General features: G+C 56.0%; 52 protein-coding genes (2 of these 52 running past the window's edge). 39 read left to right on the forward strand and 13 right to left on the reverse strand.

What is annotated here, in order from left to right:
- From A7E78_RS10605 to A7E78_RS10665, 14 genes are all read left to right on the forward strand, one after another.
- Window positions 1–31 carry the 3' portion of a Na(+)/H(+) antiporter subunit B gene (locus tag A7E78_RS10605; protein ID WP_072284218.1) on the forward strand. 215 nt of this gene lie to the left of the window's left edge, so only the last 31 of its 246 coding nucleotides appear in the window; the start codon falls outside the window, past its left edge; the stop codon is at window positions 29–31.
- Window positions 28–300, forward strand: coding sequence for a hydrogen gas-evolving membrane-bound hydrogenase subunit E (gene mbhE / locus A7E78_RS15205; protein WP_201258000.1), 273 nt, complete (start codon window positions 28–30; stop codon window positions 298–300). The genes A7E78_RS10605 and mbhE overlap by 4 nt, the downstream gene beginning before the upstream one ends.
- Complete coding sequence (locus A7E78_RS15210) at window positions 297–776, forward strand: Na(+)/H(+) antiporter subunit B (RefSeq protein ID WP_201258001.1); 480 nt, start codon at window positions 297–299, stop codon at window positions 774–776. The genes mbhE and A7E78_RS15210 overlap by 4 nt, the downstream gene beginning before the upstream one ends.
- Window position 777: 1 nt before the next feature.
- A complete protein-coding gene (locus A7E78_RS10615) occupies window positions 778–1,167 on the forward strand; it encodes a cation:proton antiporter subunit C (RefSeq protein ID WP_072284219.1) in 390 nt (129 codons plus the stop codon).
- The gene (locus A7E78_RS10620; protein ID WP_072284220.1) at window positions 1,164–2,654 is read left to right on the forward strand and encodes a complex I subunit 5 family protein; all 1,491 of its coding nucleotides are present in this window, start codon (window positions 1,164–1,166) and stop codon (window positions 2,652–2,654) included. Before A7E78_RS10615 ends, A7E78_RS10620 begins: the two co-directional genes overlap by 4 nt.
- Window positions 2,655–2,831: 177 nt before the next feature.
- Entirely contained in the window at window positions 2,832–4,301 is a 1,470-nt protein-coding gene (locus A7E78_RS10625; protein WP_072284222.1) for a monovalent cation/H+ antiporter subunit D family protein, read from the forward strand.
- Window positions 4,298–4,558 (forward strand): hypothetical protein, encoded by a 261-nt coding sequence (locus A7E78_RS10630; RefSeq protein ID WP_072284223.1) that lies wholly within the window; start codon window positions 4,298–4,300, stop codon window positions 4,556–4,558. Before A7E78_RS10625 ends, A7E78_RS10630 begins: the two co-directional genes overlap by 4 nt.
- The gene (locus A7E78_RS10635) at window positions 4,551–6,335 is read left to right on the forward strand and encodes a Na(+)/H(+) antiporter subunit D (RefSeq protein ID WP_072284225.1); all 1,785 of its coding nucleotides are present in this window, start codon (window positions 4,551–4,553) and stop codon (window positions 6,333–6,335) included. The genes A7E78_RS10630 and A7E78_RS10635 overlap by 8 nt, the downstream gene beginning before the upstream one ends.
- Window positions 6,336–6,505: 170 nt before the next feature.
- Window positions 6,506–7,660 (forward strand): radical SAM family heme chaperone HemW, encoded by a 1,155-nt coding sequence (gene hemW, locus A7E78_RS10640; protein ID WP_158516103.1) that lies wholly within the window; start codon window positions 6,506–6,508, stop codon window positions 7,658–7,660.
- A 381-nt stretch (window positions 7,661–8,041) separates the two neighbouring features.
- Entirely contained in the window at window positions 8,042–9,082 is a 1,041-nt protein-coding gene (hrcA, locus tag A7E78_RS10645; RefSeq protein WP_072284228.1) for a heat-inducible transcriptional repressor HrcA, read from the forward strand.
- Between the two features lie 21 nt (window positions 9,083–9,103).
- Complete coding sequence (grpE, locus tag A7E78_RS10650) at window positions 9,104–9,676, forward strand: nucleotide exchange factor GrpE (protein WP_072284230.1); 573 nt, start codon at window positions 9,104–9,106, stop codon at window positions 9,674–9,676.
- Between the two features lie 72 nt (window positions 9,677–9,748).
- Window positions 9,749–11,656 carry a molecular chaperone DnaK gene (gene dnaK / locus A7E78_RS10655; protein ID WP_072284231.1) on the forward strand — a complete coding sequence of 636 codons (1,908 nt, stop codon included), beginning with the start codon at window positions 9,749–9,751 and terminating at the stop codon, window positions 11,654–11,656.
- 122 nt (window positions 11,657–11,778) lie between these two features.
- The gene (gene dnaJ / locus A7E78_RS10660; RefSeq protein ID WP_072284233.1) at window positions 11,779–12,891 is read left to right on the forward strand and encodes a molecular chaperone DnaJ; all 1,113 of its coding nucleotides are present in this window, start codon (window positions 11,779–11,781) and stop codon (window positions 12,889–12,891) included.
- 32 nt (window positions 12,892–12,923) lie between these two features.
- Window positions 12,924–14,846, forward strand: a complete 1,923-nt coding sequence (locus A7E78_RS10665) for a penicillin-binding protein activator (protein ID WP_158516104.1) — start codon at window positions 12,924–12,926, stop codon at window positions 14,844–14,846.
- Between the two features lie 526 nt (window positions 14,847–15,372).
- Here A7E78_RS10665 and A7E78_RS10670 read toward each other — a convergent pair.
- From A7E78_RS10670 to A7E78_RS10680, 3 genes are all read right to left on the reverse strand, one after another.
- On the reverse strand, window positions 15,373–16,548 hold the full coding sequence (locus tag A7E78_RS10670) for an integrase core domain-containing protein (protein WP_072284237.1): 1,176 nt from the start codon (window positions 16,546–16,548) through the stop codon (window positions 15,373–15,375).
- A gap of 487 nt (window positions 16,549–17,035) precedes the next feature.
- Complete coding sequence (locus A7E78_RS10675; protein ID WP_072284238.1) at window positions 17,036–18,187, reverse strand: aldo/keto reductase; 1,152 nt, start codon at window positions 18,185–18,187, stop codon at window positions 17,036–17,038.
- 203 nt (window positions 18,188–18,390) lie between these two features.
- Window positions 18,391–18,831, reverse strand: a complete 441-nt coding sequence (locus A7E78_RS10680; RefSeq protein WP_072284240.1) for a hypothetical protein — start codon at window positions 18,829–18,831, stop codon at window positions 18,391–18,393.
- A gap of 215 nt (window positions 18,832–19,046) precedes the next feature.
- Between A7E78_RS10680 and A7E78_RS10685 the strand changes: the two genes are divergently transcribed.
- Entirely contained in the window at window positions 19,047–19,496 is a 450-nt protein-coding gene (locus A7E78_RS10685; RefSeq protein ID WP_072284241.1) for a CBS domain-containing protein, read from the forward strand.
- Here A7E78_RS10685 and A7E78_RS10690 read toward each other — a convergent pair.
- The gene (locus A7E78_RS10690) at window positions 19,447–20,376 is read right to left on the reverse strand and encodes a patatin-like phospholipase family protein (protein WP_072284242.1); all 930 of its coding nucleotides are present in this window, start codon (window positions 20,374–20,376) and stop codon (window positions 19,447–19,449) included. The genes A7E78_RS10685 and A7E78_RS10690 overlap by 50 nt on opposite strands.
- A 136-nt stretch (window positions 20,377–20,512) precedes the next feature.
- On the opposite strand from A7E78_RS10690, the gene radC reads away from it, so the two are divergent.
- Window positions 20,513–21,208 (forward strand): RadC family protein, encoded by a 696-nt coding sequence (radC, locus tag A7E78_RS10695; protein WP_072285124.1) that lies wholly within the window; start codon window positions 20,513–20,515, stop codon window positions 21,206–21,208.
- Between the two features lie 180 nt (window positions 21,209–21,388).
- Complete coding sequence (locus tag A7E78_RS10700; protein WP_072284244.1) at window positions 21,389–23,758, forward strand: peptidase U32 family protein; 2,370 nt, start codon at window positions 21,389–21,391, stop codon at window positions 23,756–23,758.
- Window positions 23,759–23,765: 7 nt separating this feature from the next.
- On the opposite strand, the gene A7E78_RS10705 is transcribed toward A7E78_RS10700, so the two are convergent.
- Entirely contained in the window at window positions 23,766–24,368 is a 603-nt protein-coding gene (locus tag A7E78_RS10705) for a hypothetical protein (RefSeq protein WP_072284246.1), read from the reverse strand.
- 131 nt (window positions 24,369–24,499) lie between these two features.
- Between A7E78_RS10705 and A7E78_RS10710 the strand changes: the two genes are divergently transcribed.
- From A7E78_RS10710 to A7E78_RS10715, 3 genes are all read left to right on the forward strand, one after another.
- Complete coding sequence (locus A7E78_RS10710; RefSeq protein ID WP_072284247.1) at window positions 24,500–24,700, forward strand: hypothetical protein; 201 nt, start codon at window positions 24,500–24,502, stop codon at window positions 24,698–24,700.
- Between the two features lie 28 nt (window positions 24,701–24,728).
- Window positions 24,729–24,893: an FmdB family zinc ribbon protein gene (locus A7E78_RS15080; RefSeq protein WP_158516105.1), complete on the forward strand. Its 165-nt coding sequence runs from the start codon at window positions 24,729–24,731 to the stop codon at window positions 24,891–24,893.
- Window positions 24,894–25,177: 284 nt separating this feature from the next.
- Window positions 25,178–26,059, forward strand: a complete 882-nt coding sequence (locus A7E78_RS10715) for a SprT-like domain-containing protein (protein WP_072284248.1) — start codon at window positions 25,178–25,180, stop codon at window positions 26,057–26,059.
- 279 nt (window positions 26,060–26,338) lie between these two features.
- Here the strand turns inward: A7E78_RS10715 and A7E78_RS10720 are convergent, their stop codons facing one another.
- Window positions 26,339–27,253, reverse strand: a complete 915-nt coding sequence (locus A7E78_RS10720) for a putative 2-dehydropantoate 2-reductase (RefSeq protein WP_072284250.1) — start codon at window positions 27,251–27,253, stop codon at window positions 26,339–26,341.
- Window positions 27,254–27,429: 176 nt separating this feature from the next.
- On the opposite strand from A7E78_RS10720, the gene A7E78_RS10725 reads away from it, so the two are divergent.
- From A7E78_RS10725 to A7E78_RS10800, 15 genes are all read left to right on the forward strand, one after another.
- Complete coding sequence (locus tag A7E78_RS10725) at window positions 27,430–27,912, forward strand: CarD family transcriptional regulator (RefSeq protein WP_072284251.1); 483 nt, start codon at window positions 27,430–27,432, stop codon at window positions 27,910–27,912.
- 119 nt (window positions 27,913–28,031) lie between these two features.
- Window positions 28,032–28,733, forward strand: coding sequence for a 2-C-methyl-D-erythritol 4-phosphate cytidylyltransferase (ispD, locus tag A7E78_RS10730; protein ID WP_072284252.1), 702 nt, complete (start codon window positions 28,032–28,034; stop codon window positions 28,731–28,733).
- Complete coding sequence (gene ispF, locus A7E78_RS10735) at window positions 28,733–29,215, forward strand: 2-C-methyl-D-erythritol 2,4-cyclodiphosphate synthase (protein WP_072285125.1); 483 nt, start codon at window positions 28,733–28,735, stop codon at window positions 29,213–29,215. The genes ispD and ispF overlap by 1 nt, the downstream gene beginning before the upstream one ends.
- A 147-nt stretch (window positions 29,216–29,362) precedes the next feature.
- A complete protein-coding gene (locus A7E78_RS10740) occupies window positions 29,363–31,078 on the forward strand; it encodes a glutamine--tRNA ligase/YqeY domain fusion protein (RefSeq protein ID WP_072284254.1) in 1,716 nt (571 codons plus the stop codon).
- A 354-nt stretch (window positions 31,079–31,432) separates the two neighbouring features.
- Window positions 31,433–32,878 carry a cysteine--tRNA ligase gene (gene cysS, locus A7E78_RS10745; RefSeq protein ID WP_072284255.1) on the forward strand — a complete coding sequence of 482 codons (1,446 nt, stop codon included), beginning with the start codon at window positions 31,433–31,435 and terminating at the stop codon, window positions 32,876–32,878.
- 312 nt (window positions 32,879–33,190) lie between these two features.
- Window positions 33,191–34,087, forward strand: a complete 897-nt coding sequence (locus A7E78_RS10750; RefSeq protein WP_083553027.1) for a sulfite exporter TauE/SafE family protein — start codon at window positions 33,191–33,193, stop codon at window positions 34,085–34,087.
- A 19-nt stretch (window positions 34,088–34,106) separates the two neighbouring features.
- Window positions 34,107–34,697 carry a class I SAM-dependent methyltransferase gene (locus A7E78_RS10755; RefSeq protein WP_072284259.1) on the forward strand — a complete coding sequence of 197 codons (591 nt, stop codon included), beginning with the start codon at window positions 34,107–34,109 and terminating at the stop codon, window positions 34,695–34,697.
- Window positions 34,688–35,449, forward strand: coding sequence for an NRDE family protein (locus A7E78_RS10760; protein WP_072284260.1), 762 nt, complete (start codon window positions 34,688–34,690; stop codon window positions 35,447–35,449). Before A7E78_RS10755 ends, A7E78_RS10760 begins: the two co-directional genes overlap by 10 nt.
- Window positions 35,450–35,705: 256 nt before the next feature.
- Window positions 35,706–38,045: an endopeptidase La gene (lon, locus tag A7E78_RS10765; RefSeq protein WP_072285126.1), complete on the forward strand. Its 2,340-nt coding sequence runs from the start codon at window positions 35,706–35,708 to the stop codon at window positions 38,043–38,045.
- Complete coding sequence (gene thiL, locus A7E78_RS10770; protein WP_072284261.1) at window positions 38,042–39,031, forward strand: thiamine-phosphate kinase; 990 nt, start codon at window positions 38,042–38,044, stop codon at window positions 39,029–39,031. The genes lon and thiL overlap by 4 nt, the downstream gene beginning before the upstream one ends.
- A 1,051-nt stretch (window positions 39,032–40,082) precedes the next feature.
- The gene (locus A7E78_RS10780) at window positions 40,083–40,844 is read left to right on the forward strand and encodes a LolA family protein (RefSeq protein WP_072284265.1); all 762 of its coding nucleotides are present in this window, start codon (window positions 40,083–40,085) and stop codon (window positions 40,842–40,844) included.
- Window positions 40,845–40,981: 137 nt separating this feature from the next.
- The gene (locus A7E78_RS10785; RefSeq protein ID WP_072284267.1) at window positions 40,982–41,467 is read left to right on the forward strand and encodes a YajQ family cyclic di-GMP-binding protein; all 486 of its coding nucleotides are present in this window, start codon (window positions 40,982–40,984) and stop codon (window positions 41,465–41,467) included.
- A 75-nt stretch (window positions 41,468–41,542) separates the two neighbouring features.
- A complete protein-coding gene (gene rimO / locus A7E78_RS10790) occupies window positions 41,543–42,883 on the forward strand; it encodes a 30S ribosomal protein S12 methylthiotransferase RimO (RefSeq protein ID WP_072285127.1) in 1,341 nt (446 codons plus the stop codon).
- Window positions 42,884–42,922: 39 nt separating this feature from the next.
- Entirely contained in the window at window positions 42,923–44,653 is a 1,731-nt protein-coding gene (locus tag A7E78_RS10795; RefSeq protein ID WP_083553031.1) for an ABC transporter ATP-binding protein, read from the forward strand.
- Window positions 44,650–46,425 carry an ABC transporter ATP-binding protein gene (locus A7E78_RS10800; RefSeq protein WP_072284268.1) on the forward strand — a complete coding sequence of 592 codons (1,776 nt, stop codon included), beginning with the start codon at window positions 44,650–44,652 and terminating at the stop codon, window positions 46,423–46,425. The genes A7E78_RS10795 and A7E78_RS10800 overlap by 4 nt, the downstream gene beginning before the upstream one ends.
- A 52-nt stretch (window positions 46,426–46,477) precedes the next feature.
- Here A7E78_RS10800 and A7E78_RS10805 read toward each other — a convergent pair whose 3' ends face one another.
- From A7E78_RS10805 to nifU, 4 genes are all read right to left on the reverse strand, one after another.
- Window positions 46,478–47,053, reverse strand: coding sequence for a hypothetical protein (locus A7E78_RS10805; RefSeq protein ID WP_072284269.1), 576 nt, complete (start codon window positions 47,051–47,053; stop codon window positions 46,478–46,480).
- A gap of 86 nt (window positions 47,054–47,139) precedes the next feature.
- Complete coding sequence (locus A7E78_RS10810) at window positions 47,140–47,895, reverse strand: response regulator (RefSeq protein WP_072284271.1); 756 nt, start codon at window positions 47,893–47,895, stop codon at window positions 47,140–47,142.
- A gap of 353 nt (window positions 47,896–48,248) precedes the next feature.
- Complete coding sequence (nifS, locus tag A7E78_RS10815; protein ID WP_072284273.1) at window positions 48,249–49,472, reverse strand: cysteine desulfurase NifS; 1,224 nt, start codon at window positions 49,470–49,472, stop codon at window positions 48,249–48,251.
- On the reverse strand, window positions 49,469–50,314 hold the full coding sequence (gene nifU / locus A7E78_RS10820; RefSeq protein ID WP_072284274.1) for a Fe-S cluster assembly protein NifU: 846 nt from the start codon (window positions 50,312–50,314) through the stop codon (window positions 49,469–49,471). The genes nifS and nifU overlap by 4 nt, the downstream gene beginning before the upstream one ends.
- A 412-nt stretch (window positions 50,315–50,726) precedes the next feature.
- Between nifU and A7E78_RS10825 the strand changes: the two genes are divergently transcribed.
- From A7E78_RS10825 to A7E78_RS10840, 4 genes are all read left to right on the forward strand, one after another.
- Window positions 50,727–52,073, forward strand: a complete 1,347-nt coding sequence (locus A7E78_RS10825) for an alanine/glycine:cation symporter family protein (RefSeq protein WP_072284276.1) — start codon at window positions 50,727–50,729, stop codon at window positions 52,071–52,073.
- 94 nt (window positions 52,074–52,167) lie between these two features.
- Window positions 52,168–52,698, forward strand: coding sequence for a thioesterase family protein (locus A7E78_RS10830; protein WP_072284277.1), 531 nt, complete (start codon window positions 52,168–52,170; stop codon window positions 52,696–52,698).
- A 49-nt stretch (window positions 52,699–52,747) separates the two neighbouring features.
- Complete coding sequence (locus A7E78_RS10835) at window positions 52,748–53,287, forward strand: YeeE/YedE thiosulfate transporter family protein (RefSeq protein WP_072284279.1); 540 nt, start codon at window positions 52,748–52,750, stop codon at window positions 53,285–53,287.
- A complete protein-coding gene (locus A7E78_RS10840; RefSeq protein WP_072284281.1) occupies window positions 53,287–53,814 on the forward strand; it encodes a DUF6691 family protein in 528 nt (175 codons plus the stop codon). Before A7E78_RS10835 ends, A7E78_RS10840 begins: the two co-directional genes overlap by 1 nt.
- 163 nt (window positions 53,815–53,977) lie before the next feature.
- Here the strand turns inward: A7E78_RS10840 and A7E78_RS10845 are convergent, their stop codons facing one another.
- From A7E78_RS10845 to A7E78_RS10860, 3 genes are all read right to left on the reverse strand, one after another.
- Window positions 53,978–55,660: a sensor domain-containing diguanylate cyclase gene (locus tag A7E78_RS10845; protein ID WP_235606735.1), complete on the reverse strand. Its 1,683-nt coding sequence runs from the start codon at window positions 55,658–55,660 to the stop codon at window positions 53,978–53,980.
- The gene (locus tag A7E78_RS10850; RefSeq protein ID WP_072284283.1) at window positions 55,657–55,881 is read right to left on the reverse strand and encodes an integrase core domain-containing protein; all 225 of its coding nucleotides are present in this window, start codon (window positions 55,879–55,881) and stop codon (window positions 55,657–55,659) included. The genes A7E78_RS10845 and A7E78_RS10850 overlap by 4 nt, the downstream gene beginning before the upstream one ends.
- Before the next feature lie 670 nt (window positions 55,882–56,551).
- Window positions 56,552–57,671: the 3' portion of an alpha-keto acid decarboxylase family protein gene (locus A7E78_RS10860; protein ID WP_072284285.1), read on the reverse strand. The gene runs 527 nt beyond the window's last position; 1,120 of the gene's 1,647 nt are visible here — the last part of the coding sequence; its start codon lies off the right edge, out of view — the gene reads right to left on this strand; the stop codon is at window positions 56,552–56,554.

A 57,671-nucleotide genomic window follows, 5' to 3' on the forward strand; every position in this document is an offset into this window, starting at 1 on the left:
CTATCGCACCACGCGAAGGAGCAAGGATTGAAAATATTCGCCTTACTCGCCACCTTGGCAACCGGTATCGTACTGTTATACGGCACGGGCGATTTCGCGCCTTGGGGCGACCCGAATTCGCCGGCCAACAGCCACCTGTCGCCGGTTTATATCGAGCGCGCGGTGGAGGAAACCCACGTGCCCAACCTGGTAACGGCCATTCTCGGCGATTATCGTGGTTACGATACCATGTTTGAAACGGTGGTTATCTACTGTGCCGGGATGGCGGTAGTCAGCGTCCTGCGAAGGAGCCGTTCATGAAACAGCTTCAGGAGCAGGCCGGTCGGAACCCGGAGGGGGACAACCTGATCATTCGTACAGCAGTGCGTTTGTTGGTGCCCTTCATCCAGTTGTACGGCCTGTATGTCATTGTTCACGGCCATTACAGCCCCGGCGGCGGGTTTCAGGGCGGTGTAGTGCTCGGCGCTTCGTTCATTCTGCTGGCTCTGGCCTACGATTTGAAAACCTCCCTGAGTTTTATGTCGGAGCGGGTCAATGGCCTGCTCAGCAACGTCGGTGCGCTGATTTTTGTCGGCATTGCCTTGCTTTGTGCCCTGCTTGGCGGACTGTTCCTCGATTATGCCGCCTTGGCGCGCCTGATTCCCATGGCCGCTGAAGAATGGCGTTCCTTCGGGATTTTTCTCGTTGAATTGGGAGTCGGCTTGGCGGTTATGAGCATTATGGCTTCACTGTTCTGGGACCTCGCCTCGGGCGGCGACATGGGGGAAGGGCTCTGATATGGATCAACTGCTGACGGAAATCGTCGATAAATACAATTATTGGCTCTACGTGGTGCTGATGATGATCGGCTTTTACGCCATGATCGGCAAACGCAATCTGGTTAAGAAGCTGTTGGGCATGAATATCTTTCAGACCGCTATTATTTTGTTTTATGTCTCTACCGGGGTTAAGCGCGGCGGCCAGATTCCCATTCTCGACAAGTATGCGGCGCTGAGTCACGGCGTTGATGCCAGCCAGATAATTAATCCCCTGCCCCATGTGCTGATGCTCACCGCTATTGTCGTTTCGGTGAGTGTTACCGGTGTGGCGCTGGCCATTCTGGTTCGTATCTATCGAGAATATGGCACTCTTGAGGAAGACGAAATTCTGGAGAAGATTCGCTCATGACCGCCACCAATCTACATCTCTACGTCATGGTGGCGCCGCTGCTGAGTGCCTTTGCCGTGAACCTGCTCGGTCGCCGCAATCGCACCTGGATCGGCCCGATCGCCGTCGGTGCTTTAAGTTTTTCCACCATAGGCGCTTTGCTGACCATGCAACGAGTTTGGCAGCATGGTGCTTATCGCTATACGGTTGGAAATTGGAAGCCTCCCTACGGCATTGAGCTGGTCATCGACCCCCTCAGCGCCTTAATGCTTTTGCTGGTCTCGACAGTGGCCCTCATTGCCACGGTCGGTGCTTTGAAAAGTGTCGAGCAGGAACTGCCGGGGCGGGACCACCTCTTCTTTACCCTTTATCTGATTCTGGTGGCCGGATTGCTTGGCCTGGTCATGACCGGCGATGCTTTCAATCTCTATGTGTTGCTGGAGATCACCTCCATCACCACCTACGGTCTGATTGCCATGGGTCGCGGTCGTGCGCCGCTGGCGAGCTTTAATTACATCATCATGGGCTCCATCGGTGCCTGCTTCTATCTGCTTGGGGCCGGCTACCTGTATATACTTACCGGCACCCTGAACATGGCCGATATCGCCTCGATCCTGCCCGGCCTCCAAAGTCATGCCGCGATGGCTACCGCCTTCGGTTTCATGATCGTTGGGTTGTGGGTCAAGATGGCCTTTTTCCCCCTGCACAACTGGTTGCCAAACGCCTACAGTCTGGCGCCGACCGGCGCCGGAATGATGATTGCGCCCCTCATGACCAAGGTCACGGTCTATCTGATGATCCGGATCATGTTCTCGGTCTTTTCACCGGAATACACCTTTTTTGCTCATGCCGGAGTACAGTCCGGCATCGTCTGGGTTGCCTCCCTGGCTATTTTGTGCGCTTCGGCTCTGGCCCTGGCGCAACGCAATCTGCGGCGGATGCTGACCTATATCCTGGTGGCCGAAGTGGGATACATGGTCGGCGGAGTATGGCTGGCCAATAGTACCGGCATGACCGGAGCGGTGTTGCACATCGTCAACGATGCGTTAATGACCCTCTGTCTGTTTTTGGCTGCCGCGGCCATCATCTATCGTACCGGCAGTCTCGATTTCGACCGTTTGACCGGTCTCTATCGGCGCATGCCTCTGACCATGGCTGCTTTTACCGTGGGCGCTTTTTCCATGATCGGGGTGCCGCCGACCTGCGGTTTCTTCAGTAAGTGGTATCTGATCCTCGGCGCGGTGGAGGCAGGGCACTGGGAGTTTGTGGCGGCACTGCTGCTCAGCAGCCTGATCAATGCGGTACTGTTTTTTCGTATTATTGAGATCGCCTATTTCAAGCCTGCTCCCCAGCCAACCTCTGGCGGTGTGCTGGCCGGTGAGGCGCCGCTGATGCTGCTTAAACCCCTTCTGTTGACCGCCTTTGCTTTGATTGTGGTCGGTATCAGCTCCGGACCTCTGGTCAGTCAAATTATTCGTTTGGCTCTGCCGGCTGGGTTTGCCCCGTAACTACTGCAGTCTTTGTTTTTGGCCCATACAGCAAAGGCTGGGGGCGTCTTCAATTATTGATCTTGTTTTAATGGGGGTCGAAAAGACCTCAGCTGGTGTCTAATGCCCGCCCATGGGCTTTAAGGGTGGAGAGTAACTGCCCGCCAAGGAGATGGCGCCTCTGGTGCCGAAACAATCATGAGCTATTACCCTTCCCTATTGCCTTTGGCGGCGATCTGCGTATCGTTGCTGGCTACTGTGCCGATCCTGCTGTCGGACCGCAAACCGAATCTGCGTGAATCCTGGACTCTGCTGGCCGCCATCACTAAGTTTTGTCTGGTGGTTGTCATGCTGCCAAATGTGCTGGCAGGCCAAGGCTATGCTTTGACCTTGGCCGAGGTGATCCCCGGGGTTCCAATTCAACTGCGGGTGGATGCCATGGGCATGCTTTTCGCCCTGGTGGCTTCCCTACTGTGGATCTTCACCTCCATCTATTCCATCGGCTACATGCGTTCCTTACAGGAGCACGCCCAGACCCGTTATTTCGCTTCTTTTGCGGTGGCCATCGGGTCGACCATCGGTGTGGCGTTTTCCGCCAACCTGCTGACTCTTTATCTCTTTTACGAACTGCTGTCTCTCTCCACCTACCCGCTGGTGACCCATAAGCAGAACGACGAGGCGCGTGCTTCGGGGCGTAAGTATTTAAGCTATATCCTCGGTGGTTCAATCGGCCTGGTGTTGCCGGCCATGCTGATTACCTATTCGCTCGCCGGTACCCTCGATTTTACTCCCGGTGGCATTTTGGCCGGGCAGGCGTCGAGTGCCACCCTGACCCTGTTGCTGGTGCTATTCCTGTTTGGCTTTGCCAAGGCGGCCCTGATGCCGATGCACGGCTGGCTGCCGGCGGCGATGGTGGCGCCGACACCGGTCAGCTCCTTTTTGCACGGGGTGGCGGTGGTCAAGGTCGGGGTCTTCTCCGTCCTGCGGGTGATCTTCGGCATCTTCGGCACCGGCCTGCTCAGCGACCTTGATCTCGGCATAATTATCACCATCGTAGCCTCAGTGACGACCCTGACCGCTTCTCTTATTGCCCTGACCCAGGACAACCTCAAGCGCCGGCTGGCTTATTCCACCATCGGCCAGCTCGCCTATATTATCCTTGGTGTGTCGATCCTTTCCCCGGTGGCGATGACCGGCGGGGTCATGCACATCGCTTGTCATGCCTTCGCCAAGGTGACCCTGTTTTTCTGCGCCGGAGCCATCTATGTTGCCAGCCATAAGAAGAACGTTTCCGAAATGAGTGGACTCGGTCGGGTTATGCCCTTTACCTTCGGCGCCTTCGCCGTCGCTTCTTTAAGCATGCTCGGCGCTCCGCCTTCGGCCGGTTTTGTCTCCAAGTGGTTGATGCTTAACGGTGCGGTGGATGCCGGTCAGTTCGCCCTGATCGCGGTGTTTCTGATCAGCGCCCTGCTCAACGCCGCGTATTTTATTCCAGTGGTCTATCAGGGGTTTTTCGGTAAACCATCGGAGGAAATAGCTGCTATCGACGGTATGCGGGAGGCTCCCCTGGCATTGGTGATTCCGCTGTCGGTCACGGCGGCCATTTCCATGGCCATCGGTATTTATCCCGATTTCTTTTTGCGTTTAGCTGAGGTTGTGCAGCCATGACCCTTGTTCGGACCATCGAAGCCCTTCGCCAGCGCTGGTCGCTGTTAGTGCGGATGTTTATTGTGCTGTTGGTTCTGCTCGTGCTCATCGATGCGGTGCCGTTTTTGATCGACAAAGAAAAGGCTCATACAGCTATGGAGTCGATTCCCGGGTTCTGGTCCCTGTTCGGTTTCTTCAGTTGTGTGCTGATCGTCTATATCTCCAAGTATCTCGGCAAAATAGGCCTGCTGCAGCGGGAGGATTTTTACCATGACTGAGCTGTGGATCCATCCTGCCCTGATCCTGTTGGTGGGAGCGGCGTTGCTGCCCCTGGTGCCTGAGCGCATTCGAGCGGGTTACCTGTTGCTGGTGCCGCTGCTGGTTTTTGCCCGGGTGCACGGCATGGCGCAGGGGGTTTACGGCGAGGTTCGCTACCTCTCCTGGGACCTGGTTTTTGGCAGGGCCGACGCAATTGCCTCCCTGTTCGCTTATATCCTGGCCCTGATGGCCGTGTTGGGTACCCTTTACGCCCTTAAAGTGAAGAAAAGGAGCGAGTTCGCTGCCGCCTGGGTGTACGTGGCCGGCTCCCTGGGGGTCGTCTATGCCGGAGATTTGCTGACGCTCTTTTTGTTCTGGGAGATGATGGCGCTCTCCTCGGTGTTTCTTATCTGGCTGCGCGGTCGAAAGGAATCCCTCGCCGCCGGATTTCGTTACTTGCTGGTCCATTCGGCCGGTGGCGCCTGCCTGTTGGCCGGTATCCTGGTATACAGCCGGGGGGCTGAATCCCTGGCCTTTTCCGGTTTCAATGTGCAGCATCTCGGTATCGGCGGCTGGCTGATTCTTATCGGTTTTCTGCTCAATGCCGCCGTTCCGCCGTTGCACGCCTGGTTGCCCGACGGCTACGGCGAAGCCACCTTCAGCGGCTCGGTATTCCTCTGTGCATTTACCACCAAAACAGCTGTTTATGCCTTGATTCGCGGCTTTGCCGGCCTGGAAATTCTGATCTGGTTGGGGGTCATCATGGCCCTTTACGGTGTGGTCTACGCAGTGCTGGAAAACGACAGCCGCCGCTTGCTGGCTTATCACATAATCAGCCAGGTAGGGTACATGGTGGCGGGGGTGGGCATCGGTACGCAGCTGGCCATTAACGGGGTCTGTGCGCATGCCTTCGCCCATATCCTGTACAAGGGGCTGCTGTTTATGGGTTGCGGCGCGGTGCTGCAGATGACCGGCCAGAGCAAATTCACCGAATTGGGCGGCCTCTATCGCAAGATGCCCTGGACCTTCTTGTTTACCCTGATCGGTGGCCTATCCATATCCGCCTTTCCCCTGTTCAGCGGATTTGTCAGCAAGTCGATGACCGTCGCGGCGGGTTTCGAGGCCCACTTGTTGTGGCCAGCCTTCCTGCTGACCCTGGCTTCGGCGGGTACCTTTCTCCATACCGGTCTCAAGGTTCCGTATTTTATCTGGTTCGGCAAGAACAACTGCAAGCCTGAGACCTGGGAGCAGGCTGCCGATCCCTCCTGGAATATGATCGCCGCCATGGCCATCGGTTCGGCATTGTGTATCTTCATCGGGGTCTACACACCCTACCTCTACGACATGCTGCCTTATCCGGTGGAGTACAATCCCTATACCGCTTATCACATCTCCGAGTCGATGCAGATTCTGCTCTTCACCATGCTCGGGTTCTTCCTGCTGCTTAAGAAACTCCAGCCGGCACCTGCCGTTGCCGTCGACACCGATTGGTTGTATCGCCGCGGCGCGAGGGTTTTCCGGCGCTGGGACGATCGTCTTTTGAACGGTCTCAACGCCTGGTGCGAGGAGCTTATTGTGCGTCGTGCTCTGCCCTGGCTGTCGCGCTTTTTCGAGGCGCCGGGCGGCTATCTGCAGGTGGCCGGGCTGCGCTTGCTGGCCCGCTTAGGAGGCGCCGATCGACAGGAGACTGAAGTCGCCGTCCAGTGCCGCAGCCGCCTAGGAACCTATCCGGTGGGCATCGGCGTGCTGCTGGCGGTACTCTACCTGGCGGCCATGTCGCTGCTGTTTTTTTTCTAGGCGCGAGTTAGAAGACCTATCCACGGTTTTTCAACATCGCAAGCCGCAAGTAAAACTTCCGTCGTGTTCACCAAATCAAGGACTTAATAACCTGTCCTCGATTATATTCGCCTTTCCATGGACTCCACAGGCTGTTTTTCAACAGCCTGCCGGCGTGGGTAATGATCCCAGTGGCAAACCAAGAACCTCAAGGTCCCTCCCTCTATCTGCATGTGCCCTTCTGTCGCAGCAAATGCCCCTACTGCGATTTCTATTCGGTTGTCGGCAACCAGGCCCAGTTGGACGGCTATGTCAAACTGCTGTTGCAGCAACTGGCCTGGCTGAACCGGCGGCAAGTTTTTACCGCCCCGCTGGCAACGGTCTTTTTCGGCGGCGGCACCCCCTCGCTGTTGGCTCCTCGCCAGGTGGCCGCTATCCTCGACCGCATCCGGTACACGGCGGGTTTAAGCGCCAATGCCGAGATCTCTCTGGAGGCCAATCCGGGCACGGTCGATGCGGCCAGTCTGCAGGGTTACCGGGATGCCGGAGTTAACCGTCTGTCCTTTGGCGTGCAGTCTTTGCAAGACGACGCTTTGCAGCTTTTGGGGCGCGGTCATTCGGCCAAGGAGGCCGTTCAGGTCGTGACCTGGGCCCGGCAGGTCGGTTTTGAGAACGTTGGTTGCGATCTGATGTTCGGTTTGCCTAACCAGGGCCGGAAGGAATTACTACAGGATCTTGACGCTCTGTTGCAGTTACAGCCGGATCACATGTCTTGTTATGGTTTGACTGTGGAGGCGGGAACTCCCTTTGAGCAACGGAGGCTTCGAGGAGCACTGGCGTTGCCGGATGAGGATGAATTCCCGGAGCTTTACCTTACCGTTCATGAACAACTCACTGCCGCCGGTTTTGAGCATTACGAGATCTCCAATTATGCTCTCCCCGACCGACGCTGTCGTCACAATCTTGCTTATTGGCGTCGCCAACCCTGTTTTGCCGTAGGCGCTGGAGCCCACTCCTTTATTCCCGCTGGTTACGGTACGCGGCGGGAGGTCCCCGCCGATCTGGATCGCTACCGGCAACGGCTTATGCAGGGGCGCGACCCGGCGGTGACCCTGGAGACTTTCGATCGACAGGGGGCTATGGCGGAGACCCTCTATTTGGGCTTGCGTTGCCAGGAAGGGGTTTCGGATAAAGATTTTTTTCGCCAGTTCGGTCTTGGTGTCGCCGAGGCTTTTCCTGAAGCTGTGCGGCGTTGCGGCCAGCGTCTTACCCTCGATGCAGGGCGCTGGAGATTCGATTTGCAGGGTTGGTTGTTGTTCGATCATTTCATCTCTTTTTTTCTTTAACCCGTCTTATTCATGAAGACATCTGCTGCAACAGGCAATAGCACGCAATTTCAAGCCGTGCTCGCTCGTTGCGCTTCGACGTACTGCAAGTACGTCTGCAGGGCAATTGCCTGCGCTTGGTTCGATCTCACGCACACTTGCCGGTTTCGCTACAAAGCCCCATGAATAAGGCGGGTTGAAAGTAGTTATTTTCCTCCTGCCTTTCCCTTGACAAAGCCTATACCCGTTGTTATGTTGTGCTCCGTTAGCACTCCGCTTGGATGAGTGCTAACAGGTTGGATCGGCCGGGTTTTTCCGGCTTGAACTTTTTTCAGCCGGGATCTCTTTTGGGGCCTGGCAGGTGTCTTTTGCTAAGAGGCAAGACACGGGCGGGTGGATGCGATGAGCGAAGAACTGAGCGAACGCAGTCGACTGATCCTGCAAGCGATCATCGAAGACTATACGACTACCGGTGAACCGGTGGGCTCACGGACGTTAAGTCGTCGAACCGGCATCAACCTGTCGCCGGCATCAGTGCGCAATGTTATGGCCGATCTTGAAGAGCTCGGCTATCTTTATTCGCCCCATACCTCCGCCGGACGCATACCGACGGACAAAGGGTATCGTTTTTACGTAGCTAGTCTGCTGCGGGTTCAGCAGCTGAGCCACGAAGTACGGGACCATCTGCGGCGGGAATGCCAGGTTCCTGAACTGGATACCGAAGGTCTGCTGCGTGAAGCAGGACGTATTCTGTCCGCTACCTCCAACTATACCGGTCTGGTTATGGTGCCGCGCTTTACTTCGACGGTGTTTCGCCGTATCGAATTTGTGCGATTGGCAGAGCAGCGTGTGTTGGTGGTTTTTATCACCCAGACCGGCATTGTGCAGCATAAATTGGTAGAGGTCGATGTCCCCCTCACCCAAGGCGAACTGGATGAGGTGACAAACTACCTTAATCAGGAATTTTCCGGACTGTCCATTCAAGAAATCAAGAGCCGTATAGCTTCCGAAATGGCTCAAGAACAAGCTCTGTTCGACAGTTTGCAACGCCGGGCTTTGCTCCTTTCCAGCTATGTGCTTCAGCTCGATCTGGGGGGGCAGGTGTTTGTCGAAGGCGCGAGTAATATTCTGGAGCAACCGGAGTTTGCCGATCTGTCCACCATGAAGCGCCTGTTACGGACTTTTGATCAAAAAAGCCTGCTGGTCGAGCTGCTCGACAAGGCTCAGCAGGTTGAGGGAGTGCAGATTCTCATCGGCAGCGCCGACAACCACAGCGAAATCGAAGGTTGTAGTCTGGTTACCTCATGTTATTCCAGCCGCCGCGGCACGACCGGCATTCTAGGTGTGATCGGACCAACGCGCATGCCTTATGCCATGGTGATTCCTCTGGTCGACTATGCCGCCAGCCTGGTCAGCGATATTTTAAATAGCGAATCGGAATAAAAGATAAAGGAGAAAAAGCCCTTGCCACAGAAAAAGAAACAAGAACAGGACAAAGCAGCGGCCGTAAATCAGGTGCCTCAAGAAGAGGAAGCGTCTGTAGCCGAAAAGTCAGAGCCCTCTGCGGAAGAGGTTCTGGCCGAAAGTCAGGCCGAGGCTCAAAAGAATTGGGATCTCTATCTGCGGGAGCGGGCTGAGCTGGAGAATTACCGCAAGCGCATGCAGCGTGAAAAAGAGGACTTGGCTCGTTTTGCCAATGAGAACCTGCTTCGCGATATGCTGCCGATCCTCGATAATCTGGAGCGGGCCGTGGACCATGCTGAGCAAGATCAGGAAGGCGGCCTTCTCGAAGGGGTGCAGATGACTCTCGACCAGTTCCGCAAGACCCTCGAGCGCCTCGGCGTCGTCCCGGTAGCAGCCATTGGCGAAACCTTCAGTCCCGACTGTCACGAAGCGATGGGGCAGTTGGAGAGCGCCGAACATGCACCGAACACCGTAGTGCAAGAAATGCAAAAGGGATACACCTTGAATGACAGGCTGTTGCGGCCGGCACTGGTAATGATTGCCAAAGCTCCGGCGGACTCGTCCAAGGATTGATTAAATATTAACCGGCCTTTGATTTTACGCTAAGCCATATAAAGAAAACATCACCAAGGAGGATATAAAGTTATGGGTAAAGTAATCGGTATAGACCTCGGCACCACCAATTCCTGTGTTGCCGTTATGGAAGGTGGCGAGCCCATCGTTATCGCCAATGCAGAAGGTTCCCGTACCACACCGTCCATGGTAGCATTTTCCGAGAGCGGTGAGCGTCTGGTTGGCCAGCAAGCGAAGCGCCAGGCAGTAACGAACCCGGAAAATACCCTGTTCGCCATCAAGCGTCTGGTCGGTCGCAAGTTCGACAGCGATGCGGTACGCAAGGATATCGAGATCAGCCCCTTTAAGATCATTAACGCCGACAACGGCGATGCCTGGGTCGAAGCCCGCGGCAAAAAATACAGCCCGCCGGAAATTTCGGCCATGATCCTGCAGAAGATGAAGCAGACCGCGGAGGACTATCTGGGCGAGGCGGTAACCGAGGCGGTTATTACTGTTCCGGCCTACTTCAACGACTCCCAGCGTCAAGCCACCAAGGACGCCGGCAAGATCGCCGGCCTCGAAGTATTGCGTATCATCAACGAGCCGACCGCCGCTTCTTTGGCCTACGGTATGGACAAGAAGGGCGAAGAGAAGGTCGCCGTTTTTGACCTCGGTGGCGGTACCTTCGATATCTCTATCCTCGAATTGGGTGATGGTGTTTTCGAAGTCAAATCGACCAACGGCGATACCTTCCTCGGTGGCGAGGATTTCGACCAGCACATCATCGACTATGTGGCGGCCGAGTTCAAAAAAGACCAGGGTATCGACCTGCGGGGTGACAAGATGGCCCTGCAGCGCCTCAAGGAAGCCTGCGAAAAGGCCAAGTGCGAGCTCTCCAGCTCCATGGAGACCGATATCAACCTGCCCTTTATCACTGCTGATCAGTCCGGCCCCAAGCACATGAACATCAAGCTGACCCGCTCCAAGCTGGAAAGCATCTGTGCCAGCCTGCTGGACAAGCTGGTCGGCCCCTGCCGCACCGCGCTCAAGGATGCCGGACTGTCCGCCTCGGATATCGACGAAGTACTGCTGGTCGGTGGTATGACCCGCATGCCGGCGGTGCAGAGCAAGGTGCAGGAAATCTTCAACAAGGCACCTAACAAGGGCGTTAATCCTGATGAAGTGGTTGCGATCGGCGCCGCGATTCAGGGTGGCGTTCTGAAGGGTGACGTCAAAGACGTACTGCTCCTGGACGTTTCCCCTCTGTCCCTGGGTATCGAAACCCTCGGTGGGGTGATGACCAAACTCATCGAGAAGAACACCACCATCCCCTGCAAGAAGAGCCAGATATTCTCCACCGCGGCCGATAATCAGCCGGCGGTGTCGGTGCACGTGCTGCAGGGCGAGCGGGAAATGGCCGAGGGCAACAAGACCATCGGCCGTTTCGAGCTGGTCGGTATCCCGGCCGCGCCTCGCGGTGTGCCGCAGATCGAGGTTACTTTCGACATCGACGCCAACGGCATCCTGCATGTCTCCGCCAAGGATCTCGGCACCGGCAAAGAGCAGTCGATCCGTATTACTGCCTCTTCCGGTCTCAGCGACGAGGAAATCGACAAGATGGTCAAGGACGCTGAGACCCATGCCGACGAGGACAAACATAAAAAAGAACTCGTCGAGGTGCGCAATCAGGCTGACGGCATGGTCTATACCACTGAAAAATCCCTCAAGGAACATGCTGATAAGATCGATGAGGAGACCCGCAAGAATATCGAGCAGGCTCTCGAAGATTTGAAAAAAGCCATGGAAGGCGATGATTCCGCCGACATCAAACAGAAGACCGAAGCGCTGGCGACGGCTTCTCACAAGCTGGCCGAAGCCATGTATAAGCAGGAAGAGGCCGGTGCTGGCGGTGCCGAAGGTCCGTCTGAAGAGGCCGAAGCTGCTGATGAAGGGGTCGTCGACGCCGAGTTCGAGGAAGTGGACGAAGAGAAAGACTAATCCTTCGTTAACGCTATTGTTGTATTCATGACGGCAGGAGCCGGGGAAACCCGGCTCCTGTTGTTGTTCACTGATTCTGCGTCGGGCGTCTGCCCGGCGGTTATTCCCCAAGGGGCACAGACTTGGAAAAGCGCGATTATTATGAAGTGCTCGGTGTTCACCGCAATGCCGGTGAAACCGAAATCAAGAAGGCCTATCGTAAGCTGGCCATCAAGTATCATCCCGACAAAAACCCCGGCGATAAAGAGGCTGAAGAGACCTTCAAGGAACTCTCCGAGGCTTATTCCGTTCTTTCCGACCGCCAGCAGCGGGCCAACTATGACCAATATGGTCATGCCGGTCTCGGTGGCGGCGGCGGTTTCTCCAGCGGCGGTTTCGGCGGCAGCCCCTTTGAGGATCTTTTTGGTGACATCTTTGGCGATCTGTTCGGTGGTCGAGCCGGTGGCCGCACAAGTCGTGGCCAGCGCGGCGACGACCTGCGCTATAACCTGGGCATAAAATTCGAAGATGCGGCTTTCGGTCTCGAAACCAAGGTGCAGATTCCCCGCTATCAGACCTGCGAGCCCTGCGATGGTTCGGGCGCCAAGCCGGGAACCAGTCCCCGTACCTGCGAGGTCTGTCGCGGTGCCGGCCAGGTACGCTATCAGCAGGGCTACTTTTCCTTGACCCGCCCCTGTCCCGAATGTAACGGCGTCGGCCAGGTCATCGACCAGCCGTGCCCCGATTGCGGCGGCCAGGGACGAGTCAAAGGCAAGAAGAATATTTCTCTGAAGATTCCCGCCGGGGTCGAGAGCGGTAGTCGTCTTAAACTGACAGGCGAAGGAGAACCCGGCCTTCAGGGCGGACCTCCCGGCGATCTCTATGTGGTGATAAACGTTCAGGAGCATCCTTTGTTCCGCCGCGAGGGACAGGAAATAATCTGCGAGATCCCCATTTCCTTCCCCCAGGCAGCCCTCGGTTGCGACCTGGAAGTACCGACCCTGGAAGAGAAAATGACCATCAAGGTGCCAGCCGGCACTCAGTCGGGAAAAGTGGTTCAGTTGCCGGGTAAGGGCTTCCCTTCATTGCAGGGATATGCCCGGGGCGATCAGTTGGTGGTGCTGCGGGTCGAAACCCCCACCAAGTTAACCGGCCGGCAAAAAGAATTACTCGAAGAATTTGCCCTTGAGGGAGGGGAGGATATCCACCCTATGGGCAAGACCTTCTTTGACAAAGTCAAGGAACTGTTCGGCTGATTCGGCCACCACCCATGCTCGGGAGTGCGAAGGTGAAATTATCCAGCCGCAGGGTAGCGAAAAAAACGTTGATACCGGGTAAAAGCCCGGCTTCGATTTTGGTATTGCTGTTAACCCTGCTAGTGTTCTCGATGGCACCCGGGGCCGCCCAAGGGGCGCCGGCACCCGCTGCCGATATTCTGCAGCAAGGTTTGCACTATTATCGCATCGGCGAGTTGGATCAGGCTCTGGCCCTCTTACTTGACTTCATGGCTGGACAGCCCGACTCAACCCAGGAACCGGAAGCCGCTCTGATTCTGTCTCGTATCTATTACCAACGGGGTGACTACGAGCAGACGCTTCATTTCCTTCAGGTTATTCCGCCTGCCCTGCGGGGCAGCGAAAATCGCTTACTCGAAGGCTCGGCCTTGACCAGGCTCGGTCAGAGTGAAGAGGGGATCGCCCTTCTCAGCAGTCTGGATGAAACGAGTTTATCCCGGAACCAGCAGGCCCAGCGCCTGGCGGCTCTTGCCAAAGGTCATCTCGACCAGCAGAACTGGTTGCAGGCCCTCTATTTCATCCATGCCTATCTACCCCTTTCTATCGATCAAAAACAAACCGATCATTTGATCGAGCTGGCTGGAAACGTGGTCCGTGAACAGCTTAGTTCAGCACAACTTGCTGAAGCTGCCTTCATGTTTTCCCGTTCGCCTGTTGGTCAGGCCGCTGGCCTGCAGTTAGCTCTAAGCAGCTGGCAGGCCGGCGATACGGTCACGGCTCGCCGGCACGTGGAGGCCGTTCTGCAACAGCCCACCGCCTTTCCCGGACGGGATGAGGCGGTGCGATTGCGGGATCGTTTGACCGGTGCGCCGATCAAAAGTCGGGTGCTCGGGGTGATTCTGCCCCTGTCGGGGCGTTACGCCGCCTTCGGCAAGGCTGTGCAGCGTGGTATGGAACTGGCTCTGGAACAGCTCGGGAATACCGAATACCCGATAAAGTTTTTGTTCAAAGACAGCGCCGGAGATCCTGAGCAGAGCTCACGGGCAGTTTCGGAGCTGGCCAATGCGGAACAGGCTCTAGCCATACTCGGTCCTCTCACCGGCAACGCTGCCGAAGCCGCGGCGCAACGGGCCCAGCTAGAGCGCTTGCCGCTGCTGACGTTGAGTCAGCGCAATGGCTTGGCTGAAGTGGGTCCCTATGTGTTTCGTACTTCCCTGACGAGCGTCATGCAAGCTCGTGCCCTGGCGCGCTACTCCATCGAAGAGCGTGGCTTGCGCACCTTTGCGGTAATGGCCCCTGACAGCCGTCTTGGGAAGGAGATGAACAAGCATTTTGTGGCTGAGGTTGAGCGGCTTGGTGGAATTATCGTTGCATATCGCAGCTATGCGGCCGACGCTACCGACTTTCGGCGACAGATTCTCCTGCTTAAGGGCGAAGACCCCGATGCACCCGAACCGCCGCCCCCCCCAGAATCGTCGCCTGAGTTGGAAACAGAGATTCCGGAGTTGCCCTTCGAGGCGCTGTTTATCCCTGACTATGCCGAACGCATCGGGCTCATCGCACCGCAACTGGCTTATTATGGGATTCGGGACGTCACCCTGCTCGGTATCAACGGCTGGAATGATCCGGAGTTATTACGTCTGGCAGGTAGCTACGTGGAGGGGGCGGTCTTTACCGATGGCTTTTATCGCTACAGCCCTTACCCCTTTGTTCAGGCTTTCGTCAACAGCTACTTCGAGCGTTTTGGTTCGGAGCCGACCATACTCGAAGCACAGGGATACGATGTAGCCGGCATATTGCTGGCACATCTAAGTCGTGGTGAACAACTGACCCGAGATGATCTGCGAAACGCCCTGAACCGGGTGCAGAACTATCCCGGGGTGGCCGGTGCCACCTCTTTTGATGCTCAGGGGGATGCGCAGAAGGTGTTGTTTCTGCTGCAGGTGCAGAATGGGAATATTGTGCAGATCAACTGAAGTGTTGATGCTAGACAAACGATAAATTTTTTCAGGCCGGCTGCTAGTATGCAGACGGCCTGTTTTGTCTGGTCAGAAACGGAAGATAACACCGCGGGGTCGCGTCCCCGCTCGACGCCTTACTCTCTTTTTACGCGAAAAGAGAGTAAGCAGAGAAACGCGTCCCGGCTCCTTGCCCTGCGGGTACCCTACGCTACGCAGACGTTTTGCGGGCGGGGAAAAACTCGCTTCGCGCAGACAGTTTCCCCGCCTGTTTCGCAAAAGCGTCCACTTCGCTCCGGTAGCGTCACAGGGGGGGATAGGTCAAAGTTGTTAAGAATCAGTTTGAAGCTTTTCACTTTTTTGATTTCATCCCCTGAGAGTGCCGCCGAACGGAGGGATTTTAATCCGGAATAGAAAGACGTCTGAGCGTAGCGAATCTCGTCTTTCCCGGATTAAAACTCTCGGAGAGAGGGAACCCCGTAGGGGCAAACGGTGGGGTGTACGAGTCAAGGACATAGGTAACACAAAAGTTCGCATACATAGGTTACACATTAAGCTTCAAGTAGTCGTTGTGGGCTTTCTTGATATCCCGCATATCGAAGCTGCCTAATCTCAATGGTCCAAAATGAACGTCCCAGATGCCATCAGCGGTTTCTTCGACACCGACCTTTTCGCTCTTGAGAAGGCCGGCGACGTAAACACGATGCCCTTGATGATGAATGATGCCGCTGTGATGAACTAAGGCAATTCGAAAGTAGCCAGGATACTCTATCTCCGGTAGCTTTTCAGGCATGCTGCGTGTTGAGGGACTGTACTTCGATGCCGGTGTTGTTTGTCCAAGGCTTTCATGAGGGCGTTCGTTATTGTACTGCTGGCGAAATGCATCAAACGCCTGCTGTTGAAGCTGGGCTGTTGGCGCCGGAGGAATGGCCGTAGCGTTCTTAAGTGTTCTGTGCATCCGTTCATGCCGCCCATTTTGTTGAGGCTTTCCCGGTTCAATTCGTTCTGGCACGATGCCCAGGCGAATCCACCATTTGGATAGCTGGGACAGTCCACCGGGCGAGTTAGAGGCAAAGGGTACGCCATTATCGGTACGAATGCGCCATGGCAACCCATACTCCCGGAAAAGGGATTCAAAAGCGTCTCTGGTTGGTTCTAGCCGCGGCCCTGGAAAATTTATGCATTCTAAAAGGTAACGGCATTGATGATCCATTACGGTGAGTGGATAACACCAAGTGCCATCTCTAGTCTTGAATTGCCCTTTGAAGTCCGCCGACCAGACATCGTTCGGGTGATGCACTGGAGAAAAGGGCTGCTGACCGACAGGAACCGGTTTGCGCCGTCTTTGAGGACGAATCAATCCTTCCTCCGCCAGGACCTTGTAGATGGTCGTCTTGGAAGGGATGTCCCATTCTGGGTGGTTCTGCCTCAGTAGCACTTGAATCTTTTTCGGCCCCGGCGGATCCCGCTGGCTTGAACGGAGGCCAATGATCGCTTTGCGTACGGTAAAGGGTGTCTTCAGGGGGTGTTGATGGGGCTTCCGAGGTTGGTCTTGCAACCCCTCGAAACCTAGTTCCCTGTAGCGAGCCACCCACTTGTAGCCGGTCTTTCGGCTAATACCGTAACGGTGACAAAGGCCTTTGAAGGTGTCCATCGCTCGAAGGTGGTCGGCAATAAACAGCAGCTTCTGGTCCATAGGTTTCACCTCTTTCCAGGGCATGGGCACCTCCTTGTAGAAAGTGCCTATAGGATACAAAAAGTGTTACCCATGTACCTGAACTAAAGTGTTACCTATGTTTATGAACCGTACCCGGCGACCTTCTTTTGCTTACTTTTCTTGGTCGTCAAGAAAAGTAAGACGCCTGGCCGGGCGGAACCGGCCGACCTTTGGTTTGGGTCTTTATTTGCAAACGCTACAGGACAAGATTCAAGAACGCGGGGTTGCGCCCCCGCGCGACGCCTTACTCTTTTTACGCGCCAAAAAAGAATAAGCAGAAAAAGGCGCCCCGGCTCCTTGCCCTACGGGTTCCCTACGCTACGCAGACGTTTTGCGGGCGGGGAAAAACTCGCTTCGCTCAGACAGTTTCCCCGCCTGTTTCGCAAAAGCGTCCACTTCGCTCCGGCTGCGTCACAGGGGGAGGGTGGATCAGGTTTTACCGATTACTCATCACCGATCACTGATCACGTCTTACGGATTCCCGTAAAGATCAATCCTCCGGCTTTTCGCTCAACACCCGATGAGCTTCCTCCAGCATGTCCATAATCTGTATATGCTGTGGGCAGGCCGCTTCGCACTGACCGCAGCGGGTGCAGTTGCTGGCCAGATCAGAGGCGTTCATGGTGATGGTGTAGATACGGTGCGGGAAACGCTGGTCACCATAGATAAAGCAGTCGTTGTAAATGGAGAAAATGCGGGGAATGTTGACCCCTGCCGGGCAGGGCAGGCAATAACCGCAGGCGGTGCAGGGTACTTTGATACGGTGTCGCAATTGATCCCGTACCTCATTGGTCAGGGCTTTCTCTTCGTTACTCAAGGAATCCGGTTGTACCGTGCCGGCCAGGTGACAGTTTTCCTCCAGTTGTGACAAGTCGTTCATGCCGCTCAGCAGGCAGGTGACCTCCGGGCGATCCCACACCCAACGCAGCGCCCATTCGGCCGGACTGCGCTGAACCGCGGCCCGGTCCCACAATCGCTGGATTTCAGGCGGTGCCGGACGGGCCAGGTGTCCGCCCCGCAGCGGCTCCATGACGATCACCCCCAGGCCCTTCGCCGCCGCATATTCCAGACCGACCCGACCGGCCTGAATCTCCTCGTCCATATAGTTGTACTGAATCTGGCAGAAGCTCCAGTCGTACGCATCGACGATGGTTTTGAACAGCGGCAGCTCGTCGTGAAAAGAGAATCCGGCACAGCCGATACGGCCGTCGGCAATGGCCCGGTCGAGAAAATCAAGGACTCCCAGGTCGTAAAGTTTAGTCCACCAGTCGGACTTGAGGGCGTGCAGTAGATAGCAGTCGATATGGTCGGTACGCAGCCGCTGCAATTGCTCGTTAAGATAGCGGTCAAAGTCCTTGGGGCTTTCGATGGCCCAGGACGGCAACTTGCTGGCCAGCTGCACACGGTTGCGTAGGCCGTTACGCTCCAGAGCTCGACCCAGGAAGGTTTCGCTGTGGCCCTGATGATAGGGGTAGGCGGTATCGAAATAGTTGATGCCACGATCGATGGCTCGGTACAGCAGCTCACTGGCTCGGGCTTCGTCGATACGGCTTTCGTTGCCATCAATGACCGGTAGGCGCATACAGCCCATACCGAGAATCGAGACGCTGTGGTCGAAATGGCCGAGCCGGCGATATTGCATGAAACTCTCCTTATGCCGTGATCAGAGAAAATCCCTGGTCATCAGTTCTTCGATTTTATCCGCGCAAACAGGTCGGCTGAAAAAGTATCCTTGCCCTATTTCGCTGCCTTTTTGCTGTAAAAAGTCAATTGCTGCCCCGATTCGATGCCCTCGGCAACGACTTGGAGATCTAGGCTGCGGGCAAGGGCCAATACCGATGAAACTTAATGCCTTGCCAGATCTCTTTCCCGTCGTATTTTCTGCTCGGTCTTCTCGGCCATGGTCCGCAAGTGGGCCTTGCGCTGATTAATGTGCTGCTGAGTGTCGGCGGGACAAATCTGCTCGATAACCGGACTCACATTGCCTCGATCATCGTGTATGGGCAAACAGCGGGCTTGCAGGTTTCCTAAATGTGGATGGTTCTTGTGGCGATTCAGAGTCTGACCTCTGACGAAGACCTCCTTGACATGACAGTTGTCGCAGCAACGATCCTGGTCGGGATAGAAGAGCTCGAAACAACGAGGCGAGTCTTTAGATCTCAACGGAGTGGCCCCTTCGTCAAGAAGAGGCATGTTGTAGTAAGGGACGCGCTGATGACGGTCGGTTACTGCGATGAGGCCGGTGCTGTCGGAAAAAAACTTTTCTAAAAACTCGTAAGACAACATTGGCAGGTCGGCAGTAGGCGGTCGATGGTGGCGTTACTTAAATACTCTGAGCAAGGATTTGCAGTCATCCAGCAACACTAAGCCCTGAGAGCGCGGGAGTCAACCCGCGAGATGCCTCTTGCAAAGTTGGTTGACGACCGCACTAGAGGTGATAAGCATGTAAAGAGAGTTTCTGTTTCCATGTTAACGGAATCTGTTGCCAAAAGGAGCAGCTTATGCGCGTAGGAGAGGTCTGTAATCGAGAAGTGGTGGTTATCGGCAGAGAAGCTACCCTGCTGGAGGCAGCCAAATTGATGCGCAGCCAGCATGTCGGCAATGTGGTTGTGGTTGAGGAACAGGATGGAAACCCCATCCCCGTCGGCATCCTTACTGATCGCGATATGGTTATTGCGCTGATTGCCGAGGGAGTTCCACTGAATGCTGTCTCCGTTGGTGATGTCATGAGTTTTGAGCTGATTATTGCCCGGGAAAGCGATAGTCTATTCGCAACCGTGGAGCACATGCGCGATCGAGGTATTCGCCGTTTGCCGGTGGTGGCTGAAAACGGAAGCCTGGTGGGTATTCTCGCGGTGGACGATGTGCTTGACTTGCTCGCCGAACAGCTCACCGCCCTGGTCAAGCTGGTCGCTTGCGAGCGCCGCCATGAGGAGCAGCGGCGCGCCTGAGGCGCAGTTTTCGTCGAATCAATTTCCGCAGAGTGGGCAGATGTTCGTAGACTTCGTTGCGACCGCTAGCCACCGCCTCGTCAAATTGGGAGAAGTCGGCCCAATGATTGCTGCCCGCTTCCGGAGTGAGCAGGCAGTCGGCCTCGTGGCAGAGTTTGTTTGTCAGAGTCCAGCGGGTTACCGCTTCGGCCCGGGCAGCCACGTCCAGAGCAGTGTCCGGCTGGACAAATGGGTCGAGGTCGCTGTAGACATCCACGCCAATGACTACCTCAGCGCCCAAATATCGCGCTGCCGCCACAGGTACAGCGTTGATCCAGCCACCGTCGATCAGAAACCGGTCGCCTAATTCAACGGGCGGCAACAGTCCGGGAATGGCGCAGCTGGCGGTTACAGCCTGCCTCAGGCTACCCTCTCTAAAAATAAACTCTTCGCCCCGTACCAGGTCGAGGGCGGTGGTACAGAAGGGAAGGCGGGTTTCAACCAGATCGATATCGTCGATGAGCAGGGCGAAGTTCTGGCGGGTCGTTTCCTTATGAATGAAGGAGTTGCGAGTCATAATCAGGGTGTAGAACACACTCTTTCTGGCAAATTGCGATAACCAATCGAAAAACCCCTCCTTTTCATGATTGTTTCCAATCAGGTAGTCAAAGCGCGAATCCTTGAATGCTTCGCTTTGCAGGTAGTTGGTGAACCGACCTTTCACCGCAGCAGCGTTGGGCTCGGTAGCGTACATGGCACCAACTATGGCGCCCATGCTGGTGCCGGCGATCACATCGATGGGCAGACCACATTCCTCAAAGGCCTCCAGCACACCGATATGGGACAGGCCGCGAGCGGCACCGCCTCCCAGGGCCAATCCAATTTTAGGTCGTGAAAACATCCGTTTTATTCCTCTTTGTCGATTACGCTAAAAAGCTTTTCAATGGACTCGGTCCTTTGCCTATAATTATATATCGGCGTGAAATATTTTAAATTGGTATTTTCTATAGCCCGTGTTAGGTTTGGCTAATCTTTTTCTGGGAGGTGGTATGTATCGCATCAAAGATTGGCCGGAGGATGAGAGGCCACGGGAAAAATTGCTGCAACGGGGCGCTCAGATTCTCAGTGCAGCGGAGTTGCTGGCCCTGGTACTGCGCACCGGCGATGCAACATCAAAAATGAGTGCTCTGGACCATGCTCGAATGCTTCTCGAGCGGTTCGGTTCCTTGCAGCAGCTGGCAAGTGCTTCATTGGCCGAACTGCAAACAGTCAAAGGGATCGGACCTGCTAAAGCGGCGGAACTGCAGGCTGTGTTCGAAATAGCTCGCCGCTTTCAGGAGCAGCCGTTGCGTGCCGGCAGTCGCTACAGCCATCCGCAGGAGGTCTATCAACACTTTTGTGGTCGCCTGGCCGATCGCAAGCGGGAACTGTTCATCGTATTGCTACTCGATAGTAAAAACCGGTTGTTGCGGGAGGTTCAGATCTCCCAAGGCAGCCTGACGGCGAGTATTGTCCATCCCCGGGAAGTCTTTTCTGCAGTGGTACGGGAATCGGCTGCTGCCTTGCTGTTGGTGCATAATCATCCCTCCGGCGATCCAACCCCGAGTCGCGAGGATCGGGAGATTACAACCCGCCTCAAGGAAGCCGGCGACCTGATGGGGGTGAGGGTCCTCGATCATATTATCATCGGGGCTGAGGGTTATGTCAGCTTTGCCGACCGGGGTCTGCTGTAGTCGCGTTGTAGCGGTTGCTCCGCAAGGCCGGAGCGTGATAGAGTTACAGGACGTTGCATGATAGAGACCGGGTGGGAAGCCCGGTCTCTTTCTCTTTTCGGTCAATTTATCTAACCAGAGATCTCAGGTTACAGTCTTTCCGCTTCGGCGGCGTCACAGAGGATAGAAAGAGCAATCAGCATGATCAAGCCCAACCCAAAACCGCAATTACTTGCCCCCGCCGGTAGCCTGGAAGCCTTCTTCGCCGCCATGGAAAACGGCGCCGATGCCGTTTATTGCGGCCTCAAGGAATTTTCCGCTCGGGCCAAGGCGCGCAACATCAGCCTCACCGAACTTGAGGGCATGCTGTCTTACGCCCGGCAGCGCGACCGGCAGATCTACGTGACCGTCAACACCCTGGTCAAGGAAGCCGAGCTGCCCCGTTTGGCCGAGACCCTGGCGGCTCTGGAAGCTTTGGCGGTGGATGGGGTGATTTTGCAGGATCTGGCCGTATGGCGATTGATTCGCAAACACTTTCCCGGTTTGCGACTGCACGCTTCGACCCAGATGACCATTCACAATAGCGCCGGGGTACGCATGTTGGAACGGATGGGTTTCTCCCGCGCCGTGCTGGCCCGTGAGCTGACTTTGGAGGAAATCGCAGTCATCCGTCGCAACACCTCTATGGAGCTGGAGCACTTTGTTCATGGTGCCCTGTGCTTTTGTTTCTCCGGTCAGTGTTACTTCTCTTCCTGGCTCGGTGGCCGAAGCGGTAATCGCGGCCGCTGCGCCCAGCCTTGCCGGCGTATCTATCACAGTCGGGGAAAAGACGGCTATTACTTTTCACCCAACGACCTGTCGGCCATCGATCTGCTGCCGGAATTAGCCGCTGCGGGCATCGGCAGTTTTAAGATCGAAGGACGAATGAAGAGTGCCGAATATGTGGCCAACGTGGTGTCGGCCTACAGACAGGTACTCGACGCTCCGCAAAAGCAACGTACCGCCGCACTCAAGCAATCCAAGGAATTGCTCAAGGCTTCCTTCGGCCGTTTGCCGACCAAGGGTTTTCTCACCGGTCCCAATCCCACCGATATCGCCATACCGACCCTCAAGGGTGCTACCGGTCGCTTTCTCGGTGAGGTACAGGCGGTTCGGGGAACTCAGCTGACTTTTAAGAGTCGCGACCGGCTGCATGTCGGGGACCGCCTGCGAATTCAGCCCAAAAGCGACCGAGCCGGCACCGCCTTTACTGTACGTGAACTATTTCTGGCCCGTAAGGCGGTCAAGCAAGTGACCGCCGGCGCCCAGGTGACCGTCAACAGTCCGTTCCGCGATACCTTTAAGGTGGGCGATACGGTCTTCAAGGTCTCATCCGGCAAGGCCTTTACCCTCAGCGAGGCGGCCTGCCGGCGCAAGCTGCAGCAAGCCGGACAAGCCCCGTTGCCGGTGAGCATGGAGGTCGGACTGGCCGATGAAATCCTCACGGTGGCGGCTCAGTGCGGTCCCTGGAGTCTGGAGTGCAGTTATCCGGTGGCCGTTCATGCGGCCAGCAGCAGTCCAATCAGCAAGGAGACCCTGCAGGGGGTTTTTGAACGCAGCGGTGAAGCTCCCTTTGTCTTGCACAGCTTCCGGGCCGGCGAACTACCGCCGGTGGTTATCCCACCGAGTCGGCTCAAAGAGTTGCGCCGTGATTTTTATCGACAGCTGGCCGACCTGGTGGCTCGCGAGCGAAAGGCCGCCCGCTATAGTCATTTACAACAGGCCCAAGCCGCGCTGCTTTCTCCACAGGTCTCTCAGCGAGCGGTGTCGCGGCAGATCACCGTGGCGGTGGGGCAGCCGCGAGATGCCCATATTCTTAACGATGCTGGGGTGGATTGCGTCCAGATACCCCTTTCGGCCGCTGCCATTCAGGGACTTGGACGGCGGTTGACGGGTCGTGAATCCCAAGTGATATGGGATGTGCCCTTTGTCATCCTGGATCAGGACTGGGCCGACTATCGTGCCGCCGTGACGCTTCTTGTCGAGAGGGGCTTTAAGTCTTTTCGCCTCAATAATCTCAGCCATTTCGATCTGTTCGACGACGCTTCTTCGCTGCAATTGAGTACCGGTTTTCGCTTGTTCAGCCTTAACAGCCAGGCGGTTCAAGCCTGGAGGGAATTGGGCGCACGGGAAACGGTTCTTTATCTGGAGGATGAGCGGAACAATCTGGCTGATCTGCTGGCCCGCCAGGGCGATGGCCATGCGGCCATTACCGTGTACGGTTCGGTACCACTGATCACCTCCCGTATTCGTATTGGCGGTCTGCGACCGGGCAGTCGGCTGCAGTCCGATCGGGGCGATGGCTATCGCATCGAAAAACGGGCCGGGCTGACGGTCCTCTGTTCGGAGACCGACTTTTCCCTGCTCGATCGCTTGCACGACTTACAGCAGCTCGGTTGCCACCGGTTCATCATCGACCTGTCCCATATCGGTCCCTTCTCAGCGCAAGGGAAAAAAGTACTTGAAGCTCTCAACCGGGGCCAAGGGGTGGCCGGTACTTCGCCTTTTAACTACGATGCCGGTATAGAGTAGTCTGAGACTACTGGCCTGAGACTCTGTCGGGCAGGGAGGCGAAGAGTTCTCTAGCCAGGTTGGCCAGCGCCTCCTGGCGTAACGCAATGTGAGAGATCACCGGAAACGCCGATTCTCCCCCTGACTGACCGATACCCCGGTCCCGCCACAATTCCTTACCGCTTTGTTTGTCTATCAGCCGCGCCTCGCCGGCGATCTCCCCTTCCGGCGGCGGATTGCGTTCAGAGAGGGTCGCGGACAGAAACAGGAAGTCGATATGCAGAGCCAGCACCGCATCGGCTTCCTGTGGCGCCAGCGCGGCCAGGTCAACGGCGCGCGCCTCGCCGCGGTAGATCTCTTCCCCCCGGTCCACAAGAAGCAGCTGGTAGCCCTTGGCTGCCAGTTCCTGTTTCAACACCCGCCTCAGTTCCCCCGTTAGATCGAGTCCCGGGGGTGGTCGATAGCGCCGATCATAGCTCACCGTCACCAGGGCGATTCGTTCCAAGGCCCCGGGCCAGGCCGCCCTATCCAGAAAGAGCGCCTTGGGCGCAACCGGAGTGCATGCCCAAAGCAGTAAAGCTGTCAGAACAACCATGGTTGGCCCGATGTTTTGCCTGATTAGTCTATTCATGAGCTCTCCTCCCTGGAAACAGAACCTGCCTTTTAGTTTAACATTCTCCCCCCTTAACAGCCTTTTATTCTGAATCAAACATCCTGCAAATATGGGCGGGCTTTACTTCAGTCAAACGTTAAGGAGTTGTTATGGCCCGTTTTAAAACCAAGCCGACGGTGATCGAAGCCTTTCAGGTTTCCGAGCGTATCGTCATTCCGCCGACCGAAACCTTTTGTCAGCATATCTTCGTCGTTTATCCCGGCGACTATCTCTGCACCGATGACCAGGGATTCAAGGTCCCCAGTCGTCCGGAAGTTTTCGAAAAGCTTCACGAGCCCATGGCTGAATAAGTCAGCCCTCAACAAAGGAGAGTCAGATATGTACGAACGATGCACAGCTTGTAATCGCACCTTCTATGTCCAGGAGTATCCACCTCGCCTCTGTCCCATTTGCGAAGAGGAGGCCATTCGGCGCGTTGAGGCGGAATTCCTTCTGGCCTCACGTAAACCCTTAACACTTCAGCAGGAAGGGCGACCCAGTTAGAATCGTGCAGTGCATTGCTAAGTAAAACATTGGAGAGGATCGGCTGATCACAGCAGGTCCCTTTTTTTGCAATCCATTCAAGTTCTGTGAGAGTTATTCTTTCGATTCCATCTATGGTCTGCGGTCTTGGGCAGGACAGATCAGCTCATCGATAGCAAAGCCGATCTCCCTGGCACGTTGCAGGAGTGAGTGCAGCACAGTGCGGGCCCTTTTTCGCAGTAGATTCATTTCGAAATCAGGCACCCTCCTAAAACCAATAAACCTTCCACTCTTGTGGAAATCTCATGCATAATGATTCCATGTCCAAGCAGAAAAGTAATCCCCGCAGCATCGGCGCAACAGTTAGCTTTCAGTATCGGGAACGGGAATTGTCCGGTGTGATTGCTCGCCTCACCGGCCAGGCGGCCTTTGTTCTCGGCAATGACCAATGCAGCTATCGAATCCCTATCGATCAGTTGCAATCGCCTTGCGCGGAGCCTGTTGCCATCGCCGCTGAAGCAGCGACCGCGCCAGTGCCTTCCGCAGCCACCCTGCAGGTCAATGAAGAGATCACCTTTCATTGCCGCGGGCAGCAGCTTAGCGGCCGCATTGTACGGCTCAATCCACGCCGGGCTCATGTCCTGTGCGAGAATAACGAGGAATACGCCGTTCCCTATGCGCGGATCGCGGCTAAGTGTCCACAATCCCGGAATGACGTCGGAGAACGTTTGTCGACTGTTCGCCAGCTGGCCGTTGATTTATTGGATAAACATGGTCTGGCAGGCTGGTCCTTCGATTTCGATCATGCTGTCCGCCGAGCCGGCTGTTGCGACTATCGCCGTAAGCGCATCTCCCTCGCCCTGCAGTTCGTTCGCCAAGTTTCCGAGGAAGAGATTCACGACACTCTGCTGCATGAAATCGCCCATGCCCTGGTCGGCAAAAAGCACAATCACGACGCCGTCTGGAAGGCCAAGGCTCAAGCTATTGGCTCCTCCGGGGAACGCTGTCACGATACACGTTTCTGTCCACCTCGCTATATTGTTGCCTGCCGCAATGGTTGCTGGCGGGTGACTGCCGAGCGGCGCCGTCGCAACGTGGTTTGTGGCCAGTGTCGGGGGGAGATTGTTTATCAGACTTTTACTGAGAAGCGCTGGCGGGAGAGTCGGGACTCCAAGGATCATCGTTGATGGTACAGGATGGTTTGGTTGGAGATACGATCGTTTATGTTTAGCATTAAAATCGGCAGGTCGCGTCCCGCCAGAAGTCTTCCCTTTTGTCCAGACGGCAACAAACGTGTTGACCACTACCCTGCACCGCGCAGACATTTTGCGGGCGGAAAAACCCGCTGCCCTCGGACCATTTTTCGCCTTGATCGCAAAACGTCCACTCCGCTCCAGCTTGGTCACAGGGGATGTAGGGTCAAAAAGCAACAGAACTTACACCGTTGTCGATCTATTTCCGCTGAATCAGTTTCTTTCGCCTAATTCCAGCAGCGCATGCAGCATTCTGACGCGCACCATCTCTACTCCGCAGGCTGTGGCCCTGGTCAGGGGGACGCCGTAGATGGCCTCCAATTCGAGGGGGTGGCCTTCGAGGCGATCGATCATCATGCTCGGCCGGTAGCCGTCCATGGTTTCCGTGGCGCTAATCATTTTCTCGATGAAGATTTCGGCCTCAATCGGCGTGTTCAGGTCCTGGGCGTTACCGGCGGCGATCACCTCGCCCATGATGGCGATGATTTCTCTGCGGCTCGGTTCATGCCTCAGCAGTTCGGTGACGTTCTTTCCGGTGAGGGCACTGAGGCCGTTGAAGGGGATGTTCCAGACCAGCTTTTCCCAGCGGGCCCGGCGCAAATCGTCTACGGCCTCGCAAGGCACCTGGGCCTGATTGAACATCCTTGCCAGGGCTGTGGCTCGCTCGGAAAAGCCTCCGGAAAGTTCACCAAGGCGGATGCGTCCCTGACCCATGTGGTGCACGGTGCCCGGTTCGCCGCGGTTGGAGCAGAGAAAGGCAATGCCACCCAGCACCCGTTCGGCACCGAAGGTTTTTGCCAGCAGCTCCTCGTTGCCGAGGCCGTTCTGCAGGGTGAGCACGCAGGTATCGTCTTGCATCAGCGGAGCGACCAGTTCAATCAGCCGGTGGTTGGCAAAGGTCTTAAGGCCGACCAGGACCAGATCGACGGGGCCGAGTTCAGCGGGATCGAGCGCGCACTGCACGGCCTGCAGGTGAAAGTCCCCGTTGGGGGAGGTGACGCTCAGGCCATCTTTACGAATGGCCTGATAATCCCGGCGCAGCAGAAAGCGAACATCATTTCCGGCCCTTTGCAGCATGGCACCGTAGTAGAGCCCCAGAGCTCCGGCGCCGACGATGGCTATTTTCATGGAGTGTCTCCATTTGATGAGGGGGGGCAGCCCCTGCGGATTGAGTGGACACCTTATCTGTAACACAGTCGACAGGCGAGCGCTATCCTTGCCGTGTTGACCCGCAAAAAAGGCCGTTTCCTTGACGGGTCGGGGTATTTTGTGATATTCTTTCAGGATTCTAAAAGGAGAAACTCATGTTTAAAGTTGGAGATTTAGCTGTCTATCCCACTCAGGGAGTCGGGGTGATTGAAAAGATTGAATCCAAGGAGTTTGTTGGCGAAAAACATGATTTCTACGTGCTGAGAATTCTCGACAGCGATATGACCATCATGATTCCGGTGAACAATACCGGCTCGGTGGGTATGCGCACGCTGATCGATAAGGAGCGGGTGGCGAGTATCTACGATGTGCTCAACGACAAGGCGGAGATAGGTCAGGCCATCGCTTCCTGGAGTCGCCGTCAGCGCGGCTACAACGAAAAGATCAAGTCCGGCGACCTGTTCGAGGTGGCCGAAGTGTTGCGCGACCTCTATCAGATCAAAGAATCCAAAGAACTTTCCTACGGCGAAAAAAAGGTTCTGGAGCTGGCCCGCAAGTTACTGGTTAAAGAAGTGGCTTTGGCTGCCGGCACCGAGGAAGAGCAAGTCGTCGAACGGGTCGAGAGTTTCTTTCACTAATGTTCTTTTTTGAAGCCGGGTAGAGACCCGGCTTTGAATGTCTGTAGTGCCTTTCCACCGGTAGCGTCAAACCAGGGCCAGGTTGAACCCTGTTCTGCCAGAGCCTGAATGTTATTCTCATGAGTGTCATCGTTCTCATACCTGCTGCCGGCATGGGGCGCCGCATGGGCGCTACCGTCAATAAGCAGTATCTGCCTCTCAACGACCGGCCGATCGTCGGCCACACCATCGCCCTGTTCGACCAGCATCCCCTTATCGACAAGATTTACGTCATTACCCCGGTCGCGGAGTTCGAGCAATGTCGCCGTGAAGTGCTGGAGCCCGGAAATTTCCACAAGGTGCAGGACTTGGTGCCGGGCGGTGCCGAGCGCCAGGATTCGGTGCGCAACGGTTTGCTGGCTTGCGCCGCCGGTCCCGACGACATCGTGTTGATTCACGACGGGGTGCGGCCGTTGTTGCAGCCAGCACTCATCGATAAGGTCATCGAAACCGTTCGCGGGCAGGGTGCCTGCCTGGTGGGGGTACCGGTCAAGGACACCATCAAACAGGTGGTGGATGGCTGCATCGAGGGGACTCCCGATCGCAGCGGTCTGTGGCAGGCCCAGACGCCTCAGGCCTTTCGTTATAGCCAGATCCTGGAGGCCCATGAGCGGGCGCAGCAAGACGGCTTTCGCGGTACCGACGACGCTTCGCTGGTGGAACGCCTTGGCCAGCCGGTGATGGTGATTGCCGGCAGCTATCGCAACATCAAACTTACCACGCCCGAGGACCTGCTGTTGGCCAGGGCTTTTCTCGACAGTCCGGAGGAGGTTTGCCCATGATGCGCATCGGTCACGGCTACGATGTTCACCAATTGGTCGCCGAGCGGCAGTTGATTCTCGGTGGTGTCGAGGTGCCCTACAGCCTGGGTCTGCTCGGCCATTCCGATGCCGACGTGTTGCTGCACGCTATCTGCGATGCGATTCTCGGAGCCTTGGGTCAAGGTGATATCGGTAAGCATTTTCCCGATACCGACGCGGCCTATAAGGGAATCTCCAGTCTTAAACTGCTGCGGCATGTGGTGGATCTGGCCGCCGGGCAGGGTTATACGATCGGCAACCTCGACAGCACAATTATTGCTCAGCGGCCTAAGCTGGCCCCTTATATCGGTGAGATGGTGGATAAGATCGCCGTGGCTTGCGCAGTCTCGGCCAGTCGCATCAACGTAAAGGCCACGACTACCGAGGAGCTCGGTTTCGAGGGGCGCGGCGAAGGTATTTCGGCCCACGCGGTCGTATTACTACAACGGGTCGCCGAGGACTAAGAGGCTATCGCCCTGCGAACAGGCAACTCGACGGTTGCTTTTCTGACTAAAATCTGCCACTTTCTGAACTGTTCGGAAGGTGGTTTTTCAACAGTCTGCGGCTTTTGGGCTGCGTTTTTCAACATTACGATCAGGACGACAGCGATCATGGATAATAGTAACGACAGCAACGCTCCTGCGGCACCGAGCAACTTTATTCGTACTCTCATCGACAAGGACCTGGCCGCCGGCAAGAACGACGGTGCCGTGATCACCCGTTTCCCGCCGGAGCCCAACGGCTATCTGCATATCGGTCATGCCAAGAGTTTTTGTCTCAATTTCGGCTTGGCCCGCGACTATGCCGATGCGCCAGGAGGTGCCCGCTGCCATCTGCGTTTTGACGATACCAACCCGGTTAAAGAAGAGCAGGAGTATATCGACGCGATCAAGGAGAACGTGCGCTGGCTCGGTTTCGATTGGGGGGAGCACGAATACTATGCGTCGGATTATTTCGACCAGCTCTATGCCTGGGCGTTGCAGCTCATTGAGGCCGGCAAGGCCTACGTCGACGATCTGTCGGCGGAGGAGATACGTACCTATCGCGGAACCCTGACCGAGCCGGGCAAAAACAGCCCTTATCGCGACAGGTCGGTGGCGGAGAACCGGGAACTGTTCGAGAAGATGAAGAATGGCGACTATCCGGATGGCGCCAAGGTGCTGCGGGCCAAGATCGATATGGCTTCGCCCAACCTGAATATGCGGGATCCGGTCTTGTACCGTATCCTCCACGCCGAGCACCATCGCACCGGCAGCAAGTGGTGCATCTATCCCATGTACGACTTTACCCACGGGCAGAGCGATTCTCTGGAGGGGGTCACCCACTCGATCTGCACCTTGGAATTTGCGGACCATCGGCCCCTTTACGACTGGTTCATCGAGCAACTCGGCATCCATCATCCCCAGCAGATCGAATTTGCCCGCCTCAACATCAACTATACGGTGATGAGCAAGCGTAAGCTGCTGGAACTGGTGGAAGGCGGCCATGTCAGCGGTTGGGACGATCCGCGCATGCCGACTTTGGCCGGCATGCGCCGCCGTGGCTACACTCCGGCCTCGATTCGCAACTTCTGCGAGCGGATCGGTGTCTCGAAAAAGGGCAGCTGCGTCGATATCGGCTTCCTCGAAAGCTGCATTCGCGAAGACCTCGACCACAATGCGCCTCGGGCCATGGCGGTTCTCAATCCCCTGCGGGTGGTGATCGACAATTATCCCGAAGATCAGGTCGAAGAGTTCCAGGCGCCGGTTCATCCCCAGCAACCCGAACGGGGCACCCGCACAGTGCCTTTCTCCAAAGTTCTGTACATCGAACGGGAAGATTTCATGGAGGAAGCGCCGAAGAAGTTCTTCCGTCTCGCCCCGGGCCGCGAGGTACGGCTGCGCTGCGCTTATTTCATTCGCTGCGAGGAGGTAATCAAGGATCCGGTCAGCGGCGAGGTCGTCGAGTTGCGCTGCAGCTACGATCCGGCTAGTCGCGGCGGTGCCTCCCCTGACGGACGCAAGGTCAAGGGAACCCTGCACTGGGTGTCTGCAGAGCACGCCCTGGACGCGGAAATCCGCCTCTATGACCGCCTGTTTCTCACGGAGAATCCTTCGGCGGATAAGGATGTCGATTTCAAGAGCCAGCTCAATCCCGAATCGCTGCAGGTGCTGAGCGGTTGCAAGGTGGAGCCGAGTCTGGCCGATGCTGTACCGGAGAGCCGCTACCAGTTTGAACGGCAGGGCTATTTCTGTGTCGACCAGGTCGACAGTGTTGCCGGCCGGCTGGTGTTTAACCGCACCGTGACCTTGCGGGATTCGTGGGCGAAGATGGGTGGGAAGAAGTAGAGAAGGGACCCGTAAATCGTAATCCGTGAGGCGTAATAGGTTAAATCTGCTGCCCCTCCTTCCCCTGTGACGCAGCCGGAGCGGAGTGGACGTTTTACGAAACAGGCGGGAAAACTGTTTGAGCGCAGCGAGTTTTTGCCCGCCCGTAAAATGTCTGCGCAGCGCTGGGGACCCGAAGGGCAAGGAGCTGGGGCGCGTTTTTTCTGCCTACCCTTTTGCCGCGCAGAAAAAGAGTAGGGCGTCGAGCGGGGACGCAACCCCGCGGTGTTGCCTTGAAGTTGGACAACCAATAACGGATAAGGCTCTGTTGAAAACTATGGAGTCTATCCGCTGAAAACAAGGAGAACCCGTTCCATGAGCTTGCGAGTCTACAATACCCTCACCGGCGGCAAAGAAGAATTCCAGCCGCTGGTCCCCGGCAAAGTCGGCATGTACGTTTGCGGTGTCACCGTTTATGACTACTGCCACATCGGCCACGCTCGGGCCAATATCGTTTTCGATGTTATCTACCGTTATTTGCAGTTCGCCGGTTATGAAGTCAACTACGTGCGTAATTATACGGATGTTGACGACAAGATCATCAACCGCGCCAACGAGCGGGGGATCGACAGCACTACCCTGGCCGAGGAGTTCATCAAGGCTTTTGACGAGGATATGGCCAGCCTCGGTCTGGCTCTGCCGACCTGTTCGCCCAAGGCCACAGAGCATATCGAGCAGATTGTCGAAATTGTCGAACGTCTGATAGAGAAGGGTCTGGCCTACGAATCGGCCGGTGATGTCTATTATGCGGTAGAAAATTTCCCCGGTTACCTGAAACTGAGCAAGCGCAACATGGACGACATGCGCGCTGGGGCGCGCATCGCTCCCGGCGAGCAGAAGCGCAACCCCATGGACTTCGCCCTGTGGAAGGCCGCCAAGCCAGGCGAGCCTGCATGGGAATCGCCCTGGGGACCGGGCCGGCCCGGTTGGCACATCGAGTGTTCGGCCATGAGTATGAAATATCTCGGCGAATCCTTCGATATTCATGGCGGCGGCAAAGACCTGGTCTTTCCCCATCACGAAAACGAGATCGCCCAGAGCGAAGGGGCTTCTGGCAAACCCTTCGTCAAGTACTGGCTACACAACGGTTTTGTCAACGTCAATCAGGAGAAGATGAGCAAGTCTCTGGGCAATTTCTTCACCATCCGCGATATTCTGCAAAGCTACGATCCTGAGGTGGTGCGCTTCTTTATCCTCACCGCCCACTATCGTTCGCCCATCGATTTTTCCGATCAGAATCTGCAGGACGCCCTGGTCGGTTTGAGCCGTTTTTACGAGGCTCTGCAGGTCTCCGCTGAAGCGGTGGCGGATTTGCCCGAGAGCGATACCGTCAGCGAAGAAGGCGCGGCTCTGGAAGCTAAATTCCGCGAGGCCATGGATGACGATTTCAATACCGCCGCGGCTATCGGTCACCTCTTCGAAGGGGTGCGCACCATGAATCGTCTGTGCGCCACTAAAAAGTTCCGCAAAAAAGCCGATCTGGTGGCGCAAGTGCAGGACCTGCAACGGACTGTGATCCGCCTCGGTTCGGTACTCGGCCTGTTCGATTCCGAACCGGCCGTGTGGCTGGATAAGCAGAAGTTTGCCGCCTTGGCCGGACTCGACATCAGTGCGGAACAGATCGAGCAGTTTATCGCCGAGCGCAACCAGGCCCGCAAGGACAAGGACTTTGCCCGCTCCGATGCGATTCGTGACGAGCTCGATGCGAAGGGGATTGTGTTGCTCGATTCGGCTCAGGGGACGAGCTGGAAGATTAAATAAGCATCGCGTTAATCACCGGAAATATGGAGAGGGCTGCTCGTATGGGTGGCCCTCTTTCTCTTTGGACAGGCGTAACTACAAGACCGCTCGGTTGGGTCCCCGCTCGACGCCCTACTTTTTTACGCGCCAAGAAAGAGTAGACAGAAAAAGGCACCCCAACTCCTTGCCTTTCGGATGCCCTGCGCTGCGTCACAGGGGGGAGAAGGGCTAAAGCTTTAGAACCGTGAAAATGCTTTCCACGCCACGTTTCCTGCTTGCTCCACGCCAAGCAGAAGAGTACTCTAAGGCAATAGTAATATTCAGGAGATTAGGATGCATCGGTGGATTTGGCGTGGCAGCAATTATCTACTTTTCTGGTTATTCTTGGATGCTTGTTATGTCTTGGCTTTGTTTGCCATACCGACCGCTCGTCCACTGTCCCTTTCTACCTTTGCGCTGGCGCACCTCGCCGGCATCGCAGTCGGCACTTTGGTGATGTACACCGGGGTGGGAGCCGGTGTGGTCTGGTTCCCCTTTTTCACTTTGCTCGGCTTTCATCCTGCGGATGCCGCGTCTTTTTCTCTTTTTAATCAGCTGGCCGGTAAGGGCAGCGGTTCGTTTAAGTATTTGCGCGAGGGCATGATCGATTGGCCGGTGGTGCGCCGTTGCGTGCCCATGGCGTTGCTCGGTGTTAGCGCTGGTTATCTGCTCGGGATGGTGATGCCTCATCGATACGATCCTTGGCTGTTGCTGGCCTTTGCCGTGGTGGTACTCTATCTGTTGTTGGCTTTGTTGTGGCGCAAGCTTCATCCCGTTCAGGTTGACGAAGGTGTGATAGAAGTTCCTACGGCTAGTCGTTTGCTGGTAGTGATTTCATCGATTTTTACCGGGCTGCTCAGTGTCGGCACAAGCGATTGGCTGATTCCACATCTGATGCGGCGTTTGCACATGCCGGCCAGTCGGGCGGTGGCCAGCGGTATATTTGTCATGTTTGTTACCGCGCTGTTCTTTTGGATGCTGATCGCTTTCGGCGTGCTGGTCGGGTGGCGCGCCTGGCCGGCTAATCCGCCGATGCTGTTTGGCACCGTGCCCGGGGTGATGATCGGAGCTCAGTTCGGTTCGCGTCTGGTGCGCTTTGCAACCATGAAACGAGCTCAGCCGGTAGTATTTATGGCGGTTCTGGCGCTATCCACCGGACATATGGTCTATGAGTTTCTGCGGCGGCTGTGAATAGAGAAAGGGAGTTTTGGTGGCGAACGATTGGAACAAGGTCTGGCAGGAACGGGGAGAAAAACCTCTTCTTTTCGATCCCTGGCTGCAGCGGGTGCTGCCCCTGTTACCGCAGGGCAAGCTTCTCGATATCGCCTGTGGAAGGGGACGTAATGCTCTGCCGATGGCTGAGCTGGGTTACTCCGTCACCGCCTTGGATGCCTCGTCTCAGGGTTTGAGCCAGCTTTCTGAAGAAGCTCGACGCCGCGGCCTGGCTATCGCCACAGTGCAGCAGGATCTGGAGCAACTACCTCAACTGCCAAGCGCGTATTTTGATGTGGTGCTGCAATTCTTTTATCTGCAGCGTTCTCTTTTTGATGCAGTGCGGGCTGCGGTGCGGCCCGGCGGTGTGGTAGTGGCCCGCACCTTCAGCCGAGCCGGTGATTTTGCCGGTGGGCCGGGTAATCCCGACTATGTCCTGGAGGTCGGTGAGTTGCTGACGCTGTTCCATGATTGGGATATTCTGCTTCATGAAGAGGGGATTGATGAGGCAGAGCGGGGCGGTGGTCTGGCGGGGATCGTGGCCCGCAAGCCACAATCGACAACTGAAAGAGAGCGACCGTGTGCCTGATTTTAATGGCCTGGCAGCAGCACCGGGATTATCCCCTGGTACTGGCTGCTAATCGCGACGAATACTACTGTCGACCGACGACGCCTGCCGGGCCTTGGCAAGACCAGCCTGGAATTATCGGTGGACGCGACCTGTTGCAAGGGGGCAGTTGGCTGGCTATGGGTCCCAATGGTCGCTTTGCCGCCGTCACCAACTTTCGTGAACCGCCGCCAGCAGTCGAACCGCCCCGGTCGCGGGGCCGGCTGGTCAGCGATTTTCTGCAGGGGGTGAGCGATCCGGCCGAGTACCTGGCGGCTGTCGAGCAGCAGGGACACCTCTATCGTGGTTTCAGCCTGTTGGTCGGTGATCGCAGCACCGTTGGCTATTTGTCCAATCGTGTTCGCGGGTATCGGTTGCTGGAGCCTGGCCTGTACGGTGTCAGCAACGCCTTGCTCGACGCTCCCTGGCCCAAGGTAGTCGCCGGTAAGGCAGGTCTGGCGATGCAGCTGACATCTTCTACTCTGGACAGTACGGGGCTTTTTGAGTTGCTGACTGATGAGTCTTTGCCGGAACTTCCGGCAGGAATCTCCGCTAATGGCGATCTGGTCGCCGGGCCCCAGGCACCGATCTTTATCCGCACCGCGGAATACGGTACTCGCTGCTCCACCCTGCTGTGGACCGAGCGGGCTGGCGGCATGACTTTGCTGGAACGCAGTTTCGAATCCGGCAGCCGCCAATGGAGCGAGGTTTGTCACCGGTTCGGTGATTCTTGATGGCATCGTAAAAAGTTCACCCTACGACGTTGCAGTGCTTTTTCAGGACTTCGACATACTATCTGTATGCCTTTCCCCCGAAAACTCACTTCGCCTTGTAGGACGATTTTTTGCTTAGCCATTTATGGCTTTTTGCAAAAGGGCCATTCTTGACAGCTTGATTAATCTCACCGATGATGGCCAAGTGCCTGTCGGATTATACGGGCCTGAAAGCTGTTGGATGCTAAACAACAACTTGTTGGAGGATAACTGGGATATGCCTTTGCAAGATTTCGATATGCCCGAGCAACTGCCTCTATTGCCGGTGCGAGATACGGTGGTCTTTCCGCATATGGTTTTGCCCCTTTTTGTTGGCCGCTCGGCTTCTCTGGAAGCGGTGAAACAGGCCATGGAAGAGAGCCGGCTGATCTTTTTGGCGACGCAGAAGATCCTTGGTAATGAAGAGCCCGGCAAAGACGATATCTATCGGATTGGCACTGTGGCGATGATCATGCGCATGGTCAAGCTGAATGACGGCCGGGTCAAGATTCTGGTGCAGGGGTTATCCAAGGGACGCATCGAAGAGTATCTGCGGGAGGAACCCTTTTTCGAGGTCAGGATTACCTCCCTTGAGGAGCCGGAATTAGGCGAATTGCCACTGGAAGTCGAAGCGTTGATGCGCACGGTGCAGAATCAGCTATCCCAGTTGCAGGCCATCAGTAATGTTTTGTCCCCGGAAGTTATGGTCGTGGTGGACAATATCGAAGATCCCGGCGGCTTGGCCGATCTGGTGGTCGGCAATCTCAATCTCAAGATTTCCCAGTCTCAGGAACTGCTGGAGGTTTGCGATCCCGTCGAGCGACTGATGCAGGTTAACGATCTGCTCAATAAAGAGCTGGAGCTGGCTACGATGCAGAGTCGTATTCAGTCCCAGGCCAAAGAGGAGATGGGCAAGACGCAGAGGGAATATTTTTTGCGCGAGCAGTTGCGGGCCATTCAGGAAGAGCTCGGCGGGAGCGATGCAAAAACGGACGACCTGGCGGAACTGGAACAAAAGCTCAAGGATGGAAAGTTGCCCGATGAGGCCATGACCGAGGCGACCAAGCAGCTGCGTCGGCTGGAGGGCATGCAGGCCGAAGCGGCGGAATATTCCATGCTTCGCACCTATCTCGAATGGCTGGCGGATCTGCCCTGGCAGAAAACCACCCGCGACAATCTCGATCTGCATAAGGCGCGGCGCATTTTGGATGAAGATCACTACAGCCTCGACAAGGTCAAGGAACGGATTCTCGAGTTTCTAGCAGTACGCAAGCTGAAAAAGAAGCTCAAGGGACCGGTCCTTTGTTTCGTCGGTCCCCCGGGAGTCGGCAAAACCAGTCTTGGTAAGTCCATCGCCCGGGCCTTGGGCCGTAAGTTCGTACGCGTCTCCCTTGGCGGCCTGCGGGACGAAGCGGAGATTCGCGGCCATCGCCGCACCTACGTCGGGGCCTTGCCGGGGCGTATCATTCAGGGCATGAAACAGGCCGGGACCAGCAACCCGGTCTTCATGCTCGACGAACTGGACAAGGTCGGCGGCGCCGATTTTCGCGGGGATCCTTCCGCTGCTCTGCTGGAACTTCTCGATCCGGAGCAGAATCACGCCTTTTCCGACCACTACATCAATCTGCCCTTCGATCTGTCCAACGTGATGTTTATCGCCACAGCTAATATCATGGATCCCATCCCCTCGGCTCTCAAGGACCGCCTCGAGGTGCTGCGTCTGGCCGGTTACAGCGGCGAGGAGAAGCTGGCCATTGCCGAGCGTTTTCTGTTGCCCCGGCAGCTGGAAGATAATGGGCTTAAGGGGCAGGACGTTCGTTTTTCCCGCTCGGCCCTGCAGCGAATCATTCGCGAATATACCACCGAGGCCGGGCTGCGAAACCTGGAGCGAGAGATCGGCAGCATCTGTCGCAAGGTGGCCCACCGTCTGGCCGAAGGCCGCAAAGGTCCGGTGTCCATTACCCGAACCAACCTCGAACGCTTTCTCGGTCCGGCCCGTCATCTGGCTGAGGATAAATTGGCTGAAAATGAGGTCGGAGTCGCCACCGGTCTGGCCTGGACGGAGCGGGGCGGCGAGATTCTGCATGTCGAGGTCACCACCATGAAGGGGGCGTCCAAGCTCACCCTGACAGGCCAGCTGGGCGACGTCATGAAAGAGAGCGCCCAGGCGGCCCTCTCCTATGCCCGCTCCCACGCGGAAGAATTGGGTGTCGACCCCGACTTTGCAGAACGTCTGGATATTCATATCCATGTGCCGGCCGGAGCCATCCCCAAGGATGGACCTAGCGCCGGGGTGACCATGGCCACAGCGCTGGTCTCGGCCTTGAGTGGCCGGCGGGTCGACCGGGAGGTGGCCATGACCGGTGAGATTACCCTGCGGGGCAAGGTGCTGCCGGTGGGCGGTTTGAAAGAAAAAGTGTTGGCGGCGGTTCGTGCGGGTATAACAATTGTGGTCGTCCCTCGTCAGAATGAAAAGGACCTGGTGGAAATTCCCGCTGCTCTTCGCCGCAAGGTGACCTTCGTCCCGGTAGACAACATGAGCCAGGTACTGGAACAAGCTCTGGAGAGCAACCCATGAAGCTGGCCGATCTGGGTGAGTTCGGATTTATCGAGCGTATTCGAGGGGCGGTCGCCAGAAGCGAAGGCACCGGAGTTCGACTCGGAATCGGTGACGATTGCGCGGTGCTCGAATTACCGCCGGGGCAGGTACTTCTGACCAGTACCGATCTGCTTATCGAGGAGATCCATTTCCGCTCGGATTGGAGCGACTGGCGGGCGCTGGGTAGCAAGTGCGTGTCCGTTAACGTCAGCGACGTAGCGGCCATGGGCGGCAGCCCGCGGCATCTCTATCTCGGGTTGGCGATTCCGGGCACGATGGCGATGGAAGACCTCGATGCCTTTTTGGAAGGTTTCCTGGAAGCCGCAGCAGGATATGGAGCGGTGCTGGTCGGTGGCGATACCTGCCGTTCGCCGGGACCTCTGATGATTTCGGTGACCGTCGAAGGGGCGGCACCCACGGAACAGGTCGTTACTCGAGGCGGTGCTGGTCTCGGAGATTCCATCTATGTTTCAGGTACTCTCGGCGACAGCGCCCTGGCCCTGCAACGGTTGCAAGCCGATCGGCCGGTGACCGTTGAACTGGCTGATCGTCATCACCGGCCGCAAGCCCGGGTCGCCCTCGGTCGGGCTCTGGCCGAAGCGCAGTTGCCGAGCGCGATGATCGATGTATCCGATGGAGTGTTGGCAGATCTCGGACATATCCTCGAAGCTTCGGCGGTCGGTGCCCGTTTGGAGCAGGCACTATTCCCCCTGTCATCGGGATTTTCCCAGGCGATGGACGAAGAGCCGAGCCTTTTTGAATTGGCTCTGTCTGGTGGAGAGGATTACGAACTGCTGTTTACCGTGCCTGCGGACAAGGAACACGTGTTGGCTGAATTGATTGCCGACGTTCCGGTTACGCGTATCGGTACTGTGACGGAAGCGGAGCAGGGGTTTTTGCTGGCCGATCAGGCCGGGCAGGTGAGGCCGGTAAAGGCTAAGGGATTTAATCATTTTGCTGGTTAATCGGCCTTCAGTTTGCTTTTCCGAACTACAAGACCGCGGGGTTGCGTCCCCGCCCGACGCCCTACTCTTTTTACGCGCCAAAAAAGAGTAGGCAGAAAAAGGCGCCCCGGCTCCTTGCCCTTCGGGTCCCCTGCGCTGCGCAGACGTTTTGCGGGCGGAAAAAAACTCGCTGGCGCTCGGACAGTTTTCCGCCTGTTTCGCAAAACGTCCACTTCGCTCCGGCTGCGTTACAGGGGGAGGGAGGGGCACCAGCTTTTACGTATTACGCTTTACGCCTCACGAATTACGGTTTTCACCCCCTGTGAGTGCCGCCGAGCGGAGGGATTTTAATCCGGAAATGAAAGACGTCTGAGCGAAGCGAATCTCGTCTTTCCCGGATTAAAATTCCCGGAGAGAGGGAACCCGCCGCAGGCGGGCAAACGGTGGGGCGACCTTCTTTTGGTTACTTTTCTTGGTCGTCAAGAAAAGTAACGCGCCTGGCCGGGCAAGACCGGCCGATATTATGGTTTGCTTGGATTTCTGTTTTAGCTTTAGCAGGGTTGATTTACGAATAACAACACCGGCGGGTCGCGTCCCGCCAGACGCCTTCCTTTTTGTCCAGGCGGCAACAAAAAGGAAGCAAAAAATGCCTTGCCACTGCGTGGGGCATGCTGTGATGGATGGCAGGAGAAGGCCAAAAACTTTTGACCTGGCACACCGTGCTGGCGATTTCTTTGGGCGGCCCCTCTTCCGAAAGTCGATTGCTATCTTGATCGGTCCCTTTTTCTTGCCAACATTGATCGTAGGGGTTGCTGGGTTTAAAACCTTCAAACTAATTCAAGTTCGCTGCTTTCCCTGCGGGCGCCTTGCGCTGCGTCACAGGGAATGGAGGGGAACCAGGTTTTACCTGTTACGCCTCACGCCTTACGGATTACGGATTTCACCCCATAGGGGCAAAATAAAAATTAAAGCTGTAATCTTACAGCTTGTTTTTACGTCCAAACGGAGAAGACACGGAAACCGGCCGATTGGGTGTAATTTGGACTATTAAAAGCAAAGGAGAAAAACTTCTATGAAACATATATCTTTTCTCGCCATTCTACTGGTAACACTCCTCGCCACCAGCGCCCTGGCCAACGGCAGCGATGAACTGCTGGGCAAGGTGGTGCGCGGTCTGGAACATCAATTCCGCGCCAATGCAGCGCCCGGAGCCTCCATTGAGGACCTGCAGGCGGATTTTCTGCAGCAGGCCTATCTTGGTTCCCTCGACCGGGTTGAGGAGGGCCAGGGCCGGGTGGCCGTTCGCTTCGACCGCCGCGGTCAACAGTTGCAGCCGCGTTTTCGTTGGGAGTACCAGGTTCCGAGTGTGCAGCAGATCATTTCCGACGGGAGCACGGTGTGGGTCTATCTGCCGGAGAACCAGCAGGTGGTCGAGTCGCCGCTGCCCGCTAATGGCAGCGAGGGTGTCGACGATCCGCTGGCTTTTTTGACCGGCCTTGGTCAGCTCTCCAAACGTTTTACCGTGGCCTGGGCCAGTCCCGCTCTCGATAGCGAAGGGCATTACCGCCTGTTGCTGAAACCTCGCCAGCCATCGGCGATTGTCGAACGACTCGAACTGGTCATCGACCGGGCCGTGGTTAATCATAACGCCAGCGGGAGCAAACCCGTTTATCCGGTGCGGGTCGCCACGGTATTCGGTCCCAATGAAAGTCGTACGACCATTACCTTTCACAATGTGCGTTTAAACAAGGGATTGAAAGACAGTTTGTTCGATTTTAAGATACCGGAAGGAGTCGAGGTACTGAGGCCAGATCAGAATCAGTTCGGATTTTAGTTTCGAAGTCGGTTTTTTGATTCGGTTCCGGAGACCCCGCGCTGTTAAAACTTCCCCTATGATCGCCTTTATGCTATAAGTCCTTGTTTCATTGAAGAAATATCCATTTGCAGGAGCGCCACAGGAAGGGTAAAAAGATGCCAAGTTTCGATATTGTATCCAAAGTCGACATGCAGGAAGTCGATAACGCCGTCAATCAGTCCTTGAAGGAGATTGGTCAGCGTTACGATTTCAAGGGCACTCATAACGAGATTGACCTGCAGGAGAGCGCTATCGTGCTGTTGGGGGCCGATGACTACAAGCTGCAGGCGGTAGTCGATGTTCTCAAGGGCAAGCTTGTGCGCCGGGGTGTTTCGCCTAAGTGCCTTGATTTTGGCAGTAAAGAACCGGCTTCCGGCGGTGCTGTAAGACAGCGGGTGACTATCGTCCAGGGGATTTCCAAGGAAAAGGGCAAGGAGATTGTCAAGCGGATCAAGGACACCAAACTCAAGGTCCAGGCGCAGATCATGGATGACCAGGTGCGTGTGTCGAGTAAGAAAATCGATGCCCTGCAGGAGGTCATGCAGTTGCTCAAGACCCAGGACCTGGGTGTCGAACTGCAGTTTGTCAATATGCGTTCTTAGGCCGTCAGGCCCCAGTGCCTTGTAAGGCCCTTTGCAAGAGAGAAAGTGATCATTTTGAGTAGACAAAAAGTAAGCATGGTCAGCCTCGGCTGTGCCAAAAACCTGGTCGATGCCGAGGTTATGCTGGGTCATCTTCCGGCTGAGCGGTTTGAAATCGTTACCGACGAGTCTCAGGCCGAGATCATTATCGTCAATACCTGTGCTTTTATCGAGGATGCCAAGGAAGAATCGGTGGAAACCATTCTCGAAGTGGCCGACTACAAGCAGAACGGCAACTGTCGTCTGCTGGTGGTGACCGGCTGCCTTCCCCAGCGCTATGCCAAGGAGCTGGCGACGGACCTGCCGGAGGTCGACATTTTTATCGGTACCGGTGAGTTGACGCGTCTGGTCGAACTGATCGACGCGCATCAGCCGCAGGGCGGCTCCCTGCAGGCGATTGACATCCCCCAGTATCTCTACGATCACACCACGCCGCGGGTTAAATCTTCGCCTTTCTATTCGACCTACGTCAAGATTGCCGAGGGCTGCGATAATCATTGCTCTTACTGCATCATCCCCCAATTGCGTGGTCCGTTGCGTTCGCGCAGCATCGAATCAGTGGTGGCTGAGGTTACAGCCCTGGTGGCCGATGGGGTGAAGGAGGTCAACCTTATCGCTCAGGATCTGACCGCCTTTGGTCATGACCGTAACGACGGTTCCACCCTGGCCGGTCTGCTGCGGGAACTGGTTAAGATCGACGGTCTGCATTGGTTGCGCCTGCTCTATGCCTATCCCGAAGGCATCAGCGACGAACTTATCGAGTTAATGGCCGCCGAAGATAAGATCTGCAATTATCTCGATGTGCCTTTCCAGCACATCAATGATAAGGTCCTCAGCCTGATGAACCGGCGTATCGACCAACAGGCCATTCGCGGTCTGGTCGAGCGTTTGCGCCAGGCCATTCCCGACCTTACTCTGCGCACCTCCTTCATCGTCGGTTTCCCCGGTGAGACCGAGCAGCAGTTCTCCGAATTGATGGCCTTTGTGAAAGAGGGACACTTCGATCGGGTAGGGGTGTTCCGTTATTCCCGCGAAGAGGGCACCCCGGCGGCGACCCTGCCGGACCAGGTCGCCGAGCGAACCAAAAAGAGTCGCGTGGAAAAGTTGATGAAGGCCCAGCAGCGGGTCTCTTTCCGCCGCAACCGGGCGCTGGTCGACCGAATTGAACCGGTGCTGGTGGAAGGCTACAGCGAAGAGACCGAACTGCTGCTCAGCGGTCGCAGTGTCCGTCAGGCGCCCGATATCGACGGTCAAGTCTACATCACCGACGGTCAGGCGGACATTGGCGATATTGTGCCGCTGCGCATTACCGACTCTTCCGATTACGATCTGATCGGCGAGATTGTCGATCCGTCCGAGGCATTGTCCGGCGAATAGGGTTTCTGGCTGGCCGGACATCTCTGAAAGGTTGCTCCTTTGTCCCGCCTGCGTCTGATTCTGCCCTATTTCGCCCCCTACCGCTCCCTGCTGCTGGTCGGGCTGGGCTGGTTGCTGCTCACCGATTTTCTCGGGCTGCTCCTGCCCTGGATGCTTAAGGTCGGGGTTGATTCCGCGCAACAGGGCGCACACCGGCAATTGCTGCTGGCAGCGGCGGTGCTGTTGGTTGGGGCGCTGCTGCGTTTCGGTACCCGGTTGTTGTCGCGTTTTGCCTTTTTACATAGCGCCTGCCGTCTGGAAATCGATCTGCGACGGGATTTGCTCTCCAGTCTGCTGTGTCGAGAAGGTCCCTTTTTCGATAGCCACCGCACCGGCGATCTTCTGTCCCGTTGCACCAACGATCTGAGCAATATCCGCACCATGGCCGGGTTCGGCCTGTTGATTCTGCTCAATACGGTTCTGGTCTACCTGCTGACCCTCTCCCTGCTCTTTTCCTTGTCACCCTCATTGACCCTGCTCGCCCTGATTCCCTATCCCCTGCTGTTGTTGTTGGTTAAATACCTGAGCGGCCGTTTGTTAACAGCATCCTCCGCAGTACAGAAGGGTTTAGGACGCATCAGTGAAGCCCTGGAAGAGGGGATTTCCGGTCATGCGGTAATCCGTAGTTATAGTCTGCATGGCGTACGATGCGATCACTTCGAGCAGCTCAATGGAGAGTACCTGTCCAGTTCTCTCAAACTGGCGAAACTGCGGGCTCTGATCGGCCCGGTCATGGCTTTGATTGCGCCGATCAGTACCTTGCTGATCCTCTATTTCGGCGGTGGGCGGGTCGTGGCCGGAAAGTTGTCCCTCGGCGAGTTGATCGCCTTCAACGCCTATCTCATGCAACTGGCTATGCCGACCTTGATGCTCGGCTGGGTGCTCAGTCTGGGCCAGCGGGCCATGGCCAGCATCGAACGGTTGCGTAGCCTGCTTACGCCCCTTCCCTCGACTGAAAGGCTTCGGCTGGCGGCGGCTTCGACGGCGCCAACGGTGGAAATTCAGCGTCTTAATTTTGCCTATGATGGTCAGCCGGTGTTGAAGGATCTTTCCCTGACCTTGACCGCTGGCAGTCTGACCGGGATCAGCGGCACAACCGGCTCCGGCAAGAGCACTCTGTTGCAATTGCTGGCCGGTTTCTATCCCGTCAAGCCGGGAGAGATCAACATTGACGGTCAGGACTTGACGACTCTCGACCCGGTGGAGCATCGCCAACGTTTGGCGGTTGTACCTCAGGAAGGCCGGTTGTTTTCCGGTACTCTGCAAGATAACCTCCTCTACGGTGTGCCCGGCGCCGACACCGAACTGTTGCAGCGGGTGGCCGATGCAGTGTGCCTGAGCGATGAAGTGGCTGCTTTTGAAGAGGGGTTCTCCACCCGCGTCGGCGAGGGAGGTAAAGCCCTGTCCGGTGGACAGCGGCAACGGGTTGCTCTCGGACGGGCTTTGGCCCGCGACGGTAGCCTGTGGTTGCTCGACGATCCTTTCAGCCATCTTGATGCGGCGACGGCCCGCCAGGTATGGCAGGCCCTGCAGCCTCTGTTGCGGGATAAGACGGTGCTGCTGGTTTCCGCCCGGGTATCGTTGCTGGAGATGGCCGATGATATAGTGATTCTCGATCAGGGACGGGTTGCGGAGCAGGGGTCTCATGTCGAGCTGCTGGCACTGGAGGGCCGTTATGCGCGCCTGCTGGAGCAGGAGCGTCTGAAGCAGGAACTGGAGGGACTGGCATGAAGCGGGGCATGTTCGACATGGACGAGGTGACCGGTCGTTCTCTCGACTGGTCTCTGTTTCGGCGGTTTCTTGGTCTGGTGGTGCCTTACCGGCGTAGTGCGGCGGGAGCCATGCTGTTGTTGCCCTTGTCCACCGCCGCCCGCCTGGTTCAGCCATATCTGGTCAAGATCGCCATCGATGAGCATATCGTTCCGGCGCAATTGGCGGGCCTGGAATGGATCGTCGCCCTGTTTTTGTTCACGGTCTTTGGCGAAAGCCTGCTCGGTTTCGGGCAGGCTTATCTGGCCCAGGGGGTCGGTCAACGGATCATGGCGGATCTGCGTAAGAATGGCTTTTCCCGCTTGCTCAGACTGCCGGTGAGCTTTTTCGATCGTCATCCCTCCGGGCGGCTGGTGACCCGCCTGAGTGGTGACGTGGAAAATGTTGGCGAACTATTCGGTTCGGGGGTCGCTGCGGCCTTTGGCGAACTCTTTTCCCTGGTGTTTATCGTCGGCCTCATGTGGTGGCTGAATCCCGAGTTGACGCTGGTGGCCTTTACCTTGATTCCGTTGTTGCTCCTTATCCTGTGGTTGTTTCGTCGCAGCATGCGCGGCGCCATGCGCCAGGTGCGGTCCAGGGTAGCGGATCTCAACGGCTATCTTGCCGAGCGCCTGGCCGGTATCCATGAAGTGCAACTGTTCGGTCAGGAGCAACGTACCCTGGAGGAATTCGGCGATCTGCAGGAAAGATATCGGCAGAGCTCCTTTCGGGCCATTCATTGGGATGCTTTCTTGTTCAGTGCCCTGGAAACCCTCAGTGCCCTGGCCATCGCCGGCATTCTCTGGCGCGGTGGCAGCGGGGTTCTTGCCGGTACCGCAACCTTCGGTACCCTGGTGGCCTTCATCGAATATGTACAGCGTTTTTTCGCTCCACTGCGGAAATTGTCGGCTCAATACTCCCTGCTTCAATCGAGTAATGCCTCTTTGGAGCGACTGTTTCAATTGTTGGATGAGCCACCGGAAGAGACCGGAAATCCGCTGCCAGGCGGAGGCAAAGGCGCCCTGAGATTGGAGCAGGTTTCTTTCAGTTACGATGGGCGGACCCCGGTGCTGAAGAACATCGACCTGAGCATCGAACCGGGACAGACCGTTGCCCTGGTCGGCGATACCGGAAGCGGCAAGACCACTATCGGTCGCCTGTTGCTGCGCTTCTATCAACCCGGTTCCGGACGTATTCTCCTCGATGGTGACGATCTTGCCGGTCTTGACCCGGAGCTGGTCCGTCAGCGCATCGGTTGGGTCGCACAGGACCCCTTTCTTTTTGCCGGCACGGTGCGCAATAACCTTGATCCACGGCGGTTTCACAACGACCAGGAACTATTCAAACTCATAAAGCGTAGTGGCTGTTCTACGGTGGTGGAACGATTAGGAGGGCTGCAGGGCCGCATCGAAGAGCGAGGAAAAAATCTTTCAGCCGGCGAGCGGCAATTGCTTTGCCTGGTGCGTGCCCTGGTGCAGCAGCCCGCCATCATCGTCTTCGATGAGGCGACCAGCCGTCTCGATGCCGGTACCGAGGCGTTGGTCAAGGCCGAAATGGACCAGGCTCGCAAGGGGCGCAGCGCACTGATTATCGCCCATCGATTGCGATCGGTAAGTACAGCCGACCGGATCCATGTTCTGCACCATGGTTGTATTCGTGAAAGTGGCAGTCACGACCAATTACTGGCTGAAAATGGCCTATATGCCCGCCTCTGGAGGCTTCAGGATCTGGCCAATGGCAGCGAAGAACTATAGGATTCCAGCGGGGCTTGTGCGGCCGAGGTGAGGATTGTTCCGGTCGGCTGTTCTACCGGGGCGTTGACGGAGCAAAGGCGGGTTCTTTTTGGAAGGGGGCCTCAAGGGCGGTCGGCAGTTTAGGGTCGGGATCGATTTCAGGCAATAAAAAAGGGTAACGGGAGTTGGCCACATACTCCACCAGGGCATTGGCGAAGGATAGACGATAATCCCCTTCTTTGGGTTGGTAGCTCAGCAGGGGAGGATGCAACAGGCGTTGGCCGGGAAGGTCCATGGCCAGATTATCCAGCTGCTGCGGAAATCGACCTTGCTCAAGGCGATAGTTACGCAGAGCCAGGCGAACTTCTTCGCCCCGGTTCAGACACTCGTCAAAAGCCCGGCCGGCGATCGTCTGACCAGCGAACCAGGCACCGATAAACAGCAGCGCCGCGGCCAGTAGGGTGGTGCGTACATGGAAGCTGTCTCGATGGGGAGCCAGAGCCGCAGTGGCCAGGGGCAGGGCGATAAGGGCCAGCAACACCCTGCTTGAGATCAAGGGAAGGAAACCTTCCCCAAACCAGAAGCCGGTCAAGCCGGTGCCTGTAAGGAGTGCTGCGGAAATAAATTTGCGTAGCGGGGTTGAAAGCATGTCGGTACGGCTTCCTGGCATCCCGGGAAAGAGAAGGTTCCGTGCATTTTTAAAAAGGAAAGGCCCAGGCCTTCTATCCGGAAGGATTAGTTTGACACGGGTCGCCCGTTTTTTGATGCTTTGAGCTCAGGTTTATGGTCGGCATCGTGGGAGATATGCTCCCAGACCGCCAACAGGTCCGGCAGGCTCAGGGACAAAAACTGCAGTCCCATGCCGGGGGGCATGCCGGGGTTGACCGGTTGCCCTGGTGTATTGATCCAAGCTACGAAGGCTTTGCAGATGATCGGCTGGGAGACATTGGGCAGACTGAACTCAAGAAACAGTTCCTGGTCCGGCGCATAGGGTTCGTCCGTTTCAATGAACACGCCGCCGGAACTGAGGTTGACGGAAAAGGCGTGGAACAGGTTTTTCGAATCGACTCCGTAGCGGACGATGAGCCGGGTCGGAACCCGGGGAAACGAACGATAGGCCAGGCCGAGAATGCGCCGGGCGGTGGCCAGAAGCAGATGATTGCTGAGGGGCTTGAAGATAACGTCGGTGCATTTGACCTTCAGGCAGCGGGCCAGGTCCTCTTTGCGCTGGCTGTCGATGACCAGGATCACCGGTGTCGCCTGCAAGGTCAGGTCCTGGCGTATCATCTCACAGCAGGCATCCCCCGCCAGACCGCCGCAGTAGAGATCCAGAAAAACCAGGTCCGGTCGTTCCTTTTCGATCAGGTCCCAGGCATGTTGGCCGTCGCGGGCGATAAAAATATCGAACCCTTCCCGCATGGGGAAATCTACGTCAAGATCAAGGGAAGGGATTATCTCGGAAGAGATAAGGATTTTGGGGTTGCCAGCCATTAAATTGCTCCTTGGCGCCGTTGATTTCTGCCTGGAAAAGCGTGCCGGTTGAATGAGTGGCAGTAATTATAACCGCTTATGGGCATTAGGCCAAGTTTTTTGCTGGACATATATTTTGCGATGCTAACAGAAACCAAATCAGTAAAAAATGGCCCGCGGATTTGATCCGCGGGCCATTTTTATGGGGCTGGCTTTGGCGAACTAAGAAGTCTGCATTCCGTTGGACCTTTCCCCAATAAAATACCCCCTCAGCCTAGCTAGAAGGTGCTCATGGCCAAAGCAGTGCAGGTCACACAGATTTTATAAAAAAGACCTCCCGGTAAAGGGGAGGTCTTTTTTGGTCAAAACTTTGGTTAACCGTGAACGTGGTGCTCGACGTCGCCGCCGGTGAGGAAACTGCTCGGCGGTTTGCCGGCCTGATAGTCTTTCCAGAAGGGGGACATTTCGCGGATGCGCTCGATGATCGGCGGCATCACCTTGATGACATGGTCGACGTCCGCATCGGTGTTGTAGATGCTGAGGCTGAAGCGCACCGAACCGTGGGCGGCGGTAAAGGGCACGCCCATGGCCCGCAGCACGTGGGAAGGTTGCAGCGAACCGCTGGTACAGGCCGAACCGGAAGAGGCACAGATGCCTTCTTCGTTGAGCAGCATCAGAATCGATTCGCCTTCGATATATTCAAAACTGATGTTGCTGGTGTTGGGCAGGCGATTGAGGGGATCGCCGTTAATCAGGGTGTTGGGGATGCGTTGAATCAATTCCGTCTCGAGACGGTCGCGCAGGGCTCGTACCCGGGTGTTTTCTTCTTCCATGTGATCGGTAACGAACTCGGCGGCCCTCCCCAGGCCGACAATGTAAGGGACGTTCTCGGTGCCGCCCCGTCGTCCGCCTTCCTGGTGTCCGCCGATCATGAAGGGGGAAAATTTGGTTCCTTTGCGCAGGTACAGAGCGCCGATGCCCTTGGGAGCGTGCAGTTTGTGACCCGAGAGGGAAAGCAGATCGATAGGGCTGCGGCTCATGTCCATAGGGATCTTGCCCACCGCCTGCACCGCATCGGTGTGAAAGGGAATGCCCCGTTCCTTGGCGATGGCGGCAATCTCGTCGATGGGAAACAGCACCCCGGTTTCGTTGTTGGCAGCCATGATGCTGACCAGGGCGGTGTCTTCTTTGAGAGAGGCCCGCAGTTCATCGAGATTGAGTTTACCTTGGCGATCGACCCCCAGCTCAGTGACGCGATAACCGCGAGCTTGCAGGTGGTGGCCGACGTTGAGCACCGCCGGGTGCTCTACGCGGCAGATGACGATATGCTTTTTCTCCGGGTAGGAGTAGAGGGTGCCCATGATCGCGGCGTTATTGCTTTCGGTGCCGCAACTGGTGAAGATGATCTCTGCAGGGTGAGCGCCGATCAGGGCTGCGACCTGTTCCCGGGCACGGGCGAGATGCTTGCCCACCTGTCCGCCGAAGCTGTGCATGCTCGAGGCGTTGCCGTAGAGTTCACTGAAAAAGGGCAGCATGGCTTCGACCACCTCGGGGGCGGTGCGGGTGGTGGCGTTGTTGTCGAGATAGACGGTTTTCATCCCTTCACCTCCTCCACTACCAGGTCGGGGCTGACAAATTCACGCAGCTTTGCCTCGACGAAGTTTTTCAGGGTGAACTGGGACTGGGGACAGAAGGAACAACTGCCGCGTAGAGCTACATAGATGGTGTCGCCGGCGACGTCAATCAGCTCCAGATCACCACCGTCGGAGCGGATCGGCGGCAGGATCTCCCGCTCCAGGGTTTCCTGAATCAGCCGGATCTTTTGCAGGTTGGTCAGTTTCTGACCCGCCGGAACCAAATTTTCTGCCGGTTCCACCGGTTTTTTCCCCCACAGTTTCGTGAGAATCGCCTCGATCTTGGGATGACAGGCCTGGCAGCCGCCGCCGGCCTTGGTGAAGTCGGTGATCTGTTCGAGACTGGTCAGGTCGTTTTCGGTGGCGACCCGCTCGATTTCCTTGTCGGTGACGCCGAAGCATTTGCAGACGATCTCGAAATCTTCCTTGACCGCCTCTTCGCCCCGGTAGTTGGCGATGGCCGCTTCCAGGGCTTCCTTGCCCATGACCGAACAGTGCATCTTCTCTTCCGGCAGGCCGCCGAGAAATTCAGCCAGATCCTGATTAGAGATTTTTTCCGCTTCTTCCAGGGTCATTCCCTTGGCGATTTCCGTCAGGGCCGAAGATGAAGCGATGGCGCTGGCGCAACCGAAGGTCTGAAACTTGATGTCTTGAATGCGTTTGTTTTCGTCGAGTTTAAAGGTCAGGCGCAGGGCATCGCCGCAGGCCAGTGAGCCGACCTCGCCAATGGCATCGGGGTTTTCGACTTCGCCGACGTTGCGCGGGTGCAAAAAGTGATCCTTGACTTTATCGGTATAATCCCACATCGAGTCATCTCCTGTTGGATGGGTTGCGGCTGCTGCTATTGCTGCCTCTGTCTGCAAGGCTATTATAATTATTATCCTGTTTTATCCCAATGTATATAGCTCTGATGAATTTGTCAAAAGGTGATTGGAAAGGTAACAATTCAATGCCTTAGTTTCGAAGGGAGTTTTCCCAATGGAATCAACCGGTTTCAATTCTGGAGTTCGGTGAGGAATTTCTCCGTAGAATGGGTGCGAAAGAATAGACGAATAAGACCCGCCATCAAAAAATAACTTATTTGACGGAGAATCGGTCCCGTCGAAACTCCTATTATATTGTCATCCTTGAACTATTCCTTGGGCTGAAGGGTTGCGTTGCAAGGAAAAGACGGCTATTAATCAGGGATCATTTTTCATGACTGTTGGGAGGGTTATTATGCAATCGCTGATCGATACGCTGAACGGCTGGGTCTGGGGCCCGGTGACAATCGTCCTGCTGGTAGGCAGCGGGGCCTTTATTACCCTGTTGCTCGGGCTGGTGCAGCTGCGTCATTTCGGCTATGCCTGGAAACTGATTTCCGGAAAATTCGACAATCCGGATGACAAGGGGGAAATTACCCATTTCCAGGCTCTGAGCGCTGCCCTGTCCGCCACCATCGGCACCGGCAATATTGCCGGAGTCGGCACCGCCGTGGCTCTTGGGGGGCCGGGAGCGGTGTTCTGGATGTGGATGACGGCCCTGTTCGGCATGGCCCTCAAGTACGCCGAGTGCCTGCTTTCGTTGCATTTTCGCACCATTCACGAAGATGGCTCAGTCAGCGCCGGGCCGATGTATTACCTGGAGAAGGGGTTGGGCCAGAAATGGCTCGGGATGCTGTTTGCCTTTTTTGCCATGATGGCTTCCTTCGGTATCGGCAACATGGCGCAGGCCAATTCGGTGGCCGAGCCGCTGCAGACCCATTTCGGGATACCCAAGGTAGTGACCGGTGTGGTTATCGCAACCTTGGTCTTTGCGGTGATTGTCGGCGGTATCAAGCGCATCGGCAGGGTGGCCAGTAAGCTGGTGCCCTGCATGGCGATCTTCTACGTGTTGGGAGCCTTGATGGTCATAGGCCGCCACTATACGCTGTTGCCCGACGCCTTCGCCTTGATTTTTCGCAGCGCTTTCAGCGGTAGTGCGGCGACCGGTGGCTTTGCCGGAGCGGCCGTGTCCCAGGCCATCCGCTTTGGTGTGGCTCGGGGCGTTTTCTCTAATGAAGCGGGCCTCGGCAGTGCACCCATCGCACACGGTGCGGCCCAGACCGAGGAGCCGGTGCGCGAAGGACTGGTGGCCATGCTCGGCCCTTTCATCGATACCATCACCATCTGTACCATGACCGCCCTGGTGATCATCCTCACCGGTGCCTATCAGAGCGGCTTGAGCGGCGCCGATTTGACCGCCAGTGCTTTCAATCTTGGTATGCCGGGCAAAGGGGGCTATATAGTGGCTATCGGCATCGCCTTTTTTGCTTTTTCCACGGCCATCAGCTGGTCCTACTACGGCGACCGTTCGGTGGAGTATCTGTTCGGCCCTAAGCTTATTCTGCCCTACCGGGTGTTTTTCTGTCTGCTGCTGCCGGTGGGGGCGGCCATTGAACTGAAGCTGGTGTGGAATATCTCAGATATTTTCAACGCTCTCATGGCCTGGCCCAACCTGGTCGGGCTGCTATTCCTCAGCCCTCTGGTGTGGCGCAAGACCCGGGAGTATTTCAGTGATCCGGCGAGGGTTTATCCTAGAGACTGATTGGCACCCGTTGTGGGTTATGCTGTTGACGTGTAATATTAAATAGGCGCATAGGTAGTGCGGTTATGCCTTGGTCAAATTTGCGGAGGAAGGCTTGAATCTCTATTTTCGATTACTCTGGATGATGTTGCGGCTCTGGTTCCGACCGGGTACTGTATCGCTGACAGAGCCTTTTCGGCGTTCTTTTCGCGTATTGCCCACCGACTGCGATTTTAATCTGCATCTGACCAACAGCCGATATTTTGCCTTGATCGATGTAGCCCGGGTCGAGCAGCTGGCGCGCTTGAAATTAATCGGGCCGCTATTGAAAAAACGCTGGCTGCCGTTTCTGAACGCTAGCGAGATCACTTTTATTCGGCCTTTGCCCCCTTTAAAACAGTTCGATATCGTCACCCGTATCGTGACCTGGGATGACAAATATCTCTATCTTGAGCAGCGTTTTGAGACCCCCGGTACCCTGCACGCTGTTTCATTGGGGCGCGCGGCCTTTGTTCATGGGAGGGATTTAGTACCGCCGTCGCAGATTGCGGCATTGGCCGGGCATGCGGGAGAGGCGCCGGTCTGTCCCGCTGTGATCGAAGGCTGGCATGTTTTGCTTAAAGAGAAAAAAGACCATTTTGCATAAAAATCCTGAGGCCGGCAATTTTCAAGTTTTCGAGTTAAGGAGAAATGCAATGAAGCAGACAGACGATCCTGGTAGTTGGAATCCTTACCTGGCTGGTGCCTTGACCGGTCTGGTGGCGGTGGCATCGGTGTTCTTTACCGGCAAGTATTTCGGCGCATCGACGTCCTTTGTGCGCACTGCAGGCATGTTGGAGCGGCTGGTCAACCCCGAGCGAGTAGCGCAGAACAGTTATTTCAGCAAATACCTCGAGTCCGGCGTGTCGGGTATAGATTGGCAATGGATGTTTGTCGTCGGCATTCTGCTCGGAGCCCTGATTGCTGCCGTCACTTCCGGATCTTTTCGCTTGCAGGCGGTGCCCGACATGTGGCAGCGTCGTTTCGGCGTTAAAACCGGTCTTGGCAGGTTTCTGACCTCCTTTATTGGCGGCGCGATCCTGCTGTTTGGTGCTCGGCTGGCCGGCGGTTGCCCCAGCGGTCATGGCCTGAGCGGGGTGATGCAACTGGCGGTGAGCGGCCTGGTGGCCCTGGTCTGTTTCTTCGCCGGCGGCATGCTGGTCGCACGCCTGCTGTACCGAAAGGGGGACGAATAATGAATCTGCTGATCTGGGGTCTGGTGACCGGCGTACTGTTCGGTTTTTTGCTGCAGAAAGGGCGGGTGCTGCGTTACGACAAGCAGCTTGGTGCCTTGCGGTTGATTGACATGACCATCGTCAAGTTCATGTTCTCCACCGTGCTGGTGGGCATGGTCGGCATCTACCTGCTCAACGATCTCGGCCTTGTAGAACTCAAACTCAAAGGGGCCGTGCTTGGCAGCAACATCATCGGTGGCCTGGTCTTCGGCGTTGGCTGGGGCCTGGTCGGCTACTGCCCCGGCACCTCTCTGGGGGCGCTAGGCGAGGGGCGTGTCGATGCCGTTGGCGGGATTCTCGGCATGATCTTCGGTGCTGCAGCTTTTGCCGAAGTCTATCCCCAACTCAAGGCATCAGTGATGACCTGGGGTGACTATGGCAAGATAACTTTGCCGCAACTGTTGGGGGTCAATCACTGGCTGATCGTTGTCGTGATGATCGTGCTGGCGCTGGGCATGTTTCGCTGGTTCGAAAAGAAAGGGTTGTAAGTAGCGTTCTTAAGGGGTTTGGTTGCAATGGAAAGGGGCAGCTGGCTATGACCGGCTGCCCCTTTCCGCAAAACCCAGAGTGTCTAGTATCCTGGTGGCGATTCAGTTTATTGGAATTCTTTTTGCTCATAAAGGAAGACTAAGCAAAAAGGCAGACACCGAATCACAGGCTATTTGCTCCAAGAGTGTAGGCACTTTTTCCTGTTTTTTTTGAGTCATACAGGGCCATATCTGCTTTTTTGAACAATTCTCCGAAGTCTCCATCATCGACATCCATGGCAATCCCGATACTGACAGAAATTTTGGTGTGCGGGAACTTCCGGGCAACTTTTACTTCAAATCCTGTCAGCAGTTGCTCAGCGCACTGTTTCGGCCTGTCCGAACCTTCCATCTGAGGAAGAATGATGGCAAATTCATCACCGCCAAGACGAAAGAGATTTTCAGCGGGAAAAAGCTGCTGCAGCAAGTCGGAAAAGGCGACCAGCACTTTGTCTCCTTCAACGTGACCATGCTGATCATTGACTTCCTTAAAGTTATCAAGATCCGTGAGCAACAGAGCTGTACCGGACTGACAAGGGGTTTTCCGCATAAAGTCCTGAAGACTGCGCCTGTTATTCAATTTAGTCAAATGATCGGTGTGGGCATCGATCAGCAGCTTGTTTTTGTATTGATGTTCAAGAGTTATATCCACAAAAATATACACATGGCCTGCCAGTACGCCAAAAATATCCTGTAGCCTTTCATCATGAATTTTCAGAACTTTATTCTTTGAAAGAAGCAACAGCCCTTCTTTTTCTTTCTCAATAATCCATCGTTTACTGCGAGTGAATGATTTAGAGTCATCGATCAAAAAATCAACCTTTTTGCCGATGAACTCGGTACGGTCAAGAGCAAAAATATTGATAAATTTTTGGTTAACACTCGTAATATTCCTGTCTTTGTCGGTCACCATGACTGGAAAAGGCAGTCCCTCAATCAAAATATTTAACTCGATTAGCAAGTTCTGCAGGTCGGTCACATCGCGGGCGAACCCAACTGTGCCGATAACCTCACCATCTGTGTCAAAGATCGGTGATTTATAGGTTTTAAACTTTCGAAGTTCATCACCGCATTTCACAGTTTCATCAAACAGGCAGGTTTCCTTCGTGTTGAGAACAATCTCTTCAGACTCCAGGCAAATATATTCCCCTTGGGCGTATTCATCAGGTTCAAGATCCCAGATGTAATAATGCCCGCGGCCTTCTATCTGAGCTTTGGTTTTATTGACGGTACGGCAGAAACTGTCGTTGACTTTTAGGTGAGCCCCACGCGCATCTTTGAACCAAATCAGATCGGGCAGACTGTCTATCAGGGTATCCAGATATTTTTGGCCAAGTATGGTCTCTTCCCGTTCTTTGAGATGCCTTAAAATCCCCGCAAAGGAGGCCTGGAGTTTGTCAGCAGCAAGAGGCTTGATCCAGACCTGGTCAAAGAGGTGGAAATTCTCTGCCAGAATAGGAAAGCTATCGGAAGTAAAACAACCTATCACGACAACCGGGTCATCTTTGATTGCCTCAATGCGCTCCAAGAATTCTGGTGCAACGCTTTCGAAATCAAGGATAATGACCGAGTAGTCGCTTAAATCGGTTTCATCGACATTGGGTGAGCAAAAAAACTGATGGGAAAACCTTTCCTCGGGTTGCATCCCTTGGAGAATCGTTTCGAGTTGAGGATCCTGTGAAGCAATAAAGATATTGAGTAACCGATGATACATACTTAACTCCTCGGAAATATTAAGCGAACGGCCAAGCTGCAAAGTTCCTTCTTTTAGGGCCACCGATAAATAGAGTTTTCCTCCAATACTCATGTGGCCAGATATTCTTTCGGCGTTAATTCCCCCAGCGCGGCGTGAGGTCGGATCTCGTTATATTTAATGATCCATTTGTTGGTTATTACCCGATCCTCTGACAATCGATGAAAAACATATAGGTCAAGACCCTCATTGCGATAGATCCGATTAAAGTGTTCGATAAATGAGTTCTGACTTGGCCTTCCGGGCTTGATGATCTCAAGATGGACAATACCCAACAGGCAAAAAGATTTCTAAGCTTGGATATGGCAACAGCCATGCCGAAAAGGGTTTATCAGTTGTTCCAATACTCCTATTAAAGTGAAGTTTAAGCCTCCGGCCGATCGTCTTTTCTCAAGGAGAATCAATAAGTGGCTGAAAAATTGACATAAAATGTTCCAGGGTACTGAGTCTGATTCTTTAGGGGATTTGGTGGGAAAAGATTTTGAATAGTCACTTTCCATAAGAGGACGAATTAGTCATCGTACACAAAGTGTGGCGCCAGGCTAAAACCGTGTCCCCACTTGTGGGGCATGCCCCACATCGGCTAGGCCTTGTCGGCTATTGTCCGGGCACCCCTCTCGGTGCTATCGGTGAGGGTCCTGTGGATGCCTTTTGGGGAATTTTCAACATGCTATTGGGAGGCACTGCCTATGTGGACCTTTACCCACAGCTCAAAGAGGGTGTCTTGATCTGGAGGATCTACGAAAAAATCATTCCGCCACAGTTGTTCGGAGTGAATCCTTGGCGGATGGTGTTGGCGATGATCGTGCTGGCGCTGGTTCGAGAAGAAAGGGTTGTAAGTAGCGGCTTAAGGGGTTTAGTTACAATGGAAAGGGACAGCCGGTCATGACCGGCTGTCCCTTTTTTGCTGTTCAGGAGTTGTTTGCAACAATCGGTGTCTGGCCGTTACTTGCCGCTGTTGCGAACCTTGGCCCCCAGGGCATCGGTGAGTCGTTTCAAGGCCGGTGAGTGGTCGTGGGGATCGAGATGCACATCGAGAATCGCCGGACTGTCGGTGTGGGTCAAGGCGGCCTGCAGGGCCTGCTCGAAATCTTTTTCGCTGAAGATCTCAAATCCCTGGACGGCGCCAATGACCTCCGGTAGCCGGCTGAAGCGCCAGACGGGAACATCGTTGAAGCGGCCGTCGGTCATGGGCCGCTCGGTACCGTATCCCCCGTTGTTGAGTACTACCACAATGGGCGACAGGCCGAACCGGACCGCGGTGGAGAGTTCCATGCCGGTCATCTGAAAGGCGCCATCGCCCACCAGTACCAGGGGGCGCAGGTCGGGGCGGGCCAGCTGGGCGCCGATGGCCCCGGGGACCGCAAAGCCCATGGAGGTATAGTAGGCCGGGGAGAGGAAGGCCGCCGGGTGGCGGATGGTCAGATCGGTGGCGGCAAACATGGCATCGCCGGGATCGGCCAGCAGAACCATATGGTCGTCGATGAAGGTTTCCAGATATTCAAAGAGGCGGCGGATGGTGATGGGCTCATCCTGTGCTTCAAAGGGCTGTGGCGCCGCTGTCGGTTTAGCTGCGGCAGTGCTCCGGTGTGGCAGGTTCTGGTCGAGCAGGCCGGGCAAAAAATCGCCCAGCAGCACCTCGGGGTACTGGTGGAAGGCGATGGAGCTGCCGTCGCTGGAGGAGGAGATGGTCAGGGCCTGATCGAGCTTGGCGGTGAAGATGCCCAGATTGACATCGGTCATGAAGGCGCCGAGCATCAGCAGACAGTCGCTCTGCTCCACTGCCTGTCGGGCCTTTTCCTTGCCCACGGCTCCCTCGTAGACACCGAGAAACAGAGGGTGATCCTCGCATAGGGTCGATTTGCTCAAGGGGGTGGTGGCAAAGGGGATGCCGGTGGCTTCCAGTAGCTGCAACAGGGGTTGCTGCAGGCCGAAACGCTGGATTTCGATGCCGGCGATCAGCACCGGACGCTGAGCTTGTGCGAGTCGTTGCACCGTCTCGGTCAACGCCTCGTGCAAGGCGTCGGGATCGCTGGCCGCTGCCGGAGGCGAAGGATCGCCGCTG

The sequence above is a fragment of the Syntrophotalea acetylenivorans genome (assembly GCF_001887775.1).
Lineage (GTDB): Bacteria > Desulfobacterota > Desulfuromonadia > Desulfuromonadales > Syntrophotaleaceae > Syntrophotalea_A > Syntrophotalea_A acetylenivorans.

Bases quoted from the DNA above. Each gene is read 5' to 3' on its own strand.
- nifS (WP_072284273.1), bottom strand. From the start codon at position 49,472: ATGAAAACCGTCTATCTCGACAACAACGCCACCACCCGCACCGCCCCC.
- ispF (WP_072285125.1), top strand. From the start codon at position 28,733: ATGCGCATCGGTCACGGCTACGATGTTCACCAATTGGTCGCCGAGCGG.
- A7E78_RS10700 (WP_072284244.1), top strand. From the start codon at position 21,389: ATGATCAAGCCCAACCCAAAACCGCAATTACTTGCCCCCGCCGGTAGC.
- A7E78_RS10740 (WP_072284254.1), top strand. From the start codon at position 29,363: ATGGATAATAGTAACGACAGCAACGCTCCTGCGGCACCGAGCAACTTT.
- A7E78_RS10625 (WP_072284222.1), top strand. From the start codon at position 2,832: ATGAGCTATTACCCTTCCCTATTGCCTTTGGCGGCGATCTGCGTATCG.
- A7E78_RS10785 (WP_072284267.1), top strand. From the start codon at position 40,982: ATGCCAAGTTTCGATATTGTATCCAAAGTCGACATGCAGGAAGTCGAT.
- A7E78_RS10780 (WP_072284265.1), top strand. From the start codon at position 40,083: ATGAAACATATATCTTTTCTCGCCATTCTACTGGTAACACTCCTCGCC.
- nifU (WP_072284274.1), bottom strand. From the start codon at position 50,314: ATGTGGGATTATACCGATAAAGTCAAGGATCACTTTTTGCACCCGCGC.
- A7E78_RS15080 (WP_158516105.1), top strand. From the start codon at position 24,729: ATGTACGAACGATGCACAGCTTGTAATCGCACCTTCTATGTCCAGGAG.
- A7E78_RS10725 (WP_072284251.1), top strand. From the start codon at position 27,430: ATGTTTAAAGTTGGAGATTTAGCTGTCTATCCCACTCAGGGAGTCGGG.
- A7E78_RS10620 (WP_072284220.1), top strand. From the start codon at position 1,164: ATGACCGCCACCAATCTACATCTCTACGTCATGGTGGCGCCGCTGCTG.
- rimO (WP_072285127.1), top strand. From the start codon at position 41,543: ATGGTCAGCCTCGGCTGTGCCAAAAACCTGGTCGATGCCGAGGTTATG.
- A7E78_RS10835 (WP_072284279.1), top strand. From the start codon at position 52,748: ATGAAGCAGACAGACGATCCTGGTAGTTGGAATCCTTACCTGGCTGGT.
- A7E78_RS10845 (WP_235606735.1), bottom strand. From the start codon at position 55,660: ATGAGTATTGGAGGAAAACTCTATTTATCGGTGGCCCTAAAAGAAGGA.
- A7E78_RS10800 (WP_072284268.1), top strand. From the start codon at position 44,650: ATGAAGCGGGGCATGTTCGACATGGACGAGGTGACCGGTCGTTCTCTC.
- A7E78_RS10715 (WP_072284248.1), top strand. From the start codon at position 25,178: ATGCATAATGATTCCATGTCCAAGCAGAAAAGTAATCCCCGCAGCATC.
- A7E78_RS10710 (WP_072284247.1), top strand. From the start codon at position 24,500: ATGGCCCGTTTTAAAACCAAGCCGACGGTGATCGAAGCCTTTCAGGTT.
- lon (WP_072285126.1), top strand. From the start codon at position 35,706: ATGCCTTTGCAAGATTTCGATATGCCCGAGCAACTGCCTCTATTGCCG.
- A7E78_RS10675 (WP_072284238.1), bottom strand. From the start codon at position 18,187: ATGCAATATCGCCGGCTCGGCCATTTCGACCACAGCGTCTCGATTCTC.
- dnaK (WP_072284231.1), top strand. From the start codon at position 9,749: ATGGGTAAAGTAATCGGTATAGACCTCGGCACCACCAATTCCTGTGTT.
- A7E78_RS10705 (WP_072284246.1), bottom strand. From the start codon at position 24,368: ATGAATAGACTAATCAGGCAAAACATCGGGCCAACCATGGTTGTTCTG.
- A7E78_RS10630 (WP_072284223.1), top strand. From the start codon at position 4,298: ATGACCCTTGTTCGGACCATCGAAGCCCTTCGCCAGCGCTGGTCGCTG.
- A7E78_RS10680 (WP_072284240.1), bottom strand. From the start codon at position 18,831: ATGTTGTCTTACGAGTTTTTAGAAAAGTTTTTTTCCGACAGCACCGGC.
- A7E78_RS10840 (WP_072284281.1), top strand. From the start codon at position 53,287: ATGAATCTGCTGATCTGGGGTCTGGTGACCGGCGTACTGTTCGGTTTT.
- A7E78_RS10825 (WP_072284276.1), top strand. From the start codon at position 50,727: ATGCAATCGCTGATCGATACGCTGAACGGCTGGGTCTGGGGCCCGGTG.
- A7E78_RS10685 (WP_072284241.1), top strand. From the start codon at position 19,047: ATGCGCGTAGGAGAGGTCTGTAATCGAGAAGTGGTGGTTATCGGCAGA.
- A7E78_RS10690 (WP_072284242.1), bottom strand. From the start codon at position 20,376: ATGTTTTCACGACCTAAAATTGGATTGGCCCTGGGAGGCGGTGCCGCT.
- A7E78_RS10720 (WP_072284250.1), bottom strand. From the start codon at position 27,253: ATGAAAATAGCCATCGTCGGCGCCGGAGCTCTGGGGCTCTACTACGGT.
- A7E78_RS10805 (WP_072284269.1), bottom strand. From the start codon at position 47,053: ATGCTTTCAACCCCGCTACGCAAATTTATTTCCGCAGCACTCCTTACA.
- A7E78_RS10615 (WP_072284219.1), top strand. From the start codon at position 778: ATGGATCAACTGCTGACGGAAATCGTCGATAAATACAATTATTGGCTC.
- A7E78_RS15210 (WP_201258001.1), top strand. From the start codon at position 297: ATGAAACAGCTTCAGGAGCAGGCCGGTCGGAACCCGGAGGGGGACAAC.
- A7E78_RS10750 (WP_083553027.1), top strand. From the start codon at position 33,191: ATGCATCGGTGGATTTGGCGTGGCAGCAATTATCTACTTTTCTGGTTA.
- thiL (WP_072284261.1), top strand. From the start codon at position 38,042: ATGAAGCTGGCCGATCTGGGTGAGTTCGGATTTATCGAGCGTATTCGA.
- A7E78_RS10670 (WP_072284237.1), bottom strand. From the start codon at position 16,548: ATGCCCTGGAAAGAGGTGAAACCTATGGACCAGAAGCTGCTGTTTATT.
- A7E78_RS10635 (WP_072284225.1), top strand. From the start codon at position 4,551: ATGACTGAGCTGTGGATCCATCCTGCCCTGATCCTGTTGGTGGGAGCG.
- cysS (WP_072284255.1), top strand. From the start codon at position 31,433: ATGAGCTTGCGAGTCTACAATACCCTCACCGGCGGCAAAGAAGAATTC.
- ispD (WP_072284252.1), top strand. From the start codon at position 28,032: ATGAGTGTCATCGTTCTCATACCTGCTGCCGGCATGGGGCGCCGCATG.
- A7E78_RS10810 (WP_072284271.1), bottom strand. From the start codon at position 47,895: ATGGCTGGCAACCCCAAAATCCTTATCTCTTCCGAGATAATCCCTTCC.
- hrcA (WP_072284228.1), top strand. From the start codon at position 8,042: ATGAGCGAAGAACTGAGCGAACGCAGTCGACTGATCCTGCAAGCGATC.